Source organism: Brevibacillus sp. MCWH, from assembly GCF_013096935.1.
Classification (GTDB): domain Bacteria; phylum Bacillota; class Bacilli; order Brevibacillales; family Brevibacillaceae; genus Brevibacillus; species Brevibacillus aydinogluensis.
This window is the reverse complement of sequence record NZ_SDLF01000004.1, coordinates 230,687-278,392: the sequence shown is the minus strand read 5'-3', so window position 1 is coordinate 278,392 and position 47,706 is coordinate 230,687. Positions and strand designations below refer to the sequence as shown.

Here is a 47,706-nt window from a genome sequence, read left to right as displayed (position 1 = left end):
ATCTGATAACGACCTTCGGCCTGTTGCTTGTTCAGCATGCTTCCACCTCTACAAAGTGTTGAATGTCATGTTTATTCGACAAAAAAGCGTGTAGACCTTGTACCTTTGGTACTTTGTCTACACGCTGCAGCACCTAGCGGTTGCTAGGTGCTTTTGCTGTTCTTACAGCCCGGCGAACAGGTCGCTCTCCTTGCCTTCGCGATCGGGCACGTACCCCTTGAGGTTGTGCCAGACGAGCATGAACTGATTCACGGTGCGGACGTTGTCGAGGCGGCCGGCCAGCACCCCCGGGAAAACACGCTCCACGGACATGTGCTGTGTCCGGTGAGCCGCCAGCGCCCGGGCCACCTGCAGGGCGTACTCCGGCGCGCGGATTTCCGTCGTGATCGCTTCGTAGGGATCCGTGCAGGGAGGCACAAACATCCCGGCGGGTTCGCCCGCCGCGTACGTCACGTGATACAGCTTGCGCACCGGAGAGCCGGGAGGAAGCTGTTTGACGGCCTGCGTCGTCGCTGCGGATATGGCCTGATGGTCCGGATGGCCGGAGATGCCATGCGGAGCGAAGGTGACCACGACCTGAGGCTGACAGGAGGCGATGACGGCCTGGATGCGACTGATCAATTCGTCTTCGGGCACGGAGGAGAGCCGTTTGTCAGTGTAGTCGAGGAAAAGCAGGTTGTCGATGCCCAGGATGGTTGCCGCCTCACGCAGTTCCCGCTCCCGGAAGCTCGGCAGTTCGGCTTGTGTGCACAGCGGCGGATCTCCCGCCTTGCCAGCCTCTCCGCGAGTGGCGCACACCAGGGAAATGGTCGTGTCCGGTTGCTGTGCGTACTTGCAAATCGTCACTCCAGACGTGAACGTTTCATCATCTGGATGGGCAAACACAAACAGGATATGTTTTGGTTCCATTACAACCCCTCCGTCTTGCAACATGCTGCTCTGCCGTTTATTATCGCACAACCCGGACGATTTGACATGCGCGGGTGTAAGTCGGGGCAATATAATCTTCTATCGTTTCGGGCACGCTAACAGTACTGCCCTGCGTGTGAAGCGCCTCGTTCCGGAACGATTTCATGACGCGCCCGGGACAGAACAAACACCTGCAATCTCTTTTTCGGAGACAAATGGGAATTTTCATCTTCTCATCCCTGATACAAGCGTGTATACTTAACGGTGGGTCTACCGACAACTATTTTGAGGTGAATATGTAATGGGTAATCAAGAAACGGTAACCGAAAACACCCGAGGGAAAGAACAAAAGGAAGAGAAAGCGAACTTGCTTGAATCTACCCAGACGGTGATCAAGGAAGCACTGGAGAAACTAGGTTACCAGGAATCGATGTATGAACTCCTGAAGGAGCCGCTGCGCGTGCTGACTGTACGCATCCCTGTCCGCATGGATAACGGGGAGGTAAAGGTGTTTACAGGCTATCGCGCCCAGCACAACGACGCAGTTGGACCGACCAAGGGGGGCATTCGTTTCCACCCGGATGTTACAGAGGAAGAAGTTAAAGCGCTTTCTATTTGGATGAGTTTGAAAGCGGGCATCGTCGACCTGCCATACGGCGGCGGGAAAGGCGGAATTATCTGCGATCCTCGTGAAATGTCTTTCCGCGAGCTTGAGCGTCTCAGCCGCGGTTACGTACGTGCGGTCAGCCAAATCGTGGGACCGACGAAAGATATTCCAGCACCAGACGTCTTCACCAACTCTCAAATCATGGCCTGGATGATGGACGAGTACAGCCGCATCCGCGAGTTCGACTCGCCGGGATTCATTACGGGCAAGCCGATCGCGCTGGGCGGTTCGCACGGACGCGAAACAGCGACGGCCAAAGGTGTAACCATCTGCATCCGTGAAGCAGCCAAACGTCGTAACATCGACCTGAAAGGCGCTCGCGTCGTCGTGCAGGGCTTCGGCAACGCCGGCAGCTACCTGTCCAAGTTCATGCACGATGCAGGGGCGAAAGTAATCGGCATCTCCGACGCTTACGGCGCCCTGTACGATCCGAACGGATTGGACATCGATTACCTGTTGGACCGCCGCGACTCGTTCGGCACGGTTACCAAGTTGTTTACCGATACGATTACAAATAAAGAACTGCTTGAGCTGGATTGCGACATTCTCGTTCCGGCGGCGATCGAAAACCAGATCACTGCTGCCAACGCTCACAACATCAAGGCGAAAATCGTGGTGGAGGCAGCCAACGGCCCGACCACGCTCGAAGCGACCAAAATTCTCACCGAACGCGGCATCCTGCTGGTACCTGACGTGCTGGCAAGCGCCGGCGGTGTAACCGTTTCCTACTTCGAATGGGTTCAAAACAACCAGGGTTACTACTGGACCGAAGAAGAAGTTCAGGAGAAATTGGAAAAAGTAATGGTGAAAGCGTTTGAGAACGTGTACACGCTGGCTCAAACGCGCCGTGTTGACATGCGTCTGGCTGCCTACATGGTGGGCGTGCGCAAGATGGCCGAAGCCTCCCGCTTCCGCGGTTGGGTGTAAGAGAATCGGTCAAACGCAAGTGCGAAAAACAAAACCTCCTTGGTTCGTCCAAGGAGGTTTTTGTTTTGAGTGAGGGTGTGAGTGCTGACCGCCTGCAGAAGTCAGCACTTACTGCTCGAACAAGCGCTGCAGTTCGCCAAAGTCGCGGGTCTGCTGCAGCACCACCATCAGCTTGATGCGTGCTTTCTGGCCGTTCAGGCCGTTGGAAAAGACGATGCCCAGCTCTTTCAGCTTGCGGCCGCCTCCCTCGTAGTCGTACACGTCTTGTACCTGGCCATTGTAACAGCGGGAAACCAGGACGATTGGCACTCCCTTGTCCAGGAGCTTACCCAGCACTGGCACGACAGCAGGGGGCAGGTTGCCCAGGCCGAACGCCTCCACCACCAGGCCGTCCACCTGCTGCGTGAAGAGAAAATCCAGCCAGTTTGGGTCCATTCCGGCGACCGCTTTTATCAGCGGCACGTTGGCGTTGGCATGTTCGATCGCATAGTGCTCGCGAACCAGGGGAGCATGGTGGTAGTTGACGCTTTTTTTGGAAATGGTGCCAATCGGGCCGTACGCCGGCGACTGGAACGTGGCCACGTTGCTGGTATGCGTTTTGGTCACGTGGCGGGCAGCGTGGATTTCGTCGTTAAACACGACCAGAACACCCTTGTCGCGGCTTTGCGGATCAGCTGCCACACGTACAGAGGAAATCAGGTTGACCGGGCCGTCTGCGCCCAATTCGTTGCTGCTTCGCATGGCGCCGGTCAGCACGACGGGCACCGTCACCGGCAGGGTGATGTCGAGGAAGTAGGCCGTTTCTTCCAACGTGTCAGTGCCGTGCGTCACGACTACGCCGTCGTAGCCGTGCTGGTCCAGTTCCTGTTGGATAAAGAGACGCAGGTCGTTCATTACGGCAGGAGTGATGTGGGGGCTTGGCAGATTCAAAAAGTTGACCATCGTTACATCCGCATACCGCTGCAAAAAGGGCAGATTTTTTACCACAGCCTGATCGTCCAGCGGTTTGACACCCTCGGATGCGTCGACAGACATGGCGATGGTACCGCCTGTATTGATCACCAGAATTTTTTTCATGTGCCGTCTCTCCTGTAGCGGGGTTTCAATCAAGACGTATTCATGGTACGATGAGTGATAGTCTTGTGTAAAGGAGCAATACGCAGATGATTGCTGTCATCGGAGCGGCGATTGCCCCCGGTATTGCCATTCTAAGCTATTTTTACCTGCGCGACAATCTTCAGCCGGAGCCCATCTCGATGGTCATCCGGACATTTATTTTTGGCGTTTTGCTCGTCTTTCCGGTGATGGTGCTGCAGTACATCATGCAGACCGAGTGGAACTGGCGGAGCGAATTCGTCGCCGACGTGGTACAGTCCGCGGTGGTGGAAGAGTTTTTCAAATGGATGGTCGTTTATTTTACCGCATACAAGCATGTGGAGTTCGATGAGCCGTACGATGGCATTGTGTACGCGGTGGCGGTCTCACTGGGTTTTGCTACGCTGGAAAACTTGTTCTATCTGCTCATCAACGGGCTGGATATCGCGTTTTGGCGTGCGTTGTTGCCTGTGTCGAGCCATGCGCTCTTTGCCGTCTGGATGGGGTATTATCTCGGCCGGGCGAAATTTTCCGGCACGGCGCGAAAAGAGGCCGGATACCTGTGGATCTCGGTGGGGCTGCCGATCAGCCTGCACGCGGTCTACAACGCCATATTTCTTGCAACCCAACACTGGCTTGTGCTCATCGTGCCGTTCATGGCCGTCCTCTGGTGGCAGGGGCTGAAAAAAGTGCAGCGCGCGCACGATTTTGGTTCTAAAACGCTTACCTCCCGTCCACACTAGGACGTAAGGAGGAGGGTCATCGTGCCAAAAAGCCAACGAGCAAAAGTGACGATACGCTGCAACGTATGTGGAGAAACTTTCACCCTTCGCGGCCGCAGGGAACCCGGCGGCGGTGTGGACACCGGCTTCAAGCAGTGTCTGTGCGACAACGACAAGCATTTCAGCATTCAGGAAGAACCCTGAATCCCCTGCGTGCGGCAGCAGCCAGGGGCGAACATATGGAATGGCGGCGGGGGAAAGCCCTGCCGCAAGCAGCGGGACCGGCAAGCGCCGGTTCTTTTTTTGTCGGTAACACGCTTCGCCCTTTCCATACGCATATGCATAATCCGCTCTCGCTCCACCAACACTATGCAAAGATTTCATTACGTGCCAAGGGGGATGTAAACCGTGCGAACCAAGCTGACTGCCATAAGGCCTGTAACGGCGGCCAGGGGCGGTTTTCCTTGGAAGGCCGGCGGGACTGAAGCGGACAGCGCCCCGGCAGCAAAGGAAGCAACGGGCCCCAGGATAAACGGTTCGACTGGCACAGTGATGACCGCCAGCAATGCGGCTGGAATTGGTGAAGGGAGGATTGGATAAAAATGGGATACGGAACGGTTGCGCGCGTCCTCTTTCCCGTCACCTTGATTGCGCTTGTCGGTGTCGGGGTGTGGGGCTATCAGGAGCACAACGAAAAAAACTCCATTTTGATCAAGGCGGAAAACCAGTATCAGCGCGCCTTTCACGATTTGAACTACCACATCGACAACTTGCATGACGAATTGGGTAAATCGCTGGTTATCAACACGCGCAGGCAGATGACCCCCTGCCTCACCAATGTCTGGCGGCTTGCCAACGAGGCCCGGTCGGAGGTCGGTCAACTGCCGCTGACCTTGATGCCGTTCAACAACACGGAAGAGTTTTTGTCCCGCGTCGCTGACTTTTCATACCGGGTAGCGGTGCGCGATCTGGACAAGGAGCCGCTGACAGCAAAGGAGTACCAGACGCTGAAAGAGCTGCACAAACACTCCAAAAACATCCAGAACCAGTTGCGCAACGTGCAGGCCAACGTGTTTGCCAAACAACTGCGCTGGATGGACGTGGAGACGGCGTTGGCCTCGGACGACAAAAAATCGGACAACACGATTATTGACGGGTTCCGCACGATTGAAAAAAACATGTCGAAAAACCCCGAGATCGACTGGGGCGTCGGCATTCGGAGCCTGGAAACAAAAAAACTGAAGCGGATCAAAGGTATCGATGGCAAACCGATTGACAAGGAAGAGGCGAAGCGGATCGCGCTGGCATTCACAGGATTGAATCCCGCGGAAGCGACGGTTGAAGTGGACGATAACGGCAAGGCCGAAGGGTACACCGCCTACAGCGTCCGGATAACCTCCAAGAAAGCGGGCGCCCCGATCAACCTGGATGTGACCAAACGGAGCGGAAAAGTTGTCTGGATGATGAATGAACGGGAAGTCGGCGAAGAACGCATCAGTCTGGACGAAGCGGAGGAAAGCGCGCGCAAGTTTTTGCGGGATCACGGGTTCGGCAACATGGTGGTGTCGGAAAGCGACACCTATGACAGAATCGGCATCTTTACATTCGTGCCGGAGCAAAACGGGGTGCGCCTCAACCCCGATGCCGTCACGGTCAAAACGGCGCTGGACAACGGCTCCGTCATCGCATTCAATGCGGCCGAATACCTGTTCAATCACAAGCCGCGCAAGCTGCCCGCGCCGCGCGTGACCAAGGAACAGGCAAGAGCCAGGGTGAATCCCGCCGTCAATGTGAAAAGTCAGCGTTTGGCCTTGATCGAGAGCAAGGACGACGGCCGGGACGTGCTGTGCTGGGAAATCACCGGGACGTATGAGGACAGCACCTACACGGTTTACATCAACGCCTTAACCGGAGATGAGGAAGACATCATCAAAATGGACACCGGTGCAGAGGAAGAGGCGGGATAAATCCTCTGCCCCATCGAAATAGGGAAAGACGGGGGATGTCCGGCTTTCCCTATTTGCCGTTTCCAAAGAAAACAGGTTATAATAAACAGGTGAGGAGAAAAGGGGGAACATTCCGTACATGAAGCTGCCACGAATTGGACAAACACTCCGACTGAGCCTTGTCCACGCTTCCGAAGAGCGAAACGGCCAGACGTTCAAGACCCGGGTCGCCGATCTGACGGAGGAACACATCGTCATCGAGCTTCCAATCAGTGAGGCAACGGGCAGAACAGGCCCCTTTCCTGCAGGGACCGAATGCAACGTGTGGTACATAGGCGATGACGGTTCCCGCTATGAGTTCCGCACTGTCATCAACGGCAGGCAAAGCGAAAACATTCCCGTCCTGTTGATCAGGAAGCCGGAAAAAACCGCGGTGAAACGAACACAGCGGCGCAGTTACCTGCGCATCAACACGGCGGTGGAAATTGCCGTCAAAACGACAGACCCTGTTCGGCGCTATCATTTCCTTACGCGGACGATTAATCTGAGCGGGGGCGGCATCTCGTTTACGTGCGAAGCATCCTATCGGCTGCAGGTAAAAGATCGTCTGCAGGTGTGGATGGCACTGCCCGGAAAAAACGGACAAGTACAGCACGCTTATGGCGTGGTGGAAATCGTCCGCTGCAATCCCGCAGAGGAAAAGGGTCTGCATCAGTGGATCTCCGGAAAGTTTGTGCAGATCAGCGAAGCGGACCGGGCGAAAATTGTCCGCGCCTGTTACGAACGGCAGCTTGATTGGCGGAAAAAAGGTGTACTCGATTGATGGCAACGAGAGAAGGATGATCCCCGATGGCCAACGACTTCGACTCGCGTTATTGCCGATTCTCGCGGCGCGTGGAAAAGGGAATCATGGCGCTGATCGTCATCAGCGTTATCATGCTGGCGTGCGGGGAATTGCTGATCGAGTTCGAACCGGTTCGCGCCTTTTTCGTGGAGACCCATTGGCTGGAGGGGGTGCCCGGACGCCCCTAAAGGTTTGCGCGTGCTTCCATACTATGGTACTATTAAAGATAACATAGAGTGGCGACGACGCGAATGGGGCTTCGACAGAAGCTTTTCTTGTTTCTATTTTTCTACATTTCTTCCAGGACTTTCATACATAGCAGGTGAGAACAAAATGAACATTGCAATCGACGGTCCGGCCGGGGCGGGGAAAAGCACCGTTGCTCAACAGGTGGCAAAACGGCTGGCGTACTTGTATATCGACACGGGCTCGATGTACAGGGCGCTGGCGTGGGCAGTGCTGAACAACCGCATTCCGATCGACGACGAAGCAGCGGTATCCGAACTGCTGCGGTCAAGCGACATCCGGCTCGAACGGGAACGCGACAGCCAGCGCGTATTCTGGAACGGGCAGGACATCACCGACCAGATCCGCACGCCCGAAGTGAGCCAATACGCGTCCATCGTCGCCAGCTACCCGTCCGTACGTGAGCAGATGCTGGTGCTGCAGCGTCAAATGGCAGCAGGCGGCAACGTCGTCATGGACGGGAGGGACATCGGCACCCACGTGCTGCCGGATGCCGATGTAAAAATTTTCCTGACTGCTTCTACCCGGGAACGTGCCGAGCGGCGGTTGAAAGAACTGCTGGCGAAGGGGCTCCAAACCGATCTGGCTACGCTGGAAGCGGAGATCGCCGAACGGGACAAGCGGGATATGGAGCGGGAAGCGGCTCCCCTGCGCCAGGCGGCGGACGCTGTGCTGGTGGACACGACAGGGATGACGATCGAACAGGTCGTGGAGCAAATCTTGAAAATTTGCGAACGGTCGGGTGAGTCGATACAGTGAGGACGTATCGTTTTTTTCACAGCCTGTTCCGCGCCTTATTTTCCATCATCTTTCGTTGGCAAGTAATCGGCGCTGAACATATACCTAAGAGAGGCCCTGTTATTCTCTGTGCCAATCACATCTCGCTGTGGGACCCGCCCCTTTTGGGTGCGGGAATTGACCGACCGGTGCACTTTATGGCAAAAGAGGAGCTGTTCCGCATACCGATCCTCTCCTACTTCATCACCAAGTTTGGCGCTTTTCCCGTCAAGCGGGGGGCTGGCGACCGCGCTGCCATCCGCACCGCCCTCAAGCTGCTGGAAGATGGAAAAATCTTTGGAATTTTTCCGGAAGGGACCCGCAGCAAAACGGGGAAACTGGGACCGGGCATGCCAGGAGCGGCCATGTTTGCCCTGAAATCGGAGGCCGTGGTCATACCGGTGGCGATTATCGGCAACTACAAATGGTTCCGCCCGATCAAAATCGTGTACGGCCCGCCCATCGACCTGTCCGCGCAGCGTGCAGCAAAACCGGGGTCCGATACCCTCAAGGAGACTACCGACCTGATCATGGCTCATATTCAGTCACTGCTCGATCAGCACCGTTCATCGTGAGTCGGTATAGAAATAACAAAGGGTAGAATACTAAATCTGCTGGAACTTCTTGGCTTGTCAACTAACTGCTAGCCTACCGGCGGTAGTTAAAAATATACTGCTCCCGCTTCTTTTTAGACAGCATGGGACTGGATGGTATTTAAGGAGGTTTTATTCATGATGGAAGAAAGCAACGTAAGCCTGACGGATGCAACAACCATTTCCGTAGGGGATGTAGTGAAGGCTACCGTCACCAAGGTGGAAGACAAACAGGCTTTGGTAGACGTAGGCTACAAATACGACGGCCTGATTCCGATCAGCGAGCTCTCTCCGCTGCACGTGGAGAAGGTATCCGACGTGGTTTCGGTTGGCGACACCTTTGACGTAAAGGTGCTGAAGCTGAACGACGAGAAAGAAGAACTGGTCGTATCCAAGAAAGCCGTCGCCATGGAAGCAGCGTGGGCGGACCTGGAGAAAAAGATGGAATCCGGAGAAATCATTGAAGCCGAAATCAAGGAAGTTGTGAAAGGCGGTCTCGTCGTAGACGTAGGCGTGCGTGGCTTCATTCCGGCCTCCATGGTGGAACGCCACTTCGTGGAAGACTTTTCTGATTACAAAGGGAAGACGCTGCGGCTGAAAGTGGTGGAGATGGACAAGGAAAAGAACAAAGTGATCCTGTCTCACAAAGCGGTGCTGGAAGAAGAAGCAAAACAGCAAAAACAAGCCGTACTGGAACGCCTGCAGCCGGGTCAGGTGCTGGAGGGAACCGTACAGCGCATGACTGATTTCGGCGTGTTCGTCGACATCGGCGGTGTAGACGGTCTGGTGCACGTGTCCGAACTGGCTTGGCACCGCGTGGAAAAACCGTCCGACGTCGTCAAGGAAGGCGACAAGGTGCAGGTAAAAGTGCTGAAAGTTGACAAGGAAAACGAGCGAATCAGCCTGAGCATCAAGGAGACACAGCCTGGTCCCTGGGCAACGGTGGGCGAACAGTTCAAGAGGGGAGATATTGTGACCGGCACCGTAAAACGCCTCGTCTCCTTCGGCGCTTTTGTGGAAATCGCTCCGGGCATCGAGGGACTGGTGCACATCTCGCAAATCGCCAACCGCCGCGTCGCAACGCCGGGTGAAGTGCTGAAGGAAGGCCAAGAGGTGCAGGTGAAAGTGCTGGATGTCGTTCCCTCCGAGCAGCGCGTCAGCCTCAGCATTCGCGCCGTCGAAGAAGAGCGCGCCGAGCAGGCGGAGCGTGCCAGCAAGCGGGAACAACAGCAGTTCCAGCAGGAAAACAACCAGCCGCTGGGCGTTACGCTGGGCGAACTGTTTGGCGATCTGAAAGAAAAATTGAAGTAAATACCGAGGGGATACGCGCAGGCGTATCCCTTTTTTATAGGTCTATATAGATCCATTCCGCCGTGGGCATTGCCCATGACGGACGAGGAGGGCTAGTGATACGGGAGGCGGACATGGAGCGATCGAAGCGAAAAGTGGAGCATATCGAGTACGCATTGGCGACGGCGGAAGCCCACAGAAACGCCTGGGACGACCTGTCGTTTGTGCCAAATAGTTTACCGAATATATCTTATGGTAACACGAAAGTGGAAGCGGATATCCCTCCGTTTCGTCTCTCGTCCCCTTTCCTGATCAATGCGATGACTGGGGGAGCGGCTGCCGTCACCGAGATCAACCGGTTGCTGGCGATCGTCGCCCGGGAAAAGGGACTGGCGATGGCCGTAGGCTCGCAAATGGCGGCGCTGCGCGATCCGGCCGTGGTGGAGAGCTATGCGGTGGTGCGTCGGGAAAATCCGGACGGCATCGTGTTTGCCAATCTGGGGGCGGAAGCGACGGTGGAAGAGGCTCAGCGTGCGGTGGAGATGATTCGCGCCGACGGTCTGCAGATTCATCTCAACGTCATGCAGGAACTATTGATGCCGGAAGGAGACCGCGATTTTACCGGCTATCTGGAACGGATTCGCGCGATTCGCGAGGCGCTCGGGGTGCCGGTGATTGTCAAGGAAGTGGGGTTTGGCATGTCCCGCCGCACGATCGAGCAGCTGGCCTCCGCCGGTGTCTCGATCATCGACGTGGGCGGCAGGGGCGGCACCAATTTTGCCAAAGTGGAAAATCAGCGCCATTCTGCGCCGCTGACCATGTTTGAAAGTTGGGGGCTGTCTGCGCCGGAGAGCCTGCTGGAAGCGGATAACTGCCGCCTGGATGGGGTCCGTCTGATCGCAACAGGCGGGATTCGGCACGGGCTGGATGCGGCCAAGGCGCTGGCGTTGGGAGCTTCCGCCGTGGGCGTGGCGGGTGCCCTGTTGCACCTGGTGACGAACGTGCCGCTGGAGGCGTGCCTTGCCGCTGTCGATGCCTGGCATCATCAACTGCGGGTGGCGATGACGGCGCTGGGTGTGTCGGAGCTGATTGAATTGCAGCGGGTGCCGGTATTGATCACGGGCGTGACGGCGGAGCGGGCGCGGCTGCGCGGCTGCAAACCGGAGCGTTATGCCCGCCGGGACGAGGAACCGTTTTGATTGGCTCATGAAAGATCGCCAGATGAGGCATACTTTGGAAGACATCCGCAACGTGAGGAGATGGACATGAACGAGGGAACGCTTGCGATCCTCATCCAGTGGTGTTTTCTCTGTCTCGTCTGGATGGGCAGTTTCGACCGGCCGCTGAAGCGTTGGGGCGTGTCGCGCGCGGGCACCCTGGCTGTGCTCGCCGCGTTTCTCGCATGCTCGTTTGTCAGCTGGCAGATCACGTTTCTGCCCGTGCAGGTCAGCCTCAGCGGAGCGATTCTGCCTCTTCTTTGCGGCGGTTGGTTGTACGGACGGTTGGCCAAAGAGAAACGACGCCTCTATTTGCTGGCTGGTGCCGCTGCAGGCTTGGCACTGTTCTGGTTGCGCTGGCTCTTTTTTACCGACCCGGTTCTGCAGGTGTGGGACGAAGCGGTCCTCCTGCCAACAGCGGCGGTGCTGGCCGTGTTTGCCATCGCTCGCCGCGGACTGGCCCGCCTCTATTTGCTCGCCGTCTCCCTTCCCGGTGCCGATGTGCTGTATGCACTGTATGTGTGGAAGCTGTCGGGAACCTGTGAGATCGGCGGCGGCTATGCGCAAGATCTGTTGTGGAGCGCTGTCTCGCTTTGGAGTCTGACCGGATCGACACTGGCAGCCGTCAGACGACTGTTTGGATACCGGGAGACAGAAACGTCCCATTCCGATACGCACAGGTGATGCCGATGTTTCGAGAACTGCTTGCCAATGAGTACATCATTCCGCTCACGATAGGGCTGAGTTTTGGCATTCTCTGCCGGCTGTATCTGCTTCGCACAGATTACCGGCAGTATCCGACCTTTCCCCACGGCAAGATCATCCACATCTCCCTGGGGGTGATCGCGTCTGCGCTGGGGGCGCTGGCCGTGCCGTCGCTGCTGAAGCAGGACTACACTGCGGTCACCTTTCTGACCTTAGCGGCCCAACAGTTTCGCGATGTCCGCAACATGGAGCGGACGACGCTGACGGAGATCGACAAGCGGGAGCTGGTGCCCCGGGGCGGACCGTACATCGAGGGAATTGCGATGGTGTTTGAAGGGCGCAACTACCTGGTCATTTTCACCTCACTGTTGACGACGTTTGCCACCGTGCTGTTCAACTGGTGGGGAGGCTGCCTGGTGGGGATCGCGGCACTGGTCATCTCCCGCCTGCTCAAATCCGGCCAAACCCTCGGCAGCATCGTGGAGGTGCAGCCGGCTGACGTGCGGGTAGAGGGGAAAAACCTGTACGTAGGCGACATATACATCATGAACGTCGGCCTGAAGGAGGCCCAGGAACTGATTCAAAAACGGGGCATGGGTTTCATTCTGGTGCCCAAGGATGACAACGCCTCCGTCTCCATTGCCCATCCGGGTCAGCGGCAGGCGATTTTGCACGACGTGGCGACGCAGATGGGGGTGTTTACCGACGAGGGAGAGCCGTCACTCACACCGCTGGTGAAACGGGATCTGGAGACAGGTCGCTTGGGCGTGTTCTTGCTTCCGCAGGTGCCTAGCCGCGAGCGGGCCAAAGCGGTCATAGAAGCGGTGCCGATTCTGGAGAGCGTCTATCGCATGCCGAATGAGGTACAGCCGGTCGAACAAGGAGGGTAGTGCATGTCCGCCAGAATCGTAGCAGTGGTTACCACCAACAAAGAGCACGTCGCCGGGGGCGTTCCCGTCTTTGTCGTTCCCAGCCGGGAGCGGATGCAGCAGACGGCTTTTACACTGGAAAAAGTGATGGACGCGATGGTGCACGAGTTGGATGACGAGACGCTGATCGTTGTTCGTCACAACTAGAGTGTGGTATGATTAGCTAGTCAAAACAGATATGAGAGAGAGTGTTGTCAACTATGGGATTGCCAGTGGTAGCCATTGTGGGTAGACCCAACGTGGGCAAGTCCACGATTTTTAACCGATTGGTCGGTGAGCGCATCGCCATCGTGGAGGACAAGCCGGGCGTGACCCGCGACCGCCTGTACGGGAAGGGGGAATGGCTGAACCGCTACTTCCACGTCATCGATACCGGCGGCATCGAATTTGGTGAGACCGACGCAATTCTCACACAAATGCGCCACCAGGCGGAACTGGCCATCGACGAGGCAGACGTCATCCTGATGGTGACCGACGGCCGCGCCGGCGTAACCGATGCCGATCAGGAACTGGCGCGCATGCTGAACCGCACCGGGAAGCCGATCGTTTTGATCGTCAACAAGATCGACAATCCGGACATGCGTGCTGACATTTACGACTTTTACACGCTGGGACTGGGCGATCCATTCCCTGTTTCCGGCAGTCACGGGCTTGGCTTGGGCGACGTGCTCGAAGAGGTGGTGAAGCACTTCCCGGGAGGAGAGGAAGAAGAGCGGGACGACGACGTAATCCGCATCGCCATCATTGGGCGGCCCAACGTAGGGAAATCTTCACTCACCAACGCGATCCTTGGTGAAGAGCGCGTCATCGTCAGCGATGTGGCCGGCACGACGCGGGATGCCATCGACACGCCGTTTGAGCGCGACGGGCAGCACTACATTTTGATCGACACTGCCGGGATGCGCAAACGGGGCAAAGTATATGAAACGACGGAAAAATACAGCGTGATGCGGGCGATGAAGGCGATCGAAGAGTCGGATGTCGTGCTGGTCGTCCTGAATGGGGAAGAAGGCATTATCGAGCAGGACAAGAAGATCGCCGGGTACGCCCACGAAGCAGGCCGCGCCGTGATTATCGTTGTCAACAAATGGGATGCGGTCGAAAAGGACGACAAGACGATGCTTCGCTTCACCGAGTTGATCCGGGAAGAGTTCAAGTATCTGGATTACGCGCCGATTCTGTTTGTCTCGGCCAAAACCAAGCAGCGGATTCACACGATTTTGCCGAAAGTCAACCAGGTGGCGGAAGCGCATTCGATGCGCGTCTCCACATCGGTGCTGAACGATCTGATCACGGACGCGACGATCATGACACCGCCGCCGTCGGACCGGGGCAAGCGGCTGAAAATCAACTACGCGACCCAGGCGGCCGTCAAACCGCCAACCTTCATTCTGTTTGTCAACGACCCGGAACTGATGCATTTCTCCTATGAGCGTTACATTGAAAACAAAATACGGGAGGCGTTTGTCTTCGAAGGCACGCCGATCCGGATTTGGACGCGCAAAAAAACATAGGGAGAGGAAACAACATGCTGTTTTTGTCCTGGGTGATCAGTTACCTGATCGGCTCGATCAGCTTCAGTTATCTTATTGCCAAAAAGATTGCGGGCATTGACATTCGCGCCCACGGCAGCGGAAACGCAGGCGCGACCAATACCCTGCGCGTTCTGGGAAAAGGACCGGCCGTCGTCGTGCTGGTCCTGGACGCGCTGAAGGGACTGGCCGCGATGGGCATCACGCACCTGCTGACAAACGGCGATCCGACGGCGTACGCGATGTCCGGGCTGTTTGCCATCGTCGGGCATAACTGGCCTGTCTATTACGGATTTCGCGGGGGGAAGGGTATCGCCACCACGCTGGGTGTGGCACTGGGCTTCTCTCCGTTGGCCTTTCTCATCTCGGTCATCGTCACCGTTGTGGTCATTGCTCTGACGCGATATGTGTCGCTGGGTTCGCTCGTGTTTGTGACACTACTGCCGGTGTGTCTGTATTTTCTCGCCAAGGACATGGCGTTCGTCTGGGTCAGCATTGCCCTTGCTGTCTTCGCCTACGTCCGCCATTACAACAATATCCAAAATCTTCTTGCAGGCAGAGAGCGCAAACTGGGGGAACCGTCCCAGCGCAATCTGCAGTAAGGTAACGTGGAGGGAATCATGTGAGTCAGGATGTTGCTGTTATCGGCGCCGGCAGTTGGGGTACGGCGCTGGCCTCGGTCTTGGCGGATAACGGCCATCGCGTAAACGTCTGGGTGCGCGATCCGAAACTGGCCGACGAGGTCAATACCCGTCATACCAATGAAAAATACCTGCCGCGCGTAATGCTGTCACCCGGGATTCGTGCCTCGGTCGATCTGCGGGAGGTCGTGTCGGACAAACCGGTTGTGCTGTTGGCCGTCCCCTCGCACGCGATGCGGCAGGTGACGCGCGAGCTTGCGCCATTTTTGCGTCCGGATGTGCTGCTGATTCACGCCGCCAAAGGCTTTGAACTGGAGAGTTTGAAGCGCATGACGGAGGTGATCGGCGAGGAAGTGCCCGAGCCGATCGGCAAAGGAGTCGTTGTGCTGACAGGACCGAGCCATGCAGAGGAAGTGGTGCGCCGGTCGCCGACCACGGTAGTCGTCGCTTCCGCTTGCGAGGACCGCATGCTGCGCGCACAGGACCTGTTCATGAACGCGTATTTCCGCGTCTATACCAACCCCGACCTGGTCGGAGCGGAGATTGCCGGGGCCCTGAAGAACATCATCGCGCTGGGAGCGGGGATGTCCGACGGGCTGGGATTTGGCGACAACGCCAAAGCAGCGCTGCTCACCCGCGGCCTGGCGGAAATTACCCGGCTTGGTATCAAACTGGGCGCCATGCCGCTGACGTTTGCCGGACTGGCCGGCGTGGGCGACCTGATCGTCACCTGCACGAGCAAGCACAGCCGCAACTGGCGGGCCGGATATCTGCTTGGCCAGGGAAAACCGCTGGACGAGGTGCTGGAGCAGATGGGCATGGTGGTGGAAGGCGTGCGCACGACCAAAGCCGCGTACGCGCTGGCCAGCCGCAATCAGGTGGACATGCCGATCGCCTCGGTGCTGTACGGGATTTTATTTGAAGGCAAGTCGCCCCGTCAGGGCGTGGAAGAACTGATGGGACGCGGCCGCACGCGCGAAATGGAATACCTCGGGCCGTTTGGCGTGTAAAGTCACGGACGTTCGCTCACCATATTAGGCTCCTGTACATACGTTATTGATGTGGCAGTATTGCCTAAGCCGTAAGGAGGAGCTGAAGGGATGAGCAATAACGTGTCGTATCGTTTATTGGAACGGTTGCTGGCAAAAGCAGGAGGAAACGTGGATGAGGGCAGGCTGCGCACGCTGGCCAGCAATTTTACGCGAGACGACTTTGAGGACGAGGCCAAACTGCGCCACGTAATCCGATCGCTCGCCGCACTGAACGGCAATACCTTGAACGAAGAGCAGGAAGACAAGGTCGTGCAGATGTTCCGCAACCAGGAGATCAACCTCAGCGACCTGTCCTCGCTCAGCAAATTGCTGAAGTAAGCGATTTGGGCGATTATGCCCGTTCCCTGTTGCGCAAAACGTCATACAGTATGACTAGGAACAATCATGGCTCTACAGGGACATGGCTGGCCTACAGATTCAAGAAAAAAAGAGGGATGTCATCCCTCTTTTTTTCGTTTCGCGGCACCGTTTGCCGTCTGGTTCAGCAGGCTTTGCACCAGCGGGGATTGCAGCAGGCTGAGAAGCTGGTTGATGTCGATGTTTCCCAGCAGATTGCCGCCCCCGTTGTTGCCTTCGGCCGCTTCGTTGGCCGGGCTGCTTGTCTCCGCAGACTGCCGTTTGCCGGCGGGCTTTTCCGTATCCGCCGCCTCCGCCGAGCGTTTTCCCAGTCTTTCAAAGAGCTGCATCGCGCCGTACAGCGTATCCATCGTTTCTTCGACCTGGCGGATCGTGCTGCTGATCCCCTTGATGTTGCTGCGCATCCGCGAAACAGACGAGCGCAGGTCGGTCACTTCCGGCACCGTCTTTCGCGGCGTGACGGCGAGCGACACCTCCTGCACCTTGTCGCTCAGTTTTCTGCTCGGTATGGGAGCGTAGGGATTACGCCATTTCCGAGTGGTCATCAGCCATCCCTCCAATAGGCGGATTCATCACGATAGTCTATGCGAACGTCTAGAGTGAGGTTCACCGGACGGGAGCGGCAGAACAAGAAGTATGGTATACTATTTCAAAAACGGAAAAAAGGATGCTGTCGTACATATGCCTATCGATCCAATGACCAAGATGAACATCTCGCTGATCGCCATCGCGCTGATGTTCGTATGCAATTTCATGGTGCTCTATGCGCGCAAGACGAAAAACGGCCTGGTGTCGTTCCTGCTGAAGACAGTCGCATTTTTGATGCTGCTGGCTGTATTCGTAATGATTCTAATAGTGATTTTTGCATGAAGGAGGGTACGCGATGGGGCAACTGACATTGATCTCCCGCACCGGCACCCATCAACTGCCCGTGGAAACCGATGTGACAATCGTGTCCATCGCCAAACGGCACAAGCTGGGGTGGGGATACGCCTGTGAGCGGGGAATATGTGCCCAGTGCCGGACGCTGGTGCAGGAAGGAGCCGACTGCCTCAATGAAGTGACAAAGGAGGAGAAGCTGCGGCTTCGCAAGGCAGAGCGAGCGGAAGGGTACCGTCTGGGCTGCCAAATCCAAATAGTCAGACAGGGGCGCGTGACATTGGCGCACCGTCCGTATTGACAGGGGGCTGACAGCGTGGGAAAACTGACGTTTTTGCCCTCGGGAAAAAGCGTAAAGACGCGGCCGGGCCAACTGGTCACAAGTGCAGCCATGGCGGCGCGGGTCGTCATCCCGCAGCGGTGCGGCGGACACGCTTCCTGCCTGATGTGCCGCATCATCGTGGAAAGCGGACGCTTGTCTGAACCGTCGCCGTTGGAGCGGCGCAAGATGCCGGAAGATGATATCCGCAAAGGCATCCGGCTGGCCTGTCAGGCGAAAACCACCGGGCAGGACTGCACGGTGCGTATCCCGGAGAGCCGATGGAAGTCGGTCGTTCGGGCGGCGCTGGAGTCGCAGCGCGCCCAGCAAGAAGAATGGTAGCAAGAGGTGTAACAGGTGATGTGGCAAACATGGCACACTGCGTTGCGGCTGCCGGTAATGCTGGCGGTCTTGTCTGTCCTGCTGGGCGGTTGCCTGTATCCGGAAGAACGGAAAATGGAGAACCAGATTCCCAGCGAATTTTATCTGGAGGCAACGCAAAAAGCGGTGGAACAGTACCAACAAGACACGGGCGTGCTGCCGATTGTGACGAAACCGGCGGATACGCCGATCTTCGAGAAGTACGAGCTCGATTTTCGCAAAATGATGCCCAAATACCTGCCGGATGCGCCGGGCAACTCGTTTGAAAAAGGCGGCGTATACAAGTACGTGCTGATCGATGTGGAAACCAAGCCAACCGTTCGGCTGATTCATTTGGGCGCTGTCAGCAAAGTGGCCGACGTGCAGAGCGCCGTCAACAATTTCGTGCGGAATTACGGCAAGCTGCCGATCAAAGCTGATCACGGCAACGGCTATTACTCCATCGATTTTCAGAAGATGTCCATGCAGGACGTGCAAGTCATGTCGACGGAAGGCAACTATCTGCTCCCGCTCGTCATGAATGCCAAAGGTGAAGTTGGCATCGATTACGCTGCCGACATCGCCAACATCCTGCGCAGCAAAAAAGCGGAGGTCATGGAGAATACCGACCCGCGGTACGTGATGGCGCGTCATTCCATGTTCGTCCCGGCCAAGTCGTTTCCCTACGAACTGGTGGACGGCGAACCCCGCCTGCAGAAACTGTAAAAAGGCGCACAGGCGGCTTGCTCCTGCAGCCGCCTTTCTCATGTGAATAAATCCCGCCCGCCTTGATGCGGATGATTCCCGGCTGCACAGACTGCTGTCTGCAGGGGAGTCGTTTTTCGCAGGTCCGGGCGGTTATTTTTTTGTTCTAGCGCGGTGGGGCGCACATATACATGTATTGTCCACGATTCTAGTACGAGATTCTCGGGAAAATACTGACGGTCAGGGATAATTCGGAAAAATGGTCATAGTGTATCAATAGACAAATAGGAGGAGGTCATCGATGGTGGAACGAGTCGACATCTTTAAAGACATTGCCGAACGGACGGGTGGGGATATTTACCTGGGCGTCGTGGGACCTGTCCGGACGGGAAAATCGACGTTTATCAAACGATTCATGGAACAGGTCGTCATTCCCAACATCCAGTCGGAGGCGGAGCGGATACGCGCCACGGATGAACTGCCGCAGAGCGCGTCCGGCCGAACAATCATGACGACGGAACCCAAATTTGTTCCGAATCAGGCTGTACAGGTAAACGTGACGGAAGGGCTCAGCATCAACGTTCGGCTCGTCGACTGCGTCGGTTATACTGTGCAGGGCGCGAAGGGTTTTGAAGACGAAAACGGCCCGCGCATGGTCAACACGCCGTGGTACGAGGAGCCGGTTCCATTCGAGGAAGCGGCTGAAGTGGGAACGCGCAAGGTCATTCAGGAACACTCCACCATCGGAATTGTCGTCACCACGGACGGGAGCGTTGCGGAGATTCCACGCAGCAGTTACATCGAAGCGGAAGAACGGGTCGTGGCCGAACTGAAGGAAGTCGGCAAGCCGTTTGTCATCCTGGTCAACTCCACCCGCCCCCGTTCGGAAGAGACGCAAGCCCTGCGGATGGAACTGCAGGAGAAATACGACGTACCGGTGCTGGCCCTGTCTGTGGACCACATGACGGAAAATGAAATCCTGCTTTTGATGCGGGAAGTGCTGTTCGAATTCCCTGTGCACGAGGTAAACGTGAATCTGCCCAGTTGGGTAATGGTACTGGAAAATGGACACTGGCTGCGCCAAAACTACGAAGAAGCGGTACGGGAGACAGTGAAGGACATTCGCCGCCTGCGCGACGTGGACCGGGTCGTCAGCTATTTCAACGAGTACGATTTTGTAGAACGGGCAACTCTGGCCGGAATGCACATGGGGCAAGGGATTGCCGAAATCGACCTGTACGCGCCGGACGAACTGTACGACCGTATCCTGATGGAAATCGTCGGCGTCGAAATCAACGGAAAGGATCACCTGCTGAAAATCATGCAGGAATTTGCCCATGCCAAGCGGGAGTACGATCAGGTGGCGGAGGCGCTGCACATGGTCCGGACGACCGGCTACGGCATCGCCGCACCGTCGCTGCACGAGATGACCTTGGACGAACCCGAATTGATTCGCCAAGGACCGCGTTTCGGTGTGCGCCTGAAAGCGACGGCTCCGTCGATTCACATGATTCGCGTCGACGTGGAGTCGGAATTCGCGCCGATCATCGGCACCGAAAAGCAGAGCGAAGAACTGGTCCGCTATCTGATGCAGGACTTCGACAGAGACCCGCTGTCGATCTGGAACTCGGACATTTTTGGCCGCTCACTGCATTCCATCGTGCGGGAAGGCATCCAGGCCAAGATCACGATGATGCCGGACAACGCCCGCTACAAGCTGCAGGAGACCTTGGGGAGGATCATCAACGAAGGATCGGGCGGACTTATCGCAATCATTCTGTAAGCGAAAAATCGGGCGTGAAGTCCTACGAAAGGCAGGGCAAACAGAGGCTCCCGGCGGGACGGGAAGCCTTTTTTTCTTGGATTTCGCTTAAATTCGACAGGAGGGGGCTTGAATTTGCGGGAACAGTGTATTACTATATGCTTGTCAGAGCGGTAAAAACACCCAATCATGTGTATAAAACGATTGGTTTCGGTTAAGAAAAGTAGTAATACCAACGATGTGGCGCACATTGAGGGGAGGTGAAAAGAAATGAATAAAACTGAACTGATTGCAAAAGTGGCTGAGACCACCGAACTCACCAAGAAAGATGCTACCAAAGCTGTTGATGCAGTTCTTGATGCAATTGCGGAAGCACTGAAAAACGGAGAGAAAGTACAACTGATTGGTTTCGGTAACTTCGAAGTTCGCGAGCGTGCGGCTCGTAAAGGTCGCAACCCGCAAACCGGCGAAGAGATCGAGATCGCTTCCAGCAAGGTACCGGCATTCAAGCCTGGTAAACAACTCAAGGACTCCATCAAGTAATCGTTACATCGGTTAACGAAACTCTTACATAAAAATCCACATTGATGAAATGTGGATTTTTTTCACGTTCTCAGATGCTTCACGATATGTGGATCGTTTTGTTTTTTTCTGGGGAATGTGATAAGATGGGCTTGTTTCATCCGCTGGAGAGGGAGGTTTTGTCATTGAAAGAGGTCGATCTGGAGAAAATTCAACAAGCGGTCCGCATGATCATCGAAGCAATCGGTGACAATCCGGATCGGGACGGATTGCTGGATACGCCCAAACGGGTGGCGAAGATGTACGCGGAAGTCTTTGAAGGCATGAGGGTAAACGAAGAAGAGTTTTTCGAAACCGTGTTTAGCGAAGACCACGAAGAGATGGTGCTGGTAAAAGACATACCGTTCTACTCCATGTGCGAACACCATCTCGTGCCCTTCTTCGGCAAGGCTCATGTTGCGTACATCCCTCGCGGCGGCCGCGTGGTGGGCTTGAGCAAGCTGGCTCGGGCCGTCGAAGCGGTAGCCCGCAGACCGCAGCTGCAGGAGCGCATTACCTCGACCGTAGCTGACGCGATCGTCCGCAAGCTGGACCCGCACGGCGTGGTTGTAGTCGTGGAAGCGGAGCATATGTGCATGACCATGCGCGGAGTGAAAAAGCCGGGTTCCAAAACGGTGACCTCTGCGGTGCGCGGCATCTTTGCCCATGACGCAGCAGCGCGTGCAGAAGTATTCAGTCTCATACGTACATAACGTGCATAACTTGGAAGTAGAAATAAGACGGAAAGGTATTGACACCCTGGTTAAAATATTGTATAGTACAGATGTACAGTCGGGATGTGGCGCAGCCCGGTAGCGCGCACCCTTGGGGTGGGTGAGGTCCAGGGTTCAAATCCCTGCATTCCGACCATCTACTTCTATCATGGAAGAACGCCTCTTGTCCAAGCAGTTTGGCACGAGAGGCGTTGTTGTTTTCGGGTTGAAACAGCCTCAGCTGTGTGCGCATGTCGCTGAAACGGAACGGCTCGGCATGTACGCAAATTTTTGCACGTTTTTTTCCATGATTCTCTTGCCAGATTGGGTATGCTTCCCTTATAATAGTCGTTGTTCCGCACAAGAATGTTACGTCGGGATGTGGCGCAGTCCGGTAGCGCGCACCCTTGGGGTGGGTGAGGTCCAGGGTTCAAATCCCTGCATTCCGACCATATCAAGCAAAACGTCTCTGCTGGAATCATCCGGCGGAGACGTTTTTGCTTTCCTGCCAAATTGGCTATTGGCTTCCTGATTTTTCTTTCCTATAATGAGAAATGAAGACAAGCGAGGAAAGGTTGTTCCCGAATGAAGATGTCCGTATCGTTTCAGCCATATCTCCCCATCACAACGCAGCCCCGGATCGCAGGTACGGGCACGTCTCTCGATCCGCTCGCCGGGGACGCGCAGTTTGCCGACCTGCTGCAGGCGGAACTGGCCAGCGGTCAACGTGTCATTGCCGCCGAAGAGATACTGGCCGAACTGGACGGCTCTCCCGACTGGGAGTTTGACCGGGCCTTCGGCGAGGCGATGCCGCGCGACGCGGAGAAGACGGCGAACACATCCGTCAGCCGACAGTCTATCTTAAACAAAATCAGCGATGTCGCCCGCACGTTCGGGGTGGATGAAAATCTGGTCAGGGAAGTGGTTCGGGCAGAGTCCAACTTTAACCCCAATGCCGTTTCCCGTGCAGGGGCAAAAGGGCTGATGCAGTTGATGGACAGCACGGCGCGGGCGATGCACGTGCGAAACGTATACAACCCCGATGAAAATCTGGCGGGGGGCACCAGGTACCTGCGCAGCCTGCTCGATAAGTACGACGGAAATGTGAAGGTCGCCCTGGCCGCCTACAATGCGGGTCCCGGTCGGATTGACCGCTTGGGCATCGACACCGACGAAGAGCTGGAAGCCCGGTACGATCAACTGCCTCGTGAGACCCAGCGCTACGTTGCGAAAATCATGCAACGGTTGAACAGCGGCGGGACATCATAGAGGTAGCAGTTCAGCAGGGTAAGGAGGAAACAAGGTGGCACAGTCCCCCTATACGCAGCAAGACTACTTTGTCGTCAAAGCAAAGGAAAACGGCGTTCACGTCATCGGCTTGACACGCGGTTCCGACACGCGTTTTCACCACACGGAAAAGCTGGACAAGGGCGAGGTAATGATCGCCCAGTTCACGGAACACACGTCCGCCATCAAGGTGCGCGGCAAAGCAGTGATCTACACTCACCACGGCGTGATCGAAACGTCGGAGTAAAAGCAGGCATAGCCTGCTTTTTTGTTTTGTACAATGGTGGTGAGGAGGGATGTCTCATGCCTCGCAGGCTGCTGGCCGCCATTGCCGTCTCCACGCTGCTCGCTCTCACGCTGTCGCTTGTTCCCGGGGTGACCTGGAACCAACCCGATATACCCGCGTTCCAGGCGTCTCGCCCGGTCGATCTGAGCGAGCAAAATGTGGTGGATTTATTTACTTTCATGTCGACTCATTATAATATTAAGCGTGTAAAATGGGAAAATCCGTCGGTTCATGTCGATTTGGCCGTTTCCTCCGGTCAGCGTGCGGAACTGCCGCTTGTATACCGCGATTTTTACGTCTTGGTGCGCGATCTGTTTCGGTTGACTGCAAATGTGGAGCAGGTCTACATCCGCCTGTTGGAAGTTGAACCCGATACGCCTGCCCCCAAGCTCCTGATCGCCGTCGAAGCCCAGCGCAAGGACAAGTCAGCCTACGAAACGCCGCCGGAGCAGATTGCCGATCTGGAATCGCACATCAGAGCCCGTTTTTCCGTACGTATCGACCCTTATTTTTACCGGAGAGTTAGTCCCTGACCAAAGAAGTGTGGTATGATTGTAGGGACGGACTTTTTGCCGGGGCCCGGCGAGAACGTGAAAGTGAACGGAAACAGGCACCTACCAGGTTGAACCGCTTGTGGAGGAGGACGCATGAACAAAGAACAGACCACATATGTAGACGAGGTTCGAGCGATCATCGACCAGATCTGCCAAAGTATCACCCATTCGTTTGTTGAACAATATGTCGATGTTCCGGCCATAGCGGAAAACCGGCTTGCGCTGTTGTACCTGTTTCTGCTGGAGCGGGGCATGACCAAGGAACGGGCGCGGACGTTCACCATGTCAACAGCCCTTGTTCAGTTGGGTCTTGACATGCACGAGAACGTGAAAAATTCCTATGACAATTCGCTGGCGGCAGAGCGCAACCGGCAGCTCACCGTTTTGGCCGGCGACTACTACAGCAGCCGGTACTACCAAATGCTTGCCGAAGCTGGTGAAATGGAAGCGATACAAGTGCTGTCGGGCGCCATCCAGCGGGTAAACGAAGCGAAAATGAAGCTGTACATGGCGGAACGCGACGGCCGGTTGTCGTCCGACGAGTACCTGACGCTGCGGACGGAAATCGATACGGGGCTGTACGTGGCTATCGTGGACAAGTATGCGGACAATGAAGAAACGCGCCGGTTTTGGACGGCCCTGTTTGCAGAGACGGCGGCCGTGGAGAACATGCTGGGCGAGTGGGAGCAGTTAAAGTGGCAACAACAGGTTCCCTTTGGCTTCTCCCGCTTTCTGTTGCAAAAACCGGGAGCGACGATCGCCCAGGTGGCGGCGGCTCTGGAAGCAAAAGCGATGGAACTGATGAGCATCTGTGAACAGCTGGTTCGTTCGCTGCATCCGCCGGAGACCCGTCACGTGCTGACGTGGATCACATCCCGTTACTCGCACCGCGTCAACCGGCTGAAACGGGTCATTGAGGAGTTGTAAATCCAGGTGAATCAGAACCAGATGAAAGAAAAAGCGAAGTACGTCCATTCCGTGTTTGAAAGCATCGCGGCAGAGTACGACAAGATGAACAACATCATCAGTTTCGGCAGCCACATCGCCTGGCGCAATTACACGATGAAGCAAATGAACATACGACCCGGCGACACGGCGCTTGACGTGGCCTGCGGCACCTGCGACTGGACGATTGCGCTGGCCAAGGCGGTCGGGGAAAAAGGACGGGTCGTCGGTCTTGACTTCAGCCAGAACATGCTCGATGTCGGCGCGTTCAAGGTGAAACGGGAAGGTCTTGACAGCGTGGTCACGCTGGTGAACGGCGACGCGATGCAGCTCCCGTACGAAGACAACACATTTGACTTCGTCACCATCGGTTTTGCGCTGCGCAACGTACCCGACATTCAGACGGTGCTGAACGAAATGACGCGCGTGGTCAAACCCGGCGGGAAAGTGGTCTCGCTGGAGGTGTCCAAACCGCCGTTTTTACCGTACCGCAAATTGTTCTACCTGTACTTTTACAAGATTCTGCCGTTGATCGCCAAATGGACGGTAAACAAATACGAGGAGTATGCCTGGCTGCCGCAGTCACTGACCCATTTTCCAGACAGCCGAGAACTAGCCCGCATGTTTCAACGGGCAGGACTGGAGCCGGTTCAGGTAAAACTGTTTATGGGCGGTGTGGCCGCTTTGCACATCGGCACAAAAGCATAGCTTGCCAATAGGCATCCTTCTGTGGATGGGAAGTGTTTTCACGTGAGTCTTCGCAAATTGAAAATTATTTTGGAAATGATCAAGTTTGAGCACTCGATTTTTGCCCTTCCGTTTGCTTTTATGGGAGCGGTCTTGGGGAACATTGTAGTAGAGCACACCTGGCCCACTTGGAGCGAGATTTTCTGGGTGACCGTGGCCATGGTGGGAGCGCGCAGCGCGGCGATGTCGCTGAATCGTTTGATCGACAGGTACATCGATGCGAAAAATCCGCGTACCGCCAACCGGGCCATTCCGGCCGGACTGATTTCCGTGGCCGAGGTTGTCGTCTTTATTATTGCTTCCTTCGCGTTATTGTTTTTCGCCGCCTTCCAATTGAACGCACTGGCCGTCAAACTGCTGCCGCTCGCGGTGTTTGTCCTGATTCTGTACTCGTACACGAAACGTTTTACATGGCTTTGCCATTTCGTGCTCGGCGTGGCCATCGGGTTCGGACCGCTGGGGGGCTTTGTGGCGACGACCGGGCAGGTGAATTTCACCGGACTTCTGCTGTTTTTGTCCGTGATGTTTTGGACCGCCGGCTTTGACATTATTTACGCCTGCCAGGACTATGAGTTTGACCGCAAGGAAGGGCTCTATTCCATGCCAAGCCGCTTTGGCATCGCCAACGCACTGCTGGTCGCACGGGTCTGCCACGTCATCACTTTCATCGGTCTTTTGGCCCTGTACGTTACCGCCAACCTGTCCGTCTGGTTCCTGGTCGGCGTGCTGATTTCCGGAGCCATCCTGGTTTACGAGCATCTGCTGGTAAAACCGACAGACCTGTCCAAGCTGGACGTGGCCTTTTTCAATATGAACGGCATATTAAGCATGGTCATGTTTACGTTTACCATGATTGATCTGGTGATAGCATGAGCGCACAAAAATGGGCCGTCGGCATTACCGGGGCGAGCGGCGCCATCTACGGCGTCAGGCTTGTCCGGGAACTGCTGCGCGGCGGCCATACCGTACACTTGATGATCACGGAGGCCGGCTGGCAGGTATTTCGGGACGAGCTGGACTGGAACACCGACGACCGGGAGGCCCTGATCCGGGAAAAACTGCAGCAGGATGCACCCGGCGCGCTCCATTACTGGGGCATGCGCGACTTCAACTGCCCGGCCGCCAGCGGTTCATATCGGTGCGACGGGATGGTGGTCATCCCTTGTTCGATGGGGACGCTGTCCGGCATTGCCCACGGGGCGTCGGGCAACCTGCTGGAGCGGGTGGCTGACGTGATGCTGAAGGAGCGGCGCCGGTTGGTGCTGGTCCCGCGCGAGACGCCGCTGAATGCCATCCAGCTTGAGAACATGTTGAAGCTGAGCCGCCTCGGCGTCACCATTTTGCCTGCCATGCCAGGGTACTACCACAAGCCGCAGACGATGGACGACCTTGTCAATTTTGTCGTGGGAAAAGCACTGGACGCGCTGGATGTGCCGCACGAGCTGTTCCGGCGCTGGGGGGAATAGATCATGCAAAAGTCCTTGCGCATTGGACAAATCCTTTACACCAACGTACTCCCTGTCTACTTTCACTTTGACAAGGAGCGTTTCAACGGCCGGATTGAGTTCGTCCGGCAGGTGCCAGCCAAGCTGAATCAGGCGCTGGCCTGCGGCGAGATCGATCTCGGAGTGATTTCGTCCTTCAGTTACGCCGAGCATGCCTCCCGCTATCTGGCGCTGGCCGACCTGTCCGTCAGCGCCAAAGGGAGAGTAGGCTCCATTTTCTTGTTCAGCAAACGGCCGATCGAGGCGCTGGACGGTGCCCGGATCGCCCTGACCAACACGTCCGCAACGTCAGTCAATTTGCTGAAAATCATTCTGCAAACGTTTTACGGTCTGCACGTCACGTACGTTACACAGGAACCCGTGCTGGCGGAGATGCTGCGGGATGCGGACGGGGCGCTCTTGATCGGTGACGACGCCATTCTCGCCAAACTCCAGGGCGGGCCTTATCACGTCTACGATCTGGGTGAGCTGTGGCATCGCTTTACCGGCTATACCATGACGTTTGCCCTGTGGGCCGTGCGCAAAGAGGTGATCGGCGAACACGCTGACCTGCTGCGAGAGGTTCACGAGGCCTTTTTGGCCAGCAAGGAGAAGACCCGCCAAAACCTGATCCCGCTGGTGGACTACGTGAACGGGCAGTTAGGCGGAGGAAAGGAACTGTGGTATCAGTATTTCCGGGGGCTGATGCACGATTTTCGGGACGAGCATCGGACAGGCCTGGAATACTACTACCGGTGCGCGGCTGAGCTGGGGCTGCTGCCCGCACCAGTGACCGTGTCCGTCTGGGAACATCCCGGTTGTCAGTCCCACATTACGTTGACGAAATAGGTGGAGCGGATGAACCTTGTCGATATTTACTTTCAACTGAAAAACGACGTCCAGTACATCGAAAAGGAACTGGAACAGTCCATCGATACCAGTGTGCGGGACTTGTACCTCTCGTCCACACACTTGCTCAAGGCGGGGGGGAAACGGATACGCCCGGTGTTTGTGCTGCTCGGCGGAAAGTGGGGCAACTACGACGTGAAGCGGCTGAAGCACGTGGCAGTACCGCTGGAGCTGATCCACATGGCGACGCTGGTGCACGACGACGTGATCGACGATGCGGACAAGCGGCGCGGGCGAGACACCGTGCGCACCCAATGGGACAACAAGGTGGCGATGTACACGGGGGACTACATTTTCGCCCGGGCACTGTCCATCGCGGCTGAGCTGCGCATTCCCGAGCTGCACCGGATTCTCGCCAACGCGATCGTGGAAGTGGTCAAGGGCGAGATCGAACAAGTGCGCGACCTGAACAACTGGGAGCAGAACTTCCGCACTTACCTGCGCCGGATCAAGCGGAAGACGGCGCTCTTGATCGCCATTAGCTGCCAGATGGGGGCGATTGCCAGCGGTGCAGGTCCCGAACTGGTCCGCAAAATGTACCGGTACGGTTACAACGTGGGGATGGCGTTTCAAATTACCGACGATATCCTCGACTTCACCGGAACGGAAAAGCAGCTGGGCAAACCGGCAGGCAGCGACCTGCGTCAGGGAAACATTACGCTGCCGGCGATGTACACCGCCCGGTTCGGCAAGTCGCGCGACCGCTTTCAGGCGTGGATACGCGACAATACGCTCCACCATCACGTAGATGAAGCGATTCAACTGGTGCGAAACGACGACGGCATCGCCTATGCCCAGGGGCTGGCGGAGCGGTACATTGCCCGTGCACGGGAGGCGCTGGACGGACTGCCGAACAACCAGACCAAAAAGTCCCTGCTTGGCATCGCCAATTTCATGGTGAACCGGAAATTTTAATCGTTTTTTCACAAGGGGGCTGTTGCTTGCCCCACTTTCTTTTGATAAAATTTTCGTTGGTGTGCAAGCACCAATACATAGCGGTACTGGAGGCATACTTACGATGGAAAAAACGTTTCTGATGGTGAAACCTGACGGCGTACAGCGCAACCTGATCGGGGAAATCGTTTCCCGCTTTGAGAAAAAAGGCTTCCAACTGGTAGGGGCGAAACTGATGAACGTTAGCCGCGAACTGGCTGAGAAGCACTACGCTGAACATAAAGAACGCCCGTTCTTCGGCGAACTGGTCGACTTCATCACGTCCGGCCCGGTCTTTGCCATGGTATGGCAGGGCAACAACGTGATTGCGACTGCACGCGCCATGATGGGCAAAACCAACCCGGCAGATGCAGCACCGGGCACCATCCGCGGTGACTTCGCTACGTCCGTGGGCATGAACATCATCCACGGTTCCGATTCCCCGGAAAGCGCTGAGCGCGAAATCGCACTCTGGTTCAACGAAGGGGAAGTACTCTCCTACGAAAAAACAATCCAACGCTGGATCTAAGCGGGATAGGGGAAAGACTCCGCATGCGGGGTCTTTTTTCTTTTTTTCGCCAAATGTCAACAAAAATCGGCAGGATTTTGCAGAAAAAGAGCGAATCGCATGGATAAGCGGCAACAAGCGCCGTCCCCGCTGTGTGAAGCATGGTCTTTTCAGGGGGCGTTTGTCGCGGTCAATCGAACAGCGCTTGCTGGCGGGTACGCCTCACCACACGTAAAAGGGGTATTTTCGCAATCATGGAAGACAAGGACTTTCTCCAGTTTATCGTCAATGTAAAGAAACTGACAGGAATCGATCTCGCCCTTTACAAAGAAGCCCAGATGAAGCGGCGGTTGACCTCGCTCCGGCTGAAGCGGGGCTATCCCACGTTTGCCCAGTACTTTGAGGCCATCTCCAAGAACAAGGACCTGTTCTACGAATTCCTCGACCGGATGACGATCAACGTGTCCGAATTTTTCCGCAACCCGGGCCGCTGGGAAGTATTGGAACACAAAATTCTGCCCCGTCTAGTCAAGCAGTCGCATCGGCTGAAGTGCTGGAGCGCCGCCTGCTCCACGGGCGAAGAGCCGTACACGCTGACTCTGATCCTGATGCGCAACCGCTGGGAGGCGTCACTGCTCGCCACCGACATTGACGAAGGGGCGCTGGCCAAGGCCAAACAAGGGGTCTACACGGAGCGATCGCTGCAGGATTGTCCCAAGGATCTGCTGGCCAAGTACTTTGTCAAGGACACGATGAGCTACCGAATTGCCGACGAGGTGAAAAACCGGGTGACGTTCCGCAAACACAACTTGCTGGCTGATCCGTTCGACTCCCAATTCGACCTGATCATCTGCCGCAACGTCATGATCTACTTCACCGAGGAGGCGAAGCACGAGCTGTACCACAAGTTCAGCCGGGCGCTAAAACCGGGCGGGGTGCTGTTCGTCGGAAGCACGGAGCAGATTTTCCAGCCGCAGCAGTATCAATTGGAGTCGGAAGACACGTTTTTTTATCGGAAAATGGGCTGAAGCGGACGCAGCTTGGTATATCCCTGTTGTTTTTTCCCAACACTAATGCTATCTACCATGCTATCTACCAAAAAGGGAGGAAGCAGATGGACAAGCAAAAGGTCATCGAAGCATACCGACGTGGTTTGATCACGCTGCAAGAGTGCGGGCAAATCCTCGGTGCGGAAAAGGAGCAGTTGGACAAACTCGTCCGCGCGAATCACCTGCGGCGGCCGCTTTCCTCGTTTCTGACGGTCGATTCTCACATGTGAGCTCCGCCAATTCGATGACGCTTCTCCTGCGAGGGAGAAGCGTTTTGCCTGTCTGCCAAGGGCGTCGGGACAATTCGTCACTTTTGTATTTGCACGGACTGACAGGTATGATATTATAACGCTTAAAAGTGATAAAGGACAGCATCCGTAGTCAGAGAAGGAAATGCTGCCTGAGGATGGAGGAAGAGAGAGATGCGATACTTGACTGCAGGGGAATCTCACGGGCCGCAGCTCACTGCCATAATTGAAGGGGTTCCGAGCAACCTGCCCTTTTCTGTCGAAGCCATCAACGAACAGCTGGCAAGACGGCAAAAGGGACACGGACGCGGCCGGCGGATGCAGATTGAAAAAGACCAGGTGAAAGTGCTCTCCGGCGTTCGGCACGGGTACACGACAGGCGCGCCGATCACGCTGGTTGTGGAAAACAAAGACTGGACGCACTGGCAGGGTATCATGAGTGCCGAGCCGGTGGAAGGAGCGGAGGAGAAGCGTCGCGTCTCCCGTCCCCGTCCGGGTCATGCCGATCTCAACGGCGCGATCAAATACCATCAACGGGATATGCGAAATATTCTGGAACGTTCCAGCGCGCGGGAAACAGCCATCCGCGTCGCCGTCGGTGCTGTCGCCCGGCAGCTCCTGGCCGCGTTTGGCATTCGGATCGGCGGTCACGTGCTGCAGATCGGCGATGTGGTGGCCAACCGGCAGGATGTCACGCTGGACGAACTGATCGCGCGTTCCGAGGAATCCCCCGTGCGCTGTCTGGACAAGGAAGCGGAGCAGCGCATGATGGCGGCCATTGACCAGGCCAAACAGGACGGCGATTCGCTTGGAGGCATCGTCGAAGTAATCGTGGAAGGCGTGCCGATCGGGCTGGGCAGCCACGTCCAGTGGGACCGAAAGTTGGACGGCAGGCTGGCTCAGGCGATCATGAGCATTCAGGCGTTCAAAGGTGTGGAGATCGGGATTGGCTTTGGCGCCGCGGGCTTGCCAGGGTCCCAGGTGCACGATGAGATCGTCTGGAGCCAGGACACCGGATACAGCCGCAAGACGAACAACGCGGGCGGCCTGGAAGGCGGCATGACCACAGGCATGCCGATTGTCGTGCGCGGGGTGATGAAGCCGATTCCGACGCTGTACAAACCTTTGATGAGCGTGGACATCGACACCAAGGAACCGTTCTCCGCCAGCATCGAACGTTCGGACAGCTGCGCTGTTCCTGCCGCCAGCGTCGTGGCCGAAGCGGTGGTCGCCTGGGAAATCGCTCGCGCCATGTGCGAAAAATTCCCGTCCGACTCACTGGACGACATGCTGGAAAACGTGCGCCAGTATCGCGCATACACGGAGCGGTTCTGATGGCGGTTGAAACCCTTTACGTAGAGTTGGGAGAGCGCACGTATCCCATCGTTATCGGCGATGGTGTCATGCAGCAGGTGGCGGCCCTGGTGCAGGATGCGGGCATATCTCCAACGAGCCGGTTGTTTGTCATCTCCGATGAGAACGTAGCCCCGCGCTATCTGCAGCCGCTGAAACAGGCGCTGGAGACGGCAGGCTATCGGGTGGCGGACTGCGTAATTCCTCCGGGGGAGCAGTCGAAAAGTCTTGCGGTCTATGAACAGGTGCTGACCCGGGCCATCGAGGCGGGGCTGGACCGAAAATCAGCCATTCTCGCGCTGGGAGGCGGCGTGGTCGGTGACTTGGCCGGCTTTGTTGCCGCCACCTACATGCGGGGCATCGCCTTTGTGCAGGTGCCGACCACGCTGTTGGCGCACGACAGTTCGGTAGGCGGCAAGGTGGGCATCAATCATCCGCTGGGCAAAAATCTGATTGGCGCCTTTCACCAGCCGCGGCTGGTGTTGTATGATACGGCCGCGCTGCGCACGCTGCCCGAGCGGGAAGTGGCGGCTGGTTTTGCCGAGGTGATCAAGCACGGGCTGATCGCCGACGCGTCATTCGTCGACTGGCTGGAGGAACATGCGGCGAGCCTGTGGCAGCTTGATGCTGAACGGGTGGGCCGCGCCATACGCCGGGGCTGCGCGATCAAGGCAGCGATCGTCTCGGCTGACGAGACAGAGCAGGGACAGCGCGCGCTGCTCAACCTGGGGCACACCTTTGGCCACGCGTTCGAAGCGTTGTGCGAATACGCCGTGTTGAACCACGGAGAGGCGATTTCCATCGGCATGTGCCTGGCGGCCAAAGTGGCTGAGCGCATCGGTTTTGCTGAAGCAGGCGTTTATGCACGGACAAAACGGCTGCTTCACCTCTTCCACCTGCCCACTGACTGGCCAGACGGCCTGGAGCCGGAAGCGGTGCTGGATGTCATGAAGCGGGACAAAAAGGCCGTCGGCGGCAAGCTGGCCCTGGTGCTGCCGCGGGCCATCGGGAAGGTGGAACTGGTCAAAGACGTGGATGAACAAGAGATATTGACAGCGATGAAAAAAGAAGCGGGGGCATAGAGAGATGGGAGTGCGAGGAATCAGGGGAGCGATCACGATTGAAAACGACACACAGGCAGAGATCGTTTCCGCCACCAAGCTGCTGCTGGAGGAGATGGTCAGTCGAAACGGCGTACGGGCTGACGACATCGCCAGCGTTTTCATCACCACGACGGAGGACATCAAGGCGGCATTTCCGGCGCAGGCGGCGCGCCTCTTGGACGGGTGGCAGTACGTGCCGCTGATGTGCGCCCGGGAAATTCCCGTGCCGGGCAGTCTGCCTCGCTGTATCCGCGTAATGATGCACGTCAACACGAGCAAGGCGGCCTCGGAAATCCATCACGTGTTCATGCGCGATGCCGTACAGCTTCGTCCCGATTTGTCAAATCGTGGTTGACAATGTGGGCGTTCTCGATTACCATAAAACGAAACGAGAACGCCTCGTTTTACCGGTAATGCAAAATACCGGCTGAGAGTTGAGAGTGAGCAGAGCAGAGTTGAGAAGAGTTGGGCAGAGGAGAGAAGAGCGAGCCGGATGGATTCGTACAGACCAATCCAGGACTCTTCCTGGATTTTTTTCTTTTTCTCCCCCTATCTCTTCACCTGACAAACGTGCGGGTGCATGTAAAGCCTGTGTTTTCAGGCGTGCAGGGCACCACGCGGCGAGAGGTGAGAAAAGAGATGTATTCCCCTACCCTGGCTGAAGTCCAATCTCTTTCGGCCAACCATTCCCTGATACCCGTACGCTTGACCGTGCTGGCAGATGAGGAGACGCCTATCCGAATCTACCAGAAAATTCGCACGCATGATTCGTTTCTCCTGGAAAGCGTGGAAGGCGGAACACGCTGGGCCCGATACTCGTTCATCGGCATGAATCCGTTTCAAACGGTGGAGGCCCGCGGGGAGCAGATTACTGTCCGCCGCCGCGGAGGGGATAGGCTGACGTTTTACGGCAATCCCGTTCACTTTTTACGCGAAGAGACGTCCCGCTACACCAGTCCCAAACTGCAGGGAGCACCCCGATTGTGCGGTGGGGCCGTGGGGTTCTTTGGATACAACACCCTGCACTACTTTGAAAATCTGCCCTACCACCGTCAGGAAAGCCTGGATGTGCCGGACATGCGATTTTGGTTCGTGGATGAATTGATCGCGTTTGACCATCTCAAGCAGGAGATCCAGGTGATCGTGAATCTGCACGTCGACCCGGATGATTCGCCGGAGACGATCGCCCGCAAATACCAACAGGTCTGCAGCCGGCTGGAGCAACTTGCCGCACAGGTGACCGCTCCGGTCGAGACGGACGGCAGTCGAATTTCCGTTGGCACCGGCGCGCAAGGCGAGCTAAAGCCAGAGCCCAACATGAGCCGGGAGCAGTTTGAACAGATGGTGGAGCGTGCCAAGGCGTACATCGCGGCCGGTGACATTTTTCAAGTAGTGATCTCCCAGCGTTTCCGCGTGCGCACGGACGTCGATCCGTTTGCCGTCTATCGGCTGCTGCGCACGCTGAACCCTTCGCCGTACATGTACTACCTGCAATACGAAGGCGAGACGGTCGTCGGTACGTCGCCAGAACTGCTGGTCCGGGTCGAAAACAACCGGGTGGAGATGCGGCCGATCGCCGGCACGCGCAGGCGAGGGCGCACAGCGGAAGATGACGAGGCCCTGGCCGCCGATCTCCTCGCTGATCCCAAGGAGCGGGCGGAGCATTACATGCTGCTTGACCTGGGACGCAACGACGTGGGACGTGTCGCCCGGTACGGCAGCGTTCGCGTCGAGGAAGCACTGGTCATCGAACATTACTCCCACGTCATGCATATGGTCTCCCACGTGACCGGAGAGCTGCGCGAGGGACTGCATCCGTTCGACGCGCTGCTCGCCGCTTTCCCGGCGGGAACGGTGTCCGGCGCGCCCAAGCTGAGAGCGATGGAAATCATTGCCGAACTGGAGCCGGACGCGCGCCATCTGTACGCCGGGGCGATCGGTTATTTCGGCTTTGACGGGACGCTGGAGACCTGCATTACGATCCGCACCCTCCTGTTCCAGAACGGATACGCCTACGTGCAGGCGGGCGCCGGCATCGTCGCCGACTCCGTCCCGGCCAACGAGTATCAGGAAACAGTGAACAAAGCGGCAGCCATGCTCTCCGCGTTGGAGAAGGCGGAGCAGTTGTTTGCCCCAAAGGAGGAACAGCCATGCTGACCACAGCGTTGGAACACATATTGCGCGGACGCGATCTGGACCGTCTGACCGCCCGCCAGGCGATGGGCGAGATCATGGACGGCAAAGCCACCCCCGCCCAGATCGGTGCCTTCCTCGCCGGACTGCGGCTGAAAGGGGAACAGGTGGAGGAGATTATCGGGTTTGTTCAGGCCATGCGGGAGCGGGCGGTCCGGTTCCCGCTGGAAGTGCCGGGATTGATGGACACGTGCGGCACAGGCGGGGACGGTGCCCATACGTTCAACATCTCCACCGCAGCCGCCATCGTGGCGGCGAGTGACGGTGTCTGCATCGCGAAACACGGCAACCGGGCTGTCTCCAGCAAGAGCGGCAGCGCCGACGTGCTGGAGGCGTTGGGCATTCCGATCACACTGACGCCGGAAGCGGCGGCCGACTGCCTGCGGGTGACCAATCTGTGCTTCCTGTTTGCGCCGCTCTACCATCAGGCGATGAAGCACGCAGCCGGCCCGCGAAAAGAACTGGCGGTGCGGACGGTGTTTAATCTGTTGGGACCGCTGACCAATCCGGCGGGGGCCAAGCGGCAGCTCCTGGGCGTGTACGACAGACAGCTTCTCCCCACCGTGGCGGCCGTCCTGCGCGAATTGGGAGTGGAACGGGCCCTGGTGGTGGCCGGTGCTGACGGCCTTGACGAATTGACCGTGACGGGTCCGAGCAGCATCGCCGAGCTGCGCGACGGTGAGATCCGCACGTACGAGATCGTGCCCGAACAGTTCGGTTTGAGACGGTATCCGATGGAGGAACTGCGCGGCGGCGACGCGTATGAAAACGCGACGATCATCCGCGAAGTGTTCGCCGGCAAGCGGGGAGCCGCCCGTGACATCGTCCTGCTCAACGCGGGTGCCATCCTGTACCTGGCGGATCGCGCAATCAGCATCGAGGCAGGGGTGATCCGGGCCGCGGAACTGATCGACGACGGCGCGGTCCAGCGTAAACTGGAACAAATCCGGCAGGTGGCGGGAGGGATGATACATGCTTCGTAGGATCGTCGAGGCCAAAAGAGAAGAGGTGGCCAGACTGCACGCTTCCACGACCCTGCAGTCCCTGTTGGACGAGGCGAAACACATGCCCGCACCGCGCGGGTTCCGTTCAGCACTGGCAGACAGCACGCGGCCGGTCAGCGTCATCGCGGAAGTGAAAAAGGCTTCGCCGTCCAAAGGTGTGATTCGGCCTGACTTTGACCCGGTGGGAATCGCTCGGTCCTACGCGTCTGCCGGTGCAGAGTGCATCTCCGTACTGACGGACGAACCATTTTTTCAAGGGAAGACCGAGTATTTGCGAAACATCCGCACGGCCGTGGACCAACCGCTGCTGCGCAAGGATTTTATCATCGACGAGTGGCAAATTGCCGAGGCCCGGGCGTGCGGCGCCGATTGCGTCCTGCTCATCGCGGCGATTCTGGAAGGGGAGCAGCTTCGTGATCTGTCGCAGGCGGCGGAAGCGCTCGGCATGGACGTGCTGATCGAAGTGCATGACCGGCGTGAGCTGGAGATGGTGTTTCGCCATGTGACACCGATGCTGATCGGCATCAACAATCGCGACCTGCGGACGTTCCGGACAGACCTGGCTGTGACCCGTGAGGTGGCGGCGGAGATCCCATCCGGTGTTCTCACTGTCAGCGAAAGCGGCATTTCTTCACCGGCGGACGTGGAGGAAGTGCGGCAGGCGGGCGCGCGGGCGATCTTGGTCGGGGAACACTTCATGCGCCACGAGGATGTGGGCAAAGCCGTAATCCAACTGGTAGGTGAGCGGGAAGGCGCCAGCCCGCAGGTGCGGTCATGACGCGGATCAAGATTTGCGGCGTCAAGCGGGCGGAGACCCTTCGCCTGCTGGCCCGGCTCGATGTTGACTACGTGGGACTGGTATTTGCGGAAAGCAGGCGACGAGTGGACGCGCAGACGGCGGGGGCGCTGCTCGCGGCCGTGCCGGATCATCCGCCGGCGGTCGGGGTGTTTGTCAACCCGACGGAAGCGGAGCTGGAGCACGTGCTGACCCATGCCCCCCTTGCCGTGATTCAACTGCACGGGCAGGAATCCCCCGCCTTTTGCGAGAGCGTGCGGCAGCGGTTTTCCCTGCCGGTCTGGAAAGCGCTGGCAGTCGGGGGCGGCGAGCCGCTGGAGAATGTCGTGGACGCGTACCGGGGAGCAGCCGACGCGTTTTTGTTTGACACCTATGATCCCCGGCAGGCGGGCGGCACGGGCAAACGCTTTTCCTGGGAGCAGATTCCCCTGTTGCGCAAATGGACGGCACCTGCCCCCTGCATCATCGCAGGCGGCATCAACGCGGACAACGTAGCCGAGCTGGTGGGCAGATATAGGCCCGCAATTATCGACGTGTCCAGCGGCGTGGAGAGCGACGGAGAAAAAGACGCGGAGAAAATCAGACAATTCGTGGAGAGGGTGAGGGAACATGACCGTATCACAGAAGGAAACGCGTACCGTGCCTGACAAGCATGGACGCTTTGGACCATTTGGCGGCAAGTTTGTGCCGGAGACGCTGATGAGCGCCCTGGCGGAATTGGAACAGGCATTTGAAGAGGCGCGGCGTGATCCGTCGTTTCGCGCTGAGCTGGGGCAGTTGTTGCGCGAATACGCCGGACGGCCGACTCCTCTGACCTACGCTGACAAACTGACGGAAGCGCTGGGAGGGGCGCGTATCTATCTGAAGCGGGAAGATCTCAACCACACCGGTGCCCACAAGCTGAACAACGCACTGGGACAAGGTCTGCTGGCCAAGCGGATGGGCAAGACGTCCATTATCGCCGAGACCGGGGCAGGGCAGCACGGTGTGGCCAGCGCCACGGTCGCCGCCAAACTGGGGCTGTCCTGCAAGGTGTTCATGGGCGAAGAGGACATCAAACGGCAGGCGCTGAACGTGTTTCGCATGAAGCTGCTCGGTGCGGAGGTCATTCCCGCCGTGACCGGCACCCGCACCCTGAAAGACGCGACGAACGAAGCGATTCGCTACTGGGTCTCCCACGTGGATGAGACGTTTTACGTGATCGGCTCGGTCGTAGGCCCCCATCCGTATCCCTACATGGTGAGGGAGTTTCAGAAAATCATCGGCGAAGAGACGCGCAGCCAGATTCTCGAACAGGTGGGACGCCTGCCTGATGAAGTGATTGCCTGCGTGGGCGGAGGAAGCAATGCGATCGGCATGTTTTACCCGTTCTTGCAGGACGAACATGTTGCCCTGCGGGGCGTGGAGGCAGCCGGACATGGCTTGGACAGCGACAAGCATGCGGCGACGCTTACGCTCGGACGGCCCGGCGTGATTCACGGCGCGATGACGTATCTTTTGCAGGATCAGTACGGGCAGGTGCAGGAGGCGCACTCCATCTCGGCCGGGCTGGATTACCCGGGCGTGGGACCCGAGCACGCCTACCTGAAGGAAACCGGACGGGTGCAGTACACCTCCGTCACGGACCGGGAGGCGCTGGAGGCGGTTCAACTGCTTTGCCGGACGGAGGGGATCATCCCGGCTCTGGAGAGCGCCCACGCCGTTGCCGAGGCGATCAAACGGGCGCCGCAGATGGGAGCGGATCAAGTCCTGGTCATCTGTCTGTCAGGCCGCGGAGACAAAGACGTGGCGACGATCCAGGCAGCGCTTGACGACGAACCGAGAGGGGGAGACGCACAATGACAGCGCCCGTGAATCGAATCGACCGGCTGTTTGCCGACAGCAGCCGCAAGCGTTTCATCCCGTTCATCACGGTTGGCGACCCAAACCTTGACGCGACGTTTCAAATTGCGCACGCCCTGGTGGAAGCGGGAGCCGACATGCTGGAGCTGGGGGTTCCCTATTCGGACCCGCTGGCGGATGGCCCGACCATTCAGCGCGCTTCCCAACGGGCACTGGCAAACGGGGTGACGATCGACGACGCCCTGGAACTGGTCGCCAACCTGCGCGCATCCGGGATGCAGGTGCCGATCGTGCTTTTCTCTTACTACAACCCGGTCCTGCAGTACGGCGTGGAGCGCTTCTTTGCCGTACTGGCGGAAAAAGGCGCGGACGGCATCGTCATTCCTGACCTGCCGGTGGAGGAAAACGGGCCGGCAGTGGCTGCTGCCCAAGCGCACGGGCTGCATGTCATCTCGCTGGTAGCCCCCACATCGGAATCCCGCATCCGGACAATTGGCGCGCAGGCGAGCGGATTTCTGTACTGCGTGTCGTCGCTCGGCGTGACTGGCGCCCGCGACAGCCTGCGTGAGGATCTTGCCCAGTTTTTGCAGCGGGTCAAGACGAGCACCTCCGTGCCCACGGCTGTCGGGTTCGGCATCTCCACACCCGAGCAGGTTCGGGCGGTGGCACAGCACACGGATGGGGTAATCGTCGGCAGTGCGATCGTGCAGGAGATGGAACGGCATCTGGAGCTGCTGTCCGATCCCAAACAGTTAAAACAGGGTGTCAAAAAAATAAAAACGTTTGTACAACGGCTGGCCGGTGCGCTACAATAAGGGGAAAATGCGACTTGACTGGAGTGAGACCAGATGCTGCCGAAACAGCGCATTCTCGGCGCCCCGGTGTATCAGCCCGGGAAGCCGATCGACGATGTGAAACGAGAATTCGGACTGACGGAAGTAATCAAGCTGGCGTCCAATGAAAATCCGTTTGGCTGCTCACCGAAGGCGAAAGAAGCGATTGCCGCCCAACTGGATACGCTGGCCATCTATCCGGACGGCGCCAGTCTCATGCTTCGTTGGGAATTGGCAGAGTTTCTCGGCGTCAAGCCTGCGCAGTTGATTTTCGGAAACGGTTCGGACGAAGTGGTGCAGATGATCGCCCGCGCCTATCTGGAGCAAGGCACCAACACGGTGATGGCGACGCCCACCTTTTCGCAGTACCGCTCCAATGCCATCATCGAGGGCGCGGAACTGATCGAGGTGCCGCTGAAAAACGGCGTGCACGATCTGGAAGCGATGGCGGCGGCGATCAACGATCAGACGCGCGTCGTCTGGGTGTGCAACCCCAACAATCCTTCCGGAACGATCGTCACGCGTGACGAGCTGGAGGCGTTTTTGCAAAAAGTGCCGAAGGACGTCCTGGTGGTGCTGGACGAGGCCTATTACGAGTACGTGGTGGACCCGGCCTATCCGCAAACCGTGCCGATGCTGGAGCACTACCCCAATCTGATCATCCTGCGCACGTTCTCCAAAATTTATGGTCTGGCGGCGCTTCGGATCGGATACGGCATCGCGTCGGAAGAGATCGTCGGCCACCTCGACCATGTGCGTGAACCCTTCAACACCAATACCCTGGCTCAGGCAGCCGCCCGCGCCGCGCTGCAGGACCAGGCGTTCGTGGAGGAATGCCGCAAGCGCAACCGGGAGGGCATGAAGCAGTTGACCGACCGCTTTGACGAGTGGGGACTGTCGTATTTTCCGTCCCAGACCAACTTTGTCCTGGTCGATTTGCAGCAGGACTCCGACGCTGTCTTCCGCAAGCTGCTGGAGCAGGGAATCATCGTGCGCTCCGGCCGGGCGCTTGGTTTCCCCGGATATCAGCGGATCACGGTCGGCTCGGCGGAACAAAACGAGAAGGTTTTGCAGGCGCTTGGCAGCATCGTGGCTGGCGCATTGAAATAACGACGAGGATGCCGGCGTTCGTCCGGCATCTTTGTCTACACGTACACAGAGAGGATAGACAGTGGAGATGAATACGACAACCATCACTGTAATCGGCGTCGGGTTGATCGGCGGTTCGATCGCACTTGCCCTGCGTGGGGATGAGCACAACCGTATCATCGGCTTCGACGTCCGGCAGGATTTTCTGGACAAGGCGTTGGCACTCGGCGTCATTCACGCGGGCACGACCGACCTGCAGGAGGCCGTGCGGGAAGCGGACGTGATTTTTCTCGCCGTGCCGGTGGAACAGATATATGCCACACTGGACCGACTGCGCAATCTGGACCTGAAGCCCGGCGTCATCGTCACGGACGTGGGCAGCACCAAATCGGGCGTCGTCCGCTTTGCCGAGGCACATATCCCGTCCGATGTGACGTTCATCGGCGGTCACCCGATGGCCGGCTCGCACAAGTCGGGCGTGGAAGCGGCTTCGGATCGCCTGTTTGAAAATGCGTACTACGTGCTGACGCCCGCGCCGGGGACACCGGAGGAGCAGGTGGAGCGGCTCGAGAAGCTGCTGGCGCTGACCCGTGCCAAAGTGGTGCGGATGGACCCGGACGAACACGATCAGGTAGTGGGAGCAGTCAGCCATTTTCCGCATATCCTGGCTTCCGCCCTGGTCAATCTGGTGGCCGGGTATGACAACGAAAACCCTTGGCACCACAGGCTGGCCGCCGGAGGATTTCGCGACATCACCCGCATTGCGTCCAGCAACCCGCGCATGTGGCGGGATGTGCTCCTGAACAACCGCGAGCACTTGCTGAAAATCGCCGACGACTGGGCCAGGGCGCTGGACGGAGTCATGGCATTGGTCCGCGAGGGAGACGCCGACCGCATCGAGCAGTTTTTCAAGTCGGCACGCGAATTCCGCGACGGACTGCCGGAGCGGAAAAAGGGAGCGCTGCCGCCGCTGTACGACTTGTACATCGACATTCCCGACCATCCGGGGGAGATCGGACGGATCACCACCCTGCTTGGTGCCAAGCAGATCAACATCACCAACATCCAAATCAGGGAAACCCGGGAAGATATGTTGGGCGTGCTGCGGATCACCTTCCGCTCCCTGGCGGAACTGGAAAAGGGTGAAGAACTCCTGCGCTTTTTCGATTACAATGTATACAGGCGCGAGTAGCGTGGGCGTACCTTCGTGCTTTGAGGCGTAGACGCTTTGACGCGCGACTGTCGCCAACTTTTTGCACCGATAGACGTAATAGACGTAACAGAGAAAAAGGGGAGTGGAACTGTGCTTCGCGTACAACCAGTAAAACGGATAGAAGGGACAGTCCGGGTGCCCGGGGACAAGTCAATCTCGCACCGTGCCGTCATGTTTGGCGCACTGGCGGAAGGAACCACCACGATCGAAGGCTTTCTGCCGGGGGCTGACTGCCTGAGCACCATCGACTGCTTCCGCAGGATGGGCGTGAAGATCGAACAGGCCGGAGATCGTGTTACTGTTTACGGCAAAGGCTGGTACGGACTGGAGGAACCGTCGCAGCACCTGGACGTGGGCAACTCCGGCACGACCATCCGGCTCATGGCGGGGATTTTGGCAACGCAGCCGTTTCACGCCGTCATGGAGGGGGACGAGTCGATTGCCAAGCGGCCGATGCGGCGCGTCATCGGACCGCTGCGTCAGATGGGGGCCAAAATTGACGGCCGCAAAGACGGCGAATACACTCCGCTGTCCATCCGCGGCGGCGGCCTGCAAGGCATCTCGTACCAGTCGCCGGTTGCCAGTGCCCAGGTAAAATCGGCGATTCTTCTGGCCGGTCTGCAGGCCACAGGCGTCACCAGTGTGACAGAGCCGCAGCTCTCCCGCGACCATACGGAACGCATGCTGCAGGCGTTTGGCGTGAAGGTGGTCCGCGACGGTCTGACCGTATCCGTCGAAGGTGGACAAACCTTGACGGGCAGGGCGATCCGCGTGCCAGGCGACATCTCGTCAGCGGCGTTTTTGATCGCAGCCGTGATGATGGTGCCCGGCAGTTCCCTCTTGATCGAAAACGTGGGCGTCAACCCCAGCCGCACGGGGATTATCGATGTGGTCCGCGCCATGGGCGGCCGTATCGAGCTGCAAAACGAACGGATCGTCAACGAAGAGCCGGTAGCCGACCTGCTCGTCACCCATTCCGAGCTGCGCGGCATCGAGATCGGCGGTGAAATCATTCCGCGCCTGATCGATGAAATCCCCGTCATCGCTGTGATGGCCACGCGGGCCAACGGTCGTACGGTGATTCGCGACGCCGAAGAACTGCGTGTAAAAGAGACGGACCGGATCGCGACCGTAGCCAGCCAACTGTCCAAGTTTGGGGCGAGCGTAACGCCCACACCGGACGGTTTGATCGTGGAGGGGGCGACGCAGCTGACCGGAGCAGCGATCGACAGCATGGGCGACCACCGCATCGGCATGGCGATGGCGATCGCCGGTCTGGCGGCGGAGGGCGAAACCGTGATCGCAAATGACGCGGCGATCAACGTCTCTTTCCCCGGCTTTGCCGACCTGTTGGCGCGCATCAGCATACGGTAAGCAAACTAGAGCGTCCAGAACCAAGCGAGAGAAACCCGCCAAGCGCGGGTTTTTTCATCGCGATCGCGCTGTTTGCTGCTTCGTGCCAGTGACCAATATAAAACGAAACTTGAAAAAAAAGATTTGACAAGAGCTTACCTTACGCTATAATAAAGGTACAGTATGGTTTCTCTCCACTCCTATCCAATATATTGTTGCACGAATAGTGCTACCGCCGTTTTGAATGCGCTTACATTAACGGCGGTCTTTTTTTGTTCTTTTTTCACTTTCTGCGCATAAGTTCGTACTGAAACAAGCCGCCGGATGGCGGGGGGAGGGACGAGCTGTGGGGCAGGAAGAGGTTGTGATACGTGGAGGAAACGTCGTGACGTCATACGGAATCATCGAAGCAGACGTCTGGATTTCCCGTGGGATTATCCGCCGGATCGCCAAAGACAGCTTGCCAAAAGCTGTGATGGGAAAGGCACGTCCTTACGAGATCGACGCATCCGGGATGTACCTGCTGCCAGGCTTTGTCGCCATGCCGGAACGGCCGCACGGGCGGACCAGGCGGCTGCCCGAGTACCTTGATGCAATCCGTCTGCTCATCCGGCAGGGATATACCTGTCTGGTGGACACGCTCCAGCCGGAAGCGTGGATGGATCATTCGCAGGTGCGCTACCAGACGGCGATGCACTTTAACAATCTGATTGATTACACGTTGCTGGTGGAACTGCCGGCTTCGTGGCTGAACGGCAAGACGGTCCGCAGGTGGTGCGGCGAAGGATACCGGTTGCTGCGGGTCGTCGTGCACCGACCCGAAGAACTTTTTCGCATAGATTGGGAAACGATTTCACCCCTTCTTACGTCATACAAGGTGATGCTGCAGTTGCGGGTGCCGAAGGAAGCGAAATTACATCATGAGGAGCGTCTCCGTCTGCATCGGCAGTGGCTTTCCCTGTGCCGCCATTGGAAAATCCGCACGTGGGTGGAGGGAGATCCCGCGCTTGACTTGAAGGACTGCGACCCGTACTACCACGTCTTCCGTCTTCGCGGCGAGCAATGTGAACGGGCGCTGCGTCAGCTCGTCGGCCACTGGTTCCGTTCGCTGCCGGTCGTTGCTGCGCTGGACGAGGTGCAGGTCGACTTGCGACACACAGACTATGACCCCGAATCGCTCTTGTGCCTGCTTGTTCGCGTCGCTTCGACAAACGCTGCCAAGGCCGCTGGTCTCTATCCGCGCAAGGGCCGCATCATGCCTGGTGCTGATGCTGACATTCTTTTCCTAAAAAAAGAACACTGGTTGACAAATTTTGCTCTTTCCACTATTCTCAACCTGAGTGAATTTTTTCTGCCAACATCTGTCATGTCAAATGGAAAGTGGTTGTACCGAAACCAGTGTTATGCTTCGACAATAGGAATGGGACGATGCCTCCTCGATATCAAGCCGTATAATTATGTCATATAGCCCCAACATCTGGGGTTTTTTCGCAGTGGATGCCAGCCTCGGGTGAGGCAAAAGAATTGCCCGGGCAGCGCAACTTTTTACATCCCCAGCAGTCTAATGTAACAAAGGCCGCTGAGGGATCGGAATCGCAATAGGAGGTATTCCTGCACATGACCGATTCCCAGCTTATCCGTGAAATAAAAGAAGGCAACCTGGAATGCTATGCCGAACTGATCCGGCGATACGAAAAAAAGATTCTTGCATTTGTCACTCACTTGCTTCGCCAGGCTCATCTGGAGCACATGGCGGAGGATATCTGTCAGGATACGTTTTACAAGGCATATAAAAGCATTCACTCGTTCCGCGATGTAGAAGCGACCTTTTCTACGTGGCTCTACACCATAGCCCGCAATACCGTGCTGAGCGAGCTGCGCAAAAGCCGGAATTCGGACGTATACCTTGAGGATAATCCGCAAGTTCCGCTTGCGTCGTACGATCGCCTGCCGGAGCAGGTCCTGCTGCGAAACGAACGGGAGCACCTGGTCAGACAGGCAATCAACAACCTGCCGGAAAAGCAGCGTTCAGCCTTGATCCTGAGGGAATACGAGCAGATGGATTACAACGAGATCGCCACCATTCTAGACTTGACGGTGAGTTCGGTAAAATCCCTGTTGTTTCGGGCGCGGCAGAGCATTAGAGCACAGTTGGAAGCCTACATCCTGGACCCTCATTTGGATGAAGCTGAAGGGATGAATCGATGATGAGATGTGAAGAAGTACAGGAATTGATGCCTGATTACGCCGACGGCCTGCTGTCCGAATTGACGCGCCGGCGGATTGACAATCACTTGACGAGCTGCCGTGCCTGCAGTGCCGATTTCGCGTTGTGGAAAGACAGCGGCGATTGGATGAAAGCGGACAGGGAACGGTACCATGCTGTCACGCCTTCCAAATCGATTGTCGATGCCGTAATGGCCCGAATTCTTTCGGAAGAGAAGTGGGCGATTCCGATTGGGAAAAAAGTGTTTACCGTGACGGCCCGGATGCGACGCGTTGGCGCGTGTGCCGCCATTATCCTGCTGATGCTCTGCTCGTTTACGTTGTACGTCAATACGAGCAGTACCGAGCAGGCCAACTCCCTGATGATTGACGGGGAAGTGGTAGCGATGGGGAAAAAGGCGCAAGTCATCACATCCTCCATGCAGACGGAGGACGGCACCTACGTCGTGGAACCGCAGCCGCTGGTATCTGACGAAAAGCCGCTGGTCAGGGAGACGGCCTCGATCGTACCGTTCAACAGTGTGCATTCGCCGACTGACCCAACCCAACCCAACTACGGGATCGTGCTGAGCGTGTTTGGCATCTTGGTCACCGTCCTCTCCATGAGTTGGTTGACACGGGCATAATGGTATATGATTTAATAGAAGGAACATACGGAAAAAGACCGTCTTCGGACGGTCTTTTGCGGCTCTTTTACATGACGAGAGCAACCATACATACGAGGTGAGGACGATGACAGACAAATGGCTGTACGTCATAGACGAAGCAATCAAACGGATTGAAAACGACGAGGTGGAACTGGGGCTCAAAGCGCTGCAAAAGGTACAGGAGCACGGCAAGGATTTGCCGGAGGTCATGATGTACCTGGCGGAAGTGTGGTACCGCCTTGGCCATCTCGAACAGGCATCCAGTCTGCTCTCCAACATACTGCAGGAACATCCCGGGTTACAGGCGGCGCAGCGGCAAGAATGCCAGATGATGATGGCGGAAATTGCGCTGGATCTGAGTGATTTTGAGACCGCGCAGCACCTGTTGTACGAATTGAAGGAATCGGGGATGGAACACATCCGGCTGGATCTGCTGCTGGCTGATCTGTACGCCATGCAGGACCTCGACGAAGTAGCGGTCAAGTACCTGGAACAGGCCCGTCAGAAGGAGCCGGACGATCCCGACATCCTCGCCGCACTGGGCGACATGTATTTCCGCGTGGGACGCGATGCGGAGGCAATGAAACTGCTGGAGCAGGCCGGAGCGGAGAGCTTGCCGCTGCTTTTGGCCAAGGGACGCTCACTCGCCCAAAGCGGACAGTTTGAACAGGCGTATCAGGTGTATCACCAGGCGCTGGCCCTGGAGCGCTCGGAGGAAGTGCTGTACGGCTGCGCGCTGATGGCGTTTCACCTCGGCAGGCTGGAGGAAGCGGCGGAGCTGGTGGCCAGCCTGCAGGCGATCGATGAGGAATACGTCGCCGCCTATCCGCTTGCGGCTGACATCTACCTCTCGCTCGGCCGAACGGAAAAGGCGATCGATGCGCTCAAGCAATACGTGGCACTGTCCGGGTTTGACCTGGACCACATTCGCCGCCTGATCGCCCTGTTGACGCAAGCGGGCCGCTACGAAGAAGCCAAGGAATACCAAAAGCTGCACGACGAATGGAATGTAGACGACGAATAACAAACGGCTCTGACAGGAAGCTGCACTGGCGGCTTCCTGTTTATTTTGCCGTAATTTGGCAAGAATGATGGGTAAGAAAAACCCTTGCAAAGTAGGGATGCTCAGATGAACTTGGCTGAGATCTTGGTGTACACCGACATCCGGCAGCTCCATCAAATCGCCGATTACTACGGCTGTGAATGCAACCCTCACTCCAAGAATGAACTGATCACGTCACTTCTTGCCAATTTACGATACCGGGAGACCATCACCCGGGAAGTGGAGCGGCTTTCGCTGGAAGAAGCCCATTTTTTCCTCCTGCTCTTTCTCGACAAGCGCACGTTGATGTCGCT

At 57.4% G+C, this 47,706-nt stretch carries 56 protein-coding genes and 2 tRNA genes (1 of these 58 running past the window's edge); 55 read left to right on the top strand and 3 right to left on the bottom strand.

Features of this window, described 5'->3' with window-relative positions:
* Positions 1–162 precede the first annotated feature (162 nt).
* Positions 163–909 carry a PIG-L deacetylase family protein gene (locus ETC00_RS05850; RefSeq protein ID WP_171565012.1) on the bottom strand — a complete coding sequence of 249 codons (747 nt, stop codon included), beginning with the start codon at positions 907–909 and terminating at the stop codon, positions 163–165.
* Between the two features lie 301 nt (positions 910–1,210).
* Between ETC00_RS05850 and ETC00_RS05845 the strand changes: the two genes are divergently transcribed.
* Complete coding sequence (locus tag ETC00_RS05845) at positions 1,211–2,503, top strand: Glu/Leu/Phe/Val family dehydrogenase (RefSeq protein WP_171565011.1); 1,293 nt, start codon at positions 1,211–1,213, stop codon at positions 2,501–2,503.
* Between the two features lie 108 nt (positions 2,504–2,611).
* On the opposite strand, the gene ETC00_RS05840 is transcribed toward ETC00_RS05845, so the two are convergent.
* Positions 2,612–3,580 carry an asparaginase gene (locus tag ETC00_RS05840; protein ID WP_171565010.1) on the bottom strand — a complete coding sequence of 323 codons (969 nt, stop codon included), beginning with the start codon at positions 3,578–3,580 and terminating at the stop codon, positions 2,612–2,614.
* Between the two features lie 86 nt (positions 3,581–3,666).
* On the opposite strand from ETC00_RS05840, the gene prsW reads away from it, so the two are divergent.
* From prsW to ETC00_RS05760, 16 genes are all read left to right on the top strand, one after another.
* Positions 3,667–4,341, top strand: a complete 675-nt coding sequence (prsW, locus tag ETC00_RS05835) for a glutamic-type intramembrane protease PrsW (RefSeq protein ID WP_171565009.1) — start codon at positions 3,667–3,669, stop codon at positions 4,339–4,341.
* Positions 4,342–4,362: 21 nt separating this feature from the next.
* Positions 4,363–4,524: a hypothetical protein gene (locus ETC00_RS05830; RefSeq protein WP_171565008.1), complete on the top strand. Its 162-nt coding sequence runs from the start codon at positions 4,363–4,365 to the stop codon at positions 4,522–4,524.
* Positions 4,525–4,922: 398 nt separating this feature from the next.
* The gene (gene ypeB, locus ETC00_RS05825; protein ID WP_171565007.1) at positions 4,923–6,287 is read left to right on the top strand and encodes a germination protein YpeB; all 1,365 of its coding nucleotides are present in this window, start codon (positions 4,923–4,925) and stop codon (positions 6,285–6,287) included.
* A gap of 118 nt (positions 6,288–6,405) precedes the next feature.
* Complete coding sequence (locus ETC00_RS05820; protein ID WP_171565006.1) at positions 6,406–7,089, top strand: flagellar brake protein; 684 nt, start codon at positions 6,406–6,408, stop codon at positions 7,087–7,089.
* A gap of 26 nt (positions 7,090–7,115) precedes the next feature.
* Positions 7,116–7,298: a hypothetical protein gene (locus ETC00_RS05815; RefSeq protein ID WP_171565005.1), complete on the top strand. Its 183-nt coding sequence runs from the start codon at positions 7,116–7,118 to the stop codon at positions 7,296–7,298.
* Positions 7,299–7,443: 145 nt separating this feature from the next.
* The gene (cmk, locus tag ETC00_RS05810; protein WP_171565004.1) at positions 7,444–8,115 is read left to right on the top strand and encodes a (d)CMP kinase; all 672 of its coding nucleotides are present in this window, start codon (positions 7,444–7,446) and stop codon (positions 8,113–8,115) included.
* Complete coding sequence (locus ETC00_RS05805; protein WP_171565003.1) at positions 8,112–8,708, top strand: lysophospholipid acyltransferase family protein; 597 nt, start codon at positions 8,112–8,114, stop codon at positions 8,706–8,708. Before cmk ends, ETC00_RS05805 begins: the two co-directional genes overlap by 4 nt.
* Positions 8,709–8,864: 156 nt before the next feature.
* Positions 8,865–10,037: a 30S ribosomal protein S1 gene (rpsA, locus tag ETC00_RS05800; RefSeq protein WP_171565002.1), complete on the top strand. Its 1,173-nt coding sequence runs from the start codon at positions 8,865–8,867 to the stop codon at positions 10,035–10,037.
* Between the two features lie 113 nt (positions 10,038–10,150).
* Positions 10,151–11,215 (top strand): type 2 isopentenyl-diphosphate Delta-isomerase, encoded by a 1,065-nt coding sequence (fni, locus tag ETC00_RS05795; protein ID WP_171565001.1) that lies wholly within the window; start codon positions 10,151–10,153, stop codon positions 11,213–11,215.
* A 66-nt stretch (positions 11,216–11,281) separates the two neighbouring features.
* Positions 11,282–11,917 carry a YphA family membrane protein gene (locus ETC00_RS05790; RefSeq protein ID WP_171565000.1) on the top strand — a complete coding sequence of 212 codons (636 nt, stop codon included), beginning with the start codon at positions 11,282–11,284 and terminating at the stop codon, positions 11,915–11,917.
* Positions 11,918–11,922: 5 nt separating this feature from the next.
* On the top strand, positions 11,923–12,828 hold the full coding sequence (locus ETC00_RS05785; protein ID WP_171564999.1) for a YIEGIA family protein: 906 nt from the start codon (positions 11,923–11,925) through the stop codon (positions 12,826–12,828).
* Between the two features lie 3 nt (positions 12,829–12,831).
* Positions 12,832–13,014: a capping complex subunit for YIEGIA gene (locus ETC00_RS05780; RefSeq protein ID WP_171564998.1), complete on the top strand. Its 183-nt coding sequence runs from the start codon at positions 12,832–12,834 to the stop codon at positions 13,012–13,014.
* A gap of 53 nt (positions 13,015–13,067) precedes the next feature.
* Entirely contained in the window at positions 13,068–14,381 is a 1,314-nt protein-coding gene (der, locus tag ETC00_RS05775; RefSeq protein ID WP_171564997.1) for a ribosome biogenesis GTPase Der, read from the top strand.
* Positions 14,382–14,395: 14 nt separating this feature from the next.
* The gene (plsY, locus tag ETC00_RS05770) at positions 14,396–15,001 is read left to right on the top strand and encodes a glycerol-3-phosphate 1-O-acyltransferase PlsY (protein WP_171564996.1); all 606 of its coding nucleotides are present in this window, start codon (positions 14,396–14,398) and stop codon (positions 14,999–15,001) included.
* 20 nt (positions 15,002–15,021) lie between these two features.
* The gene (locus tag ETC00_RS05765) at positions 15,022–16,050 is read left to right on the top strand and encodes an NAD(P)H-dependent glycerol-3-phosphate dehydrogenase (protein WP_171564995.1); all 1,029 of its coding nucleotides are present in this window, start codon (positions 15,022–15,024) and stop codon (positions 16,048–16,050) included.
* A 90-nt stretch (positions 16,051–16,140) separates the two neighbouring features.
* Positions 16,141–16,410, top strand: coding sequence for a stage VI sporulation protein F (locus ETC00_RS05760; RefSeq protein ID WP_171564994.1), 270 nt, complete (start codon positions 16,141–16,143; stop codon positions 16,408–16,410).
* Positions 16,411–16,529: 119 nt separating this feature from the next.
* Here the strand turns inward: ETC00_RS05760 and ETC00_RS05755 are convergent, their stop codons facing one another.
* Positions 16,530–16,994, bottom strand: coding sequence for a hypothetical protein (locus ETC00_RS05755; protein WP_171564993.1), 465 nt, complete (start codon positions 16,992–16,994; stop codon positions 16,530–16,532).
* Between the two features lie 136 nt (positions 16,995–17,130).
* On the opposite strand from ETC00_RS05755, the gene ETC00_RS05750 reads away from it, so the two are divergent.
* The 38 genes from ETC00_RS05750 to ETC00_RS05565 form a co-directional block, all read left to right on the top strand.
* A complete protein-coding gene (locus tag ETC00_RS05750) occupies positions 17,131–17,319 on the top strand; it encodes a DUF2768 family protein (RefSeq protein WP_171564992.1) in 189 nt (62 codons plus the stop codon).
* A gap of 13 nt (positions 17,320–17,332) precedes the next feature.
* Positions 17,333–17,629 (top strand): 2Fe-2S iron-sulfur cluster-binding protein, encoded by a 297-nt coding sequence (locus tag ETC00_RS05745; protein WP_171564991.1) that lies wholly within the window; start codon positions 17,333–17,335, stop codon positions 17,627–17,629.
* Between the two features lie 15 nt (positions 17,630–17,644).
* Entirely contained in the window at positions 17,645–17,989 is a 345-nt protein-coding gene (locus tag ETC00_RS05740) for a 2Fe-2S iron-sulfur cluster-binding protein (protein ID WP_171564990.1), read from the top strand.
* Between the two features lie 18 nt (positions 17,990–18,007).
* Positions 18,008–18,733, top strand: a complete 726-nt coding sequence (locus ETC00_RS05735; protein WP_171564989.1) for a hypothetical protein — start codon at positions 18,008–18,010, stop codon at positions 18,731–18,733.
* 283 nt (positions 18,734–19,016) lie between these two features.
* Positions 19,017–20,495, top strand: coding sequence for a stage IV sporulation protein A (gene spoIVA, locus ETC00_RS05730; RefSeq protein ID WP_171565025.1), 1,479 nt, complete (start codon positions 19,017–19,019; stop codon positions 20,493–20,495).
* 249 nt (positions 20,496–20,744) lie between these two features.
* Entirely contained in the window at positions 20,745–21,017 is a 273-nt protein-coding gene (locus ETC00_RS05725) for an HU family DNA-binding protein (protein ID WP_029099595.1), read from the top strand.
* A gap of 164 nt (positions 21,018–21,181) precedes the next feature.
* Positions 21,182–21,748: a GTP cyclohydrolase I FolE gene (folE, locus tag ETC00_RS05720; protein WP_171564988.1), complete on the top strand. Its 567-nt coding sequence runs from the start codon at positions 21,182–21,184 to the stop codon at positions 21,746–21,748.
* 80 nt (positions 21,749–21,828) lie between these two features.
* Positions 21,829–21,905, top strand: a tRNA-Pro gene (locus ETC00_RS05715).
* A 218-nt stretch (positions 21,906–22,123) separates the two neighbouring features.
* Positions 22,124–22,200, top strand: a tRNA-Pro gene (locus ETC00_RS05710).
* A 133-nt stretch (positions 22,201–22,333) separates the two neighbouring features.
* On the top strand, positions 22,334–23,017 hold the full coding sequence (locus tag ETC00_RS05705) for a lytic transglycosylase domain-containing protein (RefSeq protein WP_171564987.1): 684 nt from the start codon (positions 22,334–22,336) through the stop codon (positions 23,015–23,017).
* 34 nt (positions 23,018–23,051) lie between these two features.
* On the top strand, positions 23,052–23,282 hold the full coding sequence (gene mtrB, locus ETC00_RS05700) for a trp RNA-binding attenuation protein MtrB (RefSeq protein WP_029099598.1): 231 nt from the start codon (positions 23,052–23,054) through the stop codon (positions 23,280–23,282).
* A gap of 56 nt (positions 23,283–23,338) precedes the next feature.
* On the top strand, positions 23,339–23,854 hold the full coding sequence (locus tag ETC00_RS05695) for a hypothetical protein (protein ID WP_171564986.1): 516 nt from the start codon (positions 23,339–23,341) through the stop codon (positions 23,852–23,854).
* 114 nt (positions 23,855–23,968) lie between these two features.
* Entirely contained in the window at positions 23,969–24,802 is an 834-nt protein-coding gene (locus ETC00_RS05690) for a heptaprenyl diphosphate synthase component 1 (RefSeq protein ID WP_171564985.1), read from the top strand.
* Positions 24,803–24,808: 6 nt separating this feature from the next.
* Entirely contained in the window at positions 24,809–25,528 is a 720-nt protein-coding gene (locus ETC00_RS05685) for a demethylmenaquinone methyltransferase (RefSeq protein WP_304414359.1), read from the top strand.
* A gap of 42 nt (positions 25,529–25,570) precedes the next feature.
* A complete protein-coding gene (locus tag ETC00_RS05680; protein WP_171564984.1) occupies positions 25,571–26,440 on the top strand; it encodes a UbiA-like polyprenyltransferase in 870 nt (289 codons plus the stop codon).
* A complete protein-coding gene (locus ETC00_RS05675; protein WP_171564983.1) occupies positions 26,437–27,033 on the top strand; it encodes a UbiX family flavin prenyltransferase in 597 nt (198 codons plus the stop codon). The genes ETC00_RS05680 and ETC00_RS05675 overlap by 4 nt, the downstream gene beginning before the upstream one ends.
* A 3-nt stretch (positions 27,034–27,036) precedes the next feature.
* On the top strand, positions 27,037–27,900 hold the full coding sequence (locus tag ETC00_RS05670) for a menaquinone biosynthetic enzyme MqnA/MqnD family protein (RefSeq protein WP_171564982.1): 864 nt from the start codon (positions 27,037–27,039) through the stop codon (positions 27,898–27,900).
* Positions 27,901–27,909: 9 nt separating this feature from the next.
* Positions 27,910–28,875 (top strand): polyprenyl synthetase family protein, encoded by a 966-nt coding sequence (locus ETC00_RS05665; RefSeq protein ID WP_171564981.1) that lies wholly within the window; start codon positions 27,910–27,912, stop codon positions 28,873–28,875.
* 103 nt (positions 28,876–28,978) lie between these two features.
* Positions 28,979–29,422: a nucleoside-diphosphate kinase gene (gene ndk, locus ETC00_RS05660; protein ID WP_029099606.1), complete on the top strand. Its 444-nt coding sequence runs from the start codon at positions 28,979–28,981 to the stop codon at positions 29,420–29,422.
* 233 nt (positions 29,423–29,655) lie between these two features.
* Positions 29,656–30,429: a CheR family methyltransferase gene (locus ETC00_RS05655; RefSeq protein WP_171564980.1), complete on the top strand. Its 774-nt coding sequence runs from the start codon at positions 29,656–29,658 to the stop codon at positions 30,427–30,429.
* An 86-nt stretch (positions 30,430–30,515) separates the two neighbouring features.
* Positions 30,516–30,680, top strand: a complete 165-nt coding sequence (locus tag ETC00_RS05650) for a hypothetical protein (RefSeq protein WP_171564979.1) — start codon at positions 30,516–30,518, stop codon at positions 30,678–30,680.
* 192 nt (positions 30,681–30,872) lie between these two features.
* Positions 30,873–32,033, top strand: coding sequence for a chorismate synthase (aroC, locus tag ETC00_RS05645; protein ID WP_171564978.1), 1,161 nt, complete (start codon positions 30,873–30,875; stop codon positions 32,031–32,033).
* Entirely contained in the window at positions 32,033–33,133 is a 1,101-nt protein-coding gene (gene aroB, locus ETC00_RS05640; protein WP_171564977.1) for a 3-dehydroquinate synthase, read from the top strand. The genes aroC and aroB overlap by 1 nt, the downstream gene beginning before the upstream one ends.
* A gap of 4 nt (positions 33,134–33,137) precedes the next feature.
* On the top strand, positions 33,138–33,509 hold the full coding sequence (gene aroH, locus ETC00_RS05635) for a chorismate mutase (RefSeq protein WP_171564976.1): 372 nt from the start codon (positions 33,138–33,140) through the stop codon (positions 33,507–33,509).
* Positions 33,510–33,793: 284 nt separating this feature from the next.
* Positions 33,794–35,311 (top strand): anthranilate synthase component I, encoded by a 1,518-nt coding sequence (gene trpE / locus ETC00_RS05630; protein WP_171564975.1) that lies wholly within the window; start codon positions 33,794–33,796, stop codon positions 35,309–35,311.
* On the top strand, positions 35,305–36,330 hold the full coding sequence (gene trpD / locus ETC00_RS05625) for an anthranilate phosphoribosyltransferase (protein WP_171564974.1): 1,026 nt from the start codon (positions 35,305–35,307) through the stop codon (positions 36,328–36,330). The genes trpE and trpD overlap by 7 nt, the downstream gene beginning before the upstream one ends.
* Positions 36,320–37,129, top strand: coding sequence for an indole-3-glycerol phosphate synthase TrpC (gene trpC / locus ETC00_RS05620; protein ID WP_171564973.1), 810 nt, complete (start codon positions 36,320–36,322; stop codon positions 37,127–37,129). The genes trpD and trpC overlap by 11 nt, the downstream gene beginning before the upstream one ends.
* Positions 37,126–37,794: a phosphoribosylanthranilate isomerase gene (locus tag ETC00_RS05615; protein ID WP_171564972.1), complete on the top strand. Its 669-nt coding sequence runs from the start codon at positions 37,126–37,128 to the stop codon at positions 37,792–37,794. Before trpC ends, ETC00_RS05615 begins: the two co-directional genes overlap by 4 nt.
* Entirely contained in the window at positions 37,757–38,989 is a 1,233-nt protein-coding gene (trpB, locus tag ETC00_RS05610) for a tryptophan synthase subunit beta (protein WP_171564971.1), read from the top strand. Before ETC00_RS05615 ends, trpB begins: the two co-directional genes overlap by 38 nt.
* Entirely contained in the window at positions 38,986–39,804 is an 819-nt protein-coding gene (trpA, locus tag ETC00_RS05605) for a tryptophan synthase subunit alpha (RefSeq protein ID WP_171564970.1), read from the top strand. Before trpB ends, trpA begins: the two co-directional genes overlap by 4 nt.
* A 33-nt stretch (positions 39,805–39,837) precedes the next feature.
* On the top strand, positions 39,838–40,932 hold the full coding sequence (hisC, locus tag ETC00_RS05600; protein WP_171564969.1) for a histidinol-phosphate transaminase: 1,095 nt from the start codon (positions 39,838–39,840) through the stop codon (positions 40,930–40,932).
* A 67-nt stretch (positions 40,933–40,999) separates the two neighbouring features.
* Positions 41,000–42,103, top strand: coding sequence for a prephenate dehydrogenase (locus tag ETC00_RS05595; protein ID WP_171564968.1), 1,104 nt, complete (start codon positions 41,000–41,002; stop codon positions 42,101–42,103).
* 111 nt (positions 42,104–42,214) lie between these two features.
* On the top strand, positions 42,215–43,498 hold the full coding sequence (gene aroA, locus ETC00_RS05590; RefSeq protein WP_171564967.1) for a 3-phosphoshikimate 1-carboxyvinyltransferase: 1,284 nt from the start codon (positions 42,215–42,217) through the stop codon (positions 43,496–43,498).
* Positions 43,499–43,862: 364 nt separating this feature from the next.
* On the top strand, positions 43,863–44,945 hold the full coding sequence (locus ETC00_RS20925; RefSeq protein WP_171564966.1) for an amidohydrolase family protein: 1,083 nt from the start codon (positions 43,863–43,865) through the stop codon (positions 44,943–44,945).
* A 149-nt stretch (positions 44,946–45,094) separates the two neighbouring features.
* Complete coding sequence (locus ETC00_RS05580; protein WP_171564965.1) at positions 45,095–45,685, top strand: RNA polymerase sigma factor; 591 nt, start codon at positions 45,095–45,097, stop codon at positions 45,683–45,685.
* Positions 45,682–46,329 (top strand): zf-HC2 domain-containing protein, encoded by a 648-nt coding sequence (locus tag ETC00_RS05575; protein ID WP_171564964.1) that lies wholly within the window; start codon positions 45,682–45,684, stop codon positions 46,327–46,329. Before ETC00_RS05580 ends, ETC00_RS05575 begins: the two co-directional genes overlap by 4 nt.
* A 106-nt stretch (positions 46,330–46,435) precedes the next feature.
* Positions 46,436–47,374 (top strand): tetratricopeptide repeat protein, encoded by a 939-nt coding sequence (locus ETC00_RS05570; RefSeq protein ID WP_171564963.1) that lies wholly within the window; start codon positions 46,436–46,438, stop codon positions 47,372–47,374.
* Positions 47,375–47,479: 105 nt separating this feature from the next.
* Positions 47,480–47,706, top strand: partial view of a hypothetical protein gene (locus tag ETC00_RS05565; RefSeq protein WP_171564962.1) — the 5' end (the start) only. Its footprint extends 886 nt past the window's final position; 227 of the gene's 1,113 nt are visible here — the first part of the coding sequence; it begins with the start codon at positions 47,480–47,482; its stop codon lies off the right edge, out of view.

What these genes read in the sequence shown, in the direction of transcription:
- ETC00_RS05850 (WP_171565012.1), bottom strand. Translation starts at nt 909, where the DNA reads ATGGAACCAAAACATATCCTGTTTGTGTTTGCCCATCCAGATGATGAA.
- ETC00_RS05845 (WP_171565011.1), top strand. Translation starts at nt 1,211, where the DNA reads ATGGGTAATCAAGAAACGGTAACCGAAAACACCCGAGGGAAAGAACAA.
- ETC00_RS05840 (WP_171565010.1), bottom strand. Translation starts at nt 3,580, where the DNA reads ATGAAAAAAATTCTGGTGATCAATACAGGCGGTACCATCGCCATGTCT.
- prsW (WP_171565009.1), top strand. Translation starts at nt 3,667, where the DNA reads ATGATTGCTGTCATCGGAGCGGCGATTGCCCCCGGTATTGCCATTCTA.
- ypeB (WP_171565007.1), top strand. Translation starts at nt 4,923, where the DNA reads ATGGGATACGGAACGGTTGCGCGCGTCCTCTTTCCCGTCACCTTGATT.
- ETC00_RS05820 (WP_171565006.1), top strand. Translation starts at nt 6,406, where the DNA reads ATGAAGCTGCCACGAATTGGACAAACACTCCGACTGAGCCTTGTCCAC.
- ETC00_RS05815 (WP_171565005.1), top strand. Translation starts at nt 7,116, where the DNA reads ATGGCCAACGACTTCGACTCGCGTTATTGCCGATTCTCGCGGCGCGTG.
- cmk (WP_171565004.1), top strand. Translation starts at nt 7,444, where the DNA reads ATGAACATTGCAATCGACGGTCCGGCCGGGGCGGGGAAAAGCACCGTT.
- rpsA (WP_171565002.1), top strand. Translation starts at nt 8,865, where the DNA reads ATGATGGAAGAAAGCAACGTAAGCCTGACGGATGCAACAACCATTTCC.
- fni (WP_171565001.1), top strand. Translation starts at nt 10,151, where the DNA reads ATGGAGCGATCGAAGCGAAAAGTGGAGCATATCGAGTACGCATTGGCG.
- ETC00_RS05790 (WP_171565000.1), top strand. Translation starts at nt 11,282, where the DNA reads ATGAACGAGGGAACGCTTGCGATCCTCATCCAGTGGTGTTTTCTCTGT.
- ETC00_RS05785 (WP_171564999.1), top strand. Translation starts at nt 11,923, where the DNA reads ATGTTTCGAGAACTGCTTGCCAATGAGTACATCATTCCGCTCACGATA.
- ETC00_RS05780 (WP_171564998.1), top strand. Translation starts at nt 12,832, where the DNA reads ATGTCCGCCAGAATCGTAGCAGTGGTTACCACCAACAAAGAGCACGTC.
- der (WP_171564997.1), top strand. Translation starts at nt 13,068, where the DNA reads ATGGGATTGCCAGTGGTAGCCATTGTGGGTAGACCCAACGTGGGCAAG.
- plsY (WP_171564996.1), top strand. Translation starts at nt 14,396, where the DNA reads ATGCTGTTTTTGTCCTGGGTGATCAGTTACCTGATCGGCTCGATCAGC.
- ETC00_RS05760 (WP_171564994.1), top strand. Translation starts at nt 16,141, where the DNA reads ATGAGCAATAACGTGTCGTATCGTTTATTGGAACGGTTGCTGGCAAAA.
- ETC00_RS05755 (WP_171564993.1), bottom strand. Translation starts at nt 16,994, where the DNA reads ATGACCACTCGGAAATGGCGTAATCCCTACGCTCCCATACCGAGCAGA.
- ETC00_RS05750 (WP_171564992.1), top strand. Translation starts at nt 17,131, where the DNA reads ATGCCTATCGATCCAATGACCAAGATGAACATCTCGCTGATCGCCATC.
- ETC00_RS05745 (WP_171564991.1), top strand. Translation starts at nt 17,333, where the DNA reads ATGGGGCAACTGACATTGATCTCCCGCACCGGCACCCATCAACTGCCC.
- ETC00_RS05735 (WP_171564989.1), top strand. Translation starts at nt 18,008, where the DNA reads ATGTGGCAAACATGGCACACTGCGTTGCGGCTGCCGGTAATGCTGGCG.
- ETC00_RS05725 (WP_029099595.1), top strand. Translation starts at nt 20,745, where the DNA reads ATGAATAAAACTGAACTGATTGCAAAAGTGGCTGAGACCACCGAACTC.
- ETC00_RS05705 (WP_171564987.1), top strand. Translation starts at nt 22,334, where the DNA reads ATGAAGATGTCCGTATCGTTTCAGCCATATCTCCCCATCACAACGCAG.
- ETC00_RS05695 (WP_171564986.1), top strand. Translation starts at nt 23,339, where the DNA reads ATGCCTCGCAGGCTGCTGGCCGCCATTGCCGTCTCCACGCTGCTCGCT.
- ETC00_RS05690 (WP_171564985.1), top strand. Translation starts at nt 23,969, where the DNA reads ATGAACAAAGAACAGACCACATATGTAGACGAGGTTCGAGCGATCATC.
- ETC00_RS05675 (WP_171564983.1), top strand. Translation starts at nt 26,437, where the DNA reads ATGAGCGCACAAAAATGGGCCGTCGGCATTACCGGGGCGAGCGGCGCC.
- ETC00_RS05670 (WP_171564982.1), top strand. Translation starts at nt 27,037, where the DNA reads ATGCAAAAGTCCTTGCGCATTGGACAAATCCTTTACACCAACGTACTC.
- ETC00_RS05665 (WP_171564981.1), top strand. Translation starts at nt 27,910, where the DNA reads ATGAACCTTGTCGATATTTACTTTCAACTGAAAAACGACGTCCAGTAC.
- ndk (WP_029099606.1), top strand. Translation starts at nt 28,979, where the DNA reads ATGGAAAAAACGTTTCTGATGGTGAAACCTGACGGCGTACAGCGCAAC.
- ETC00_RS05655 (WP_171564980.1), top strand. Translation starts at nt 29,656, where the DNA reads ATGGAAGACAAGGACTTTCTCCAGTTTATCGTCAATGTAAAGAAACTG.
- ETC00_RS05650 (WP_171564979.1), top strand. Translation starts at nt 30,516, where the DNA reads ATGGACAAGCAAAAGGTCATCGAAGCATACCGACGTGGTTTGATCACG.
- aroC (WP_171564978.1), top strand. Translation starts at nt 30,873, where the DNA reads ATGCGATACTTGACTGCAGGGGAATCTCACGGGCCGCAGCTCACTGCC.
- aroB (WP_171564977.1), top strand. Translation starts at nt 32,033, where the DNA reads ATGGCGGTTGAAACCCTTTACGTAGAGTTGGGAGAGCGCACGTATCCC.
- aroH (WP_171564976.1), top strand. Translation starts at nt 33,138, where the DNA reads ATGGGAGTGCGAGGAATCAGGGGAGCGATCACGATTGAAAACGACACA.
- trpE (WP_171564975.1), top strand. Translation starts at nt 33,794, where the DNA reads ATGTATTCCCCTACCCTGGCTGAAGTCCAATCTCTTTCGGCCAACCAT.
- trpD (WP_171564974.1), top strand. Translation starts at nt 35,305, where the DNA reads ATGCTGACCACAGCGTTGGAACACATATTGCGCGGACGCGATCTGGAC.
- trpC (WP_171564973.1), top strand. Translation starts at nt 36,320, where the DNA reads ATGCTTCGTAGGATCGTCGAGGCCAAAAGAGAAGAGGTGGCCAGACTG.
- ETC00_RS05615 (WP_171564972.1), top strand. Translation starts at nt 37,126, where the DNA reads ATGACGCGGATCAAGATTTGCGGCGTCAAGCGGGCGGAGACCCTTCGC.
- trpB (WP_171564971.1), top strand. Translation starts at nt 37,757, where the DNA reads ATGACCGTATCACAGAAGGAAACGCGTACCGTGCCTGACAAGCATGGA.
- trpA (WP_171564970.1), top strand. Translation starts at nt 38,986, where the DNA reads ATGACAGCGCCCGTGAATCGAATCGACCGGCTGTTTGCCGACAGCAGC.
- hisC (WP_171564969.1), top strand. Translation starts at nt 39,838, where the DNA reads ATGCTGCCGAAACAGCGCATTCTCGGCGCCCCGGTGTATCAGCCCGGG.
- ETC00_RS05595 (WP_171564968.1), top strand. Translation starts at nt 41,000, where the DNA reads ATGAATACGACAACCATCACTGTAATCGGCGTCGGGTTGATCGGCGGT.
- ETC00_RS05580 (WP_171564965.1), top strand. Translation starts at nt 45,095, where the DNA reads ATGACCGATTCCCAGCTTATCCGTGAAATAAAAGAAGGCAACCTGGAA.
- ETC00_RS05575 (WP_171564964.1), top strand. Translation starts at nt 45,682, where the DNA reads ATGATGAGATGTGAAGAAGTACAGGAATTGATGCCTGATTACGCCGAC.
- ETC00_RS05570 (WP_171564963.1), top strand. Translation starts at nt 46,436, where the DNA reads ATGACAGACAAATGGCTGTACGTCATAGACGAAGCAATCAAACGGATT.